The sequence below is a fragment of the Rhodococcus sp. 66b genome (assembly GCF_002076325.1).
GTDB classification, from domain to species: domain Bacteria; phylum Actinomycetota; class Actinomycetes; order Mycobacteriales; family Mycobacteriaceae; genus Rhodococcus_F; species Rhodococcus_F erythropolis.
On sequence record NZ_MUZB01000007.1, the window covers coordinates 230,687 to 286,872 of the forward strand.

Annotated in this window: 57 protein-coding genes (2 of these 57 running past the window's edge); 24 read left to right on the top strand and 33 right to left on the bottom strand. The window is 63.1% G+C overall.

The window, feature by feature from the left end:
• Positions 1-81, top strand: partial view of a glycerol-3-phosphate 1-O-acyltransferase gene (locus B0E55_RS15365; protein WP_080909984.1) — the final stretch only. It extends 2,256 nt beyond the left edge of the window; only the last 81 of its 2,337 coding nucleotides appear in the window; its start codon lies off the left edge, out of view; it ends in the stop codon at positions 79-81.
• Positions 78-1,511 (top strand): HAD-IB family hydrolase, encoded by a 1,434-nt coding sequence (locus B0E55_RS15370; protein WP_019744387.1) that lies wholly within the window; start codon positions 78-80, stop codon positions 1,509-1,511. The genes B0E55_RS15365 and B0E55_RS15370 overlap by 4 nt, the downstream gene beginning before the upstream one ends.
• Here B0E55_RS15370 and B0E55_RS15375 read toward each other — a convergent pair.
• The 3 genes from B0E55_RS15375 to B0E55_RS15385 are packed head-to-tail and all read right to left on the bottom strand — an operon-like array spanning position 1,491 to position 4,466.
• Positions 1,491-2,375, bottom strand: coding sequence for a sugar phosphate isomerase/epimerase family protein (locus tag B0E55_RS15375; RefSeq protein ID WP_020968928.1), 885 nt, complete (start codon positions 2,373-2,375; stop codon positions 1,491-1,493). The two genes, B0E55_RS15370 and B0E55_RS15375, sit on opposite strands and share 21 nt — an antisense overlap.
• Before the next feature lie 7 nt (positions 2,376-2,382).
• A complete protein-coding gene (locus B0E55_RS15380) occupies positions 2,383-3,516 on the bottom strand; it encodes a hypothetical protein (RefSeq protein WP_080909985.1) in 1,134 nt (377 codons plus the stop codon).
• A complete protein-coding gene (locus tag B0E55_RS15385) occupies positions 3,516-4,466 on the bottom strand; it encodes a Ppx/GppA phosphatase family protein (RefSeq protein WP_080909986.1) in 951 nt (316 codons plus the stop codon). Before B0E55_RS15385 ends, B0E55_RS15380 begins: the two co-directional genes overlap by 1 nt.
• Before the next feature lie 66 nt (positions 4,467-4,532).
• Between B0E55_RS15385 and B0E55_RS15390 the strand changes: the two genes are divergently transcribed.
• Positions 4,533-5,318: a hypothetical protein gene (locus B0E55_RS15390; RefSeq protein ID WP_003941928.1), complete on the top strand. Its 786-nt coding sequence runs from the start codon at positions 4,533-4,535 to the stop codon at positions 5,316-5,318.
• A 71-nt stretch (positions 5,319-5,389) separates the two neighbouring features.
• Here the strand turns inward: B0E55_RS15390 and B0E55_RS15395 are convergent, their stop codons facing one another.
• The 8 genes from B0E55_RS15395 to B0E55_RS15430 form a co-directional block, all read right to left on the bottom strand.
• Positions 5,390-6,079: a response regulator transcription factor gene (locus B0E55_RS15395; protein ID WP_003942020.1), complete on the bottom strand. Its 690-nt coding sequence runs from the start codon at positions 6,077-6,079 to the stop codon at positions 5,390-5,392.
• On the bottom strand, positions 6,076-7,311 hold the full coding sequence (locus B0E55_RS15400) for a sensor histidine kinase (protein ID WP_019744391.1): 1,236 nt from the start codon (positions 7,309-7,311) through the stop codon (positions 6,076-6,078). The genes B0E55_RS15395 and B0E55_RS15400 overlap by 4 nt, the downstream gene beginning before the upstream one ends.
• A gap of 162 nt (positions 7,312-7,473) precedes the next feature.
• Entirely contained in the window at positions 7,474-8,229 is a 756-nt protein-coding gene (locus B0E55_RS15405) for a phosphoglyceromutase (RefSeq protein ID WP_003941992.1), read from the bottom strand.
• A 46-nt stretch (positions 8,230-8,275) separates the two neighbouring features.
• Positions 8,276-9,877 (bottom strand): AMP-binding protein, encoded by a 1,602-nt coding sequence (locus tag B0E55_RS15410; RefSeq protein WP_019744393.1) that lies wholly within the window; start codon positions 9,875-9,877, stop codon positions 8,276-8,278.
• A gap of 139 nt (positions 9,878-10,016) precedes the next feature.
• Positions 10,017-10,514, bottom strand: a complete 498-nt coding sequence (locus B0E55_RS15415) for a YbjN domain-containing protein (RefSeq protein WP_003941943.1) — start codon at positions 10,512-10,514, stop codon at positions 10,017-10,019.
• On the bottom strand, positions 10,511-11,839 hold the full coding sequence (gene mshA, locus B0E55_RS15420; protein ID WP_080909987.1) for a D-inositol-3-phosphate glycosyltransferase: 1,329 nt from the start codon (positions 11,837-11,839) through the stop codon (positions 10,511-10,513). The genes B0E55_RS15415 and mshA overlap by 4 nt, the downstream gene beginning before the upstream one ends.
• A gap of 42 nt (positions 11,840-11,881) precedes the next feature.
• Entirely contained in the window at positions 11,882-12,709 is an 828-nt protein-coding gene (locus B0E55_RS15425) for an alpha/beta fold hydrolase (protein WP_080909988.1), read from the bottom strand.
• Complete coding sequence (locus B0E55_RS15430; RefSeq protein WP_019744396.1) at positions 12,655-13,881, bottom strand: MFS transporter; 1,227 nt, start codon at positions 13,879-13,881, stop codon at positions 12,655-12,657. Before B0E55_RS15430 ends, B0E55_RS15425 begins: the two co-directional genes overlap by 55 nt.
• A gap of 111 nt (positions 13,882-13,992) precedes the next feature.
• Between B0E55_RS15430 and B0E55_RS15435 the strand changes: the two genes are divergently transcribed.
• The 3 genes from B0E55_RS15435 to B0E55_RS15445 all read left to right on the top strand — a co-directional run bounded on the left by B0E55_RS15435 (position 13,993) and on the right by B0E55_RS15445 (position 16,225).
• The gene (locus B0E55_RS15435; protein WP_019744397.1) at positions 13,993-14,766 is read left to right on the top strand and encodes a PIG-L family deacetylase; all 774 of its coding nucleotides are present in this window, start codon (positions 13,993-13,995) and stop codon (positions 14,764-14,766) included.
• Positions 14,767-14,831: 65 nt separating this feature from the next.
• On the top strand, positions 14,832-15,224 hold the full coding sequence (locus B0E55_RS15440) for a PaaI family thioesterase (protein ID WP_003942017.1): 393 nt from the start codon (positions 14,832-14,834) through the stop codon (positions 15,222-15,224).
• The gene (locus B0E55_RS15445; RefSeq protein WP_019744398.1) at positions 15,221-16,225 is read left to right on the top strand and encodes a tocopherol cyclase family protein; all 1,005 of its coding nucleotides are present in this window, start codon (positions 15,221-15,223) and stop codon (positions 16,223-16,225) included. Before B0E55_RS15440 ends, B0E55_RS15445 begins: the two co-directional genes overlap by 4 nt.
• On the opposite strand, the gene B0E55_RS15450 is transcribed toward B0E55_RS15445, so the two are convergent.
• Positions 16,191-17,060 (bottom strand): LysR family transcriptional regulator, encoded by an 870-nt coding sequence (locus B0E55_RS15450; RefSeq protein WP_080909989.1) that lies wholly within the window; start codon positions 17,058-17,060, stop codon positions 16,191-16,193. The two genes, B0E55_RS15445 and B0E55_RS15450, sit on opposite strands and share 35 nt — an antisense overlap.
• A 70-nt stretch (positions 17,061-17,130) precedes the next feature.
• Here B0E55_RS15450 and B0E55_RS15455 point away from each other — a divergent pair, with 70 nt between their 5' ends.
• Positions 17,131-17,490, top strand: a complete 360-nt coding sequence (locus B0E55_RS15455) for a YybH family protein (RefSeq protein ID WP_019744400.1) — start codon at positions 17,131-17,133, stop codon at positions 17,488-17,490.
• Positions 17,491-17,505: 15 nt separating this feature from the next.
• Here the strand turns inward: B0E55_RS15455 and B0E55_RS15460 are convergent, their stop codons facing one another.
• Positions 17,506-18,777 (bottom strand): ROK family transcriptional regulator, encoded by a 1,272-nt coding sequence (locus tag B0E55_RS15460; RefSeq protein WP_020906761.1) that lies wholly within the window; start codon positions 18,775-18,777, stop codon positions 17,506-17,508.
• 342 nt (positions 18,778-19,119) lie between these two features.
• Between B0E55_RS15460 and B0E55_RS15465 the strand changes: the two genes are divergently transcribed.
• Genes B0E55_RS15465 through B0E55_RS15475 form a run of 3 tightly spaced genes read left to right on the top strand, consistent with a single transcriptional unit; the run spans position 19,120 to position 23,198 of the window.
• Positions 19,120-20,115 (top strand): TauD/TfdA dioxygenase family protein, encoded by a 996-nt coding sequence (locus tag B0E55_RS15465; RefSeq protein WP_020968920.1) that lies wholly within the window; start codon positions 19,120-19,122, stop codon positions 20,113-20,115.
• The gene (locus B0E55_RS15470) at positions 20,112-22,433 is read left to right on the top strand and encodes an arylsulfatase (protein ID WP_080909990.1); all 2,322 of its coding nucleotides are present in this window, start codon (positions 20,112-20,114) and stop codon (positions 22,431-22,433) included. The genes B0E55_RS15465 and B0E55_RS15470 overlap by 4 nt, the downstream gene beginning before the upstream one ends.
• A 15-nt stretch (positions 22,434-22,448) precedes the next feature.
• Positions 22,449-23,198, top strand: coding sequence for an SDR family NAD(P)-dependent oxidoreductase (locus B0E55_RS15475; protein ID WP_003942076.1), 750 nt, complete (start codon positions 22,449-22,451; stop codon positions 23,196-23,198).
• 19 nt (positions 23,199-23,217) lie between these two features.
• Here B0E55_RS15475 and B0E55_RS15480 read toward each other — a convergent pair whose 3' ends face one another.
• The 4 genes from B0E55_RS15480 to B0E55_RS15495 form a co-directional block, all read right to left on the bottom strand.
• Complete coding sequence (locus B0E55_RS15480; protein WP_080909991.1) at positions 23,218-23,979, bottom strand: ESX secretion-associated protein EspG; 762 nt, start codon at positions 23,977-23,979, stop codon at positions 23,218-23,220.
• Positions 23,976-25,520, bottom strand: coding sequence for a hypothetical protein (locus B0E55_RS32455; RefSeq protein WP_080909992.1), 1,545 nt, complete (start codon positions 25,518-25,520; stop codon positions 23,976-23,978). The genes B0E55_RS15480 and B0E55_RS32455 overlap by 4 nt, the downstream gene beginning before the upstream one ends.
• Before the next feature lie 127 nt (positions 25,521-25,647).
• The gene (locus B0E55_RS15490) at positions 25,648-26,844 is read right to left on the bottom strand and encodes a L,D-transpeptidase (protein WP_080909993.1); all 1,197 of its coding nucleotides are present in this window, start codon (positions 26,842-26,844) and stop codon (positions 25,648-25,650) included.
• 32 nt (positions 26,845-26,876) lie between these two features.
• Positions 26,877-27,920: a UDP-N-acetylmuramate dehydrogenase gene (locus tag B0E55_RS15495; protein WP_020906754.1), complete on the bottom strand. Its 1,044-nt coding sequence runs from the start codon at positions 27,918-27,920 to the stop codon at positions 26,877-26,879.
• A gap of 74 nt (positions 27,921-27,994) precedes the next feature.
• On the opposite strand from B0E55_RS15495, the gene B0E55_RS15500 reads away from it, so the two are divergent.
• From B0E55_RS15500 to B0E55_RS15510, 3 genes are all read left to right on the top strand, one after another.
• On the top strand, positions 27,995-28,492 hold the full coding sequence (locus B0E55_RS15500) for a DUF2505 domain-containing protein (RefSeq protein ID WP_019744408.1): 498 nt from the start codon (positions 27,995-27,997) through the stop codon (positions 28,490-28,492).
• Between the two features lie 76 nt (positions 28,493-28,568).
• Positions 28,569-29,069, top strand: coding sequence for a DUF2505 domain-containing protein (locus B0E55_RS15505; protein ID WP_019744409.1), 501 nt, complete (start codon positions 28,569-28,571; stop codon positions 29,067-29,069).
• A 7-nt stretch (positions 29,070-29,076) separates the two neighbouring features.
• Positions 29,077-29,865: a hypothetical protein gene (locus B0E55_RS15510; RefSeq protein ID WP_046378194.1), complete on the top strand. Its 789-nt coding sequence runs from the start codon at positions 29,077-29,079 to the stop codon at positions 29,863-29,865.
• Positions 29,866-29,935: 70 nt separating this feature from the next.
• Here the strand turns inward: B0E55_RS15510 and B0E55_RS15515 are convergent, their stop codons facing one another.
• The 3 genes from B0E55_RS15515 to B0E55_RS15525 all read right to left on the bottom strand — a co-directional run bounded on the left by B0E55_RS15515 (position 29,936) and on the right by B0E55_RS15525 (position 34,379).
• Positions 29,936-31,978 carry an Ig-like domain-containing protein gene (locus B0E55_RS15515; protein ID WP_080909994.1) on the bottom strand — a complete coding sequence of 681 codons (2,043 nt, stop codon included), beginning with the start codon at positions 31,976-31,978 and terminating at the stop codon, positions 29,936-29,938.
• A gap of 81 nt (positions 31,979-32,059) precedes the next feature.
• Positions 32,060-33,490: an Ig-like domain-containing protein gene (locus tag B0E55_RS15520; RefSeq protein WP_069146286.1), complete on the bottom strand. Its 1,431-nt coding sequence runs from the start codon at positions 33,488-33,490 to the stop codon at positions 32,060-32,062.
• 310 nt (positions 33,491-33,800) lie between these two features.
• Entirely contained in the window at positions 33,801-34,379 is a 579-nt protein-coding gene (locus B0E55_RS15525) for a type IV toxin-antitoxin system AbiEi family antitoxin domain-containing protein (RefSeq protein ID WP_020906750.1), read from the bottom strand.
• Between the two features lie 127 nt (positions 34,380-34,506).
• Between B0E55_RS15525 and B0E55_RS15530 the strand changes: the two genes are divergently transcribed.
• Positions 34,507-35,277, top strand: coding sequence for an LmeA family phospholipid-binding protein (locus tag B0E55_RS15530; protein ID WP_029254824.1), 771 nt, complete (start codon positions 34,507-34,509; stop codon positions 35,275-35,277).
• On the opposite strand, the gene deoC is transcribed toward B0E55_RS15530, so the two are convergent.
• On the bottom strand, positions 35,274-35,939 hold the full coding sequence (gene deoC, locus B0E55_RS15535) for a deoxyribose-phosphate aldolase (RefSeq protein WP_024488037.1): 666 nt from the start codon (positions 35,937-35,939) through the stop codon (positions 35,274-35,276). The two genes, B0E55_RS15530 and deoC, sit on opposite strands and share 4 nt — an antisense overlap.
• 64 nt (positions 35,940-36,003) lie before the next feature.
• Here deoC and purU point away from each other — a divergent pair, with 64 nt between their 5' ends.
• A complete protein-coding gene (gene purU, locus B0E55_RS15540) occupies positions 36,004-36,891 on the top strand; it encodes a formyltetrahydrofolate deformylase (RefSeq protein WP_003941509.1) in 888 nt (295 codons plus the stop codon).
• A 12-nt stretch (positions 36,892-36,903) separates the two neighbouring features.
• Here purU and B0E55_RS15545 read toward each other — a convergent pair whose 3' ends face one another.
• The 5 genes from B0E55_RS15545 to B0E55_RS15565 form a co-directional block, all read right to left on the bottom strand.
• Positions 36,904-37,935 (bottom strand): alpha/beta fold hydrolase, encoded by a 1,032-nt coding sequence (locus tag B0E55_RS15545; RefSeq protein WP_021333908.1) that lies wholly within the window; start codon positions 37,933-37,935, stop codon positions 36,904-36,906.
• Positions 37,936-38,103: 168 nt separating this feature from the next.
• A complete protein-coding gene (locus tag B0E55_RS15550; RefSeq protein ID WP_003941505.1) occupies positions 38,104-38,400 on the bottom strand; it encodes a DUF2516 family protein in 297 nt (98 codons plus the stop codon).
• Between the two features lie 96 nt (positions 38,401-38,496).
• On the bottom strand, positions 38,497-39,324 hold the full coding sequence (locus B0E55_RS15555) for a heparin-binding hemagglutinin (protein WP_080909996.1): 828 nt from the start codon (positions 39,322-39,324) through the stop codon (positions 38,497-38,499).
• Positions 39,317-39,823, bottom strand: coding sequence for a helix-turn-helix domain-containing protein (locus B0E55_RS15560; RefSeq protein WP_019744418.1), 507 nt, complete (start codon positions 39,821-39,823; stop codon positions 39,317-39,319). The genes B0E55_RS15555 and B0E55_RS15560 overlap by 8 nt, the downstream gene beginning before the upstream one ends.
• A 103-nt stretch (positions 39,824-39,926) precedes the next feature.
• Positions 39,927-41,207: a DUF445 domain-containing protein gene (locus tag B0E55_RS15565; protein WP_046378191.1), complete on the bottom strand. Its 1,281-nt coding sequence runs from the start codon at positions 41,205-41,207 to the stop codon at positions 39,927-39,929.
• A gap of 170 nt (positions 41,208-41,377) precedes the next feature.
• Here B0E55_RS15565 and B0E55_RS15570 point away from each other — a divergent pair, with 170 nt between their 5' ends.
• Together B0E55_RS15570 and B0E55_RS15575 are read left to right on the top strand one after the other, a co-directional pair.
• On the top strand, positions 41,378-42,112 hold the full coding sequence (locus tag B0E55_RS15570; protein WP_003941527.1) for a TetR/AcrR family transcriptional regulator: 735 nt from the start codon (positions 41,378-41,380) through the stop codon (positions 42,110-42,112).
• A 57-nt stretch (positions 42,113-42,169) separates the two neighbouring features.
• A complete protein-coding gene (locus B0E55_RS15575) occupies positions 42,170-43,024 on the top strand; it encodes a polyphosphate kinase 2 family protein (protein ID WP_019744420.1) in 855 nt (284 codons plus the stop codon).
• 16 nt (positions 43,025-43,040) lie between these two features.
• Here the strand turns inward: B0E55_RS15575 and B0E55_RS15580 are convergent, their stop codons facing one another.
• Positions 43,041-43,262, bottom strand: coding sequence for a hypothetical protein (locus B0E55_RS15580; protein WP_020968904.1), 222 nt, complete (start codon positions 43,260-43,262; stop codon positions 43,041-43,043).
• Positions 43,263-43,376: 114 nt separating this feature from the next.
• On the opposite strand from B0E55_RS15580, the gene B0E55_RS15585 reads away from it, so the two are divergent.
• The gene (locus B0E55_RS15585; RefSeq protein ID WP_020906743.1) at positions 43,377-43,946 is read left to right on the top strand and encodes a DUF2231 domain-containing protein; all 570 of its coding nucleotides are present in this window, start codon (positions 43,377-43,379) and stop codon (positions 43,944-43,946) included.
• A gap of 22 nt (positions 43,947-43,968) precedes the next feature.
• Here B0E55_RS15585 and B0E55_RS15590 read toward each other — a convergent pair whose 3' ends face one another.
• A complete protein-coding gene (locus tag B0E55_RS15590; protein WP_047889780.1) occupies positions 43,969-44,382 on the bottom strand; it encodes a DUF6292 family protein in 414 nt (137 codons plus the stop codon).
• Between the two features lie 120 nt (positions 44,383-44,502).
• On the opposite strand from B0E55_RS15590, the gene B0E55_RS15595 reads away from it, so the two are divergent.
• A complete protein-coding gene (locus B0E55_RS15595) occupies positions 44,503-45,771 on the top strand; it encodes a glycosyltransferase (RefSeq protein WP_020906742.1) in 1,269 nt (422 codons plus the stop codon).
• A 71-nt stretch (positions 45,772-45,842) separates the two neighbouring features.
• Here the strand turns inward: B0E55_RS15595 and B0E55_RS15600 are convergent, their stop codons facing one another.
• Entirely contained in the window at positions 45,843-46,430 is a 588-nt protein-coding gene (locus tag B0E55_RS15600; RefSeq protein WP_338013646.1) for an STAS domain-containing protein, read from the bottom strand.
• Between the two features lie 247 nt (positions 46,431-46,677).
• Here B0E55_RS15600 and B0E55_RS15610 point away from each other — a divergent pair, with 247 nt between their 5' ends.
• Both B0E55_RS15610 and B0E55_RS15615 read left to right on the top strand, forming a co-directional pair.
• A complete protein-coding gene (locus B0E55_RS15610) occupies positions 46,678-47,109 on the top strand; it encodes an ATP-binding protein (protein WP_020968899.1) in 432 nt (143 codons plus the stop codon).
• Positions 47,106-47,900, top strand: coding sequence for an RNA polymerase sigma factor SigF (locus tag B0E55_RS15615; protein WP_020906739.1), 795 nt, complete (start codon positions 47,106-47,108; stop codon positions 47,898-47,900). The genes B0E55_RS15610 and B0E55_RS15615 overlap by 4 nt, the downstream gene beginning before the upstream one ends.
• Before the next feature lie 37 nt (positions 47,901-47,937).
• On the opposite strand, the gene B0E55_RS15620 is transcribed toward B0E55_RS15615, so the two are convergent.
• The 4 genes from B0E55_RS15620 to aceA form a co-directional block, all read right to left on the bottom strand.
• Positions 47,938-48,978 carry an NAD(P)-dependent alcohol dehydrogenase gene (locus B0E55_RS15620; RefSeq protein ID WP_019744429.1) on the bottom strand — a complete coding sequence of 347 codons (1,041 nt, stop codon included), beginning with the start codon at positions 48,976-48,978 and terminating at the stop codon, positions 47,938-47,940.
• Positions 48,979-49,050: 72 nt separating this feature from the next.
• On the bottom strand, positions 49,051-51,357 hold the full coding sequence (metE, locus tag B0E55_RS15625; RefSeq protein ID WP_080909998.1) for a 5-methyltetrahydropteroyltriglutamate--homocysteine S-methyltransferase: 2,307 nt from the start codon (positions 51,355-51,357) through the stop codon (positions 49,051-49,053).
• A gap of 91 nt (positions 51,358-51,448) precedes the next feature.
• Positions 51,449-52,345 (bottom strand): 3-hydroxybutyryl-CoA dehydrogenase, encoded by an 897-nt coding sequence (locus B0E55_RS15630; protein WP_003941541.1) that lies wholly within the window; start codon positions 52,343-52,345, stop codon positions 51,449-51,451.
• Between the two features lie 184 nt (positions 52,346-52,529).
• A complete protein-coding gene (gene aceA, locus B0E55_RS15635) occupies positions 52,530-53,819 on the bottom strand; it encodes an isocitrate lyase (protein WP_003941533.1) in 1,290 nt (429 codons plus the stop codon).
• 504 nt (positions 53,820-54,323) lie between these two features.
• Between aceA and B0E55_RS15640 the strand changes: the two genes are divergently transcribed.
• The 3 genes from B0E55_RS15640 to fmdA all read left to right on the top strand — a co-directional run.
• Complete coding sequence (locus B0E55_RS15640; protein WP_232252834.1) at positions 54,324-54,965, top strand: hypothetical protein; 642 nt, start codon at positions 54,324-54,326, stop codon at positions 54,963-54,965.
• 79 nt (positions 54,966-55,044) lie between these two features.
• Positions 55,045-55,332, top strand: coding sequence for an FmdB family zinc ribbon protein (locus B0E55_RS15645; protein ID WP_019744434.1), 288 nt, complete (start codon positions 55,045-55,047; stop codon positions 55,330-55,332).
• A 94-nt stretch (positions 55,333-55,426) separates the two neighbouring features.
• On the top strand, positions 55,427-56,186 hold the 5' portion of the coding sequence (gene fmdA, locus B0E55_RS15650) for a formamidase (protein WP_019744435.1). Its footprint extends 500 nt past the window's final position; only the first 760 of its 1,260 coding nucleotides appear in the window; its start codon is at positions 55,427-55,429; its stop codon lies off the right edge, out of view.

Consider the following 56,186-nt stretch of genomic DNA (forward strand, 5'->3'; position numbering starts at 1 on the left):
CCCGTGCCCGACGCCGCAGCAATAGTGACCATTCCAGAAGCAAACCGAGCGCCCGCCGAGAACGAGGAAGTAGGACTGTGACCGGACTCGAGCGTCTGCACTCCGCCATCGAAGCCGCGCCTCCCGGGCCCGGAACGATCGCCGCCTTCGACCTCGACGGCACGTTGATCAGCGGGTACTCGGCCAGCGTTGTGTACCGAGACCGCCTGCGACGCTTGGATATCAGCGTCGGCGAATTGTTGCGCACCACCGGCGCCGCGATCGACACCCAGTTCCGTGGCGCTGATGTCGGAGCGCTGATGGACATCGGCGTTCGCGCCCTGGGCGGCCGTACCGTCGAGGAACTCAACGACTGGGGCCGACGGTTGTTCAAGCAGGAGATCGCCGCGATGATCTACCCGGAAGCCCGTGGGCTACTGGCGGCGCACCGGCGAGCCGGCCACACGATCGTGATGGCCACGTCGGCGACTCCGTTCCAGGCCAAGTACGTCGCCGAAGATCTCGACATCGAAGACGTGCTGTGCACCGAACCCGAAGTCGTCGACGGCATGCTCACCGGCGAACTGTCCTCGCCCGCTCTGTGGGGGCCGGCCAAGGCCAATGCGCTTGCGGGCTATGCCGAGAAGATGGGCGCCGACTTGAAGAACGCGTTTGCGTACTCCAACGGTGTCGAAGACGTCTTCATGCTCGAGGCCGTCGGGCGACCTGTCGCGTTGAATCCCGATCGTGGTCTGGCCAGGATCGCGTTGCGCAATCACTGGCCTTCGGTCAGCCTGCGTAAACCGCAACGCGGCGCAACACCGATCTCGACGATCCGAACGGCAACCGCCATGGGTGCGCTTGCTGCCACCGCCGCCCTCGGCGCGTCGGCGGGCATCGTCACCGGCAACCGTCAACTGGGTGCGAACCTGGTCGGCACCTACGGCCCCGACATCTCGCTCTCACTGCTCGGCATCGACGTCGAGATCGACGGCGAGCACAACGTGTGGGACCACCGCCCGGCGGTGTTCATGTTCAACCATCAGAGTTCCCTGGACATGTTGGTCCTGGGAACTGTGATCAAGCGTGACGTGACCGGCGTCGCGAAGAAGGAAGCGGCAAGCGATCCACGGTTCATGCCCGTCGGTGCACTGCTCGACGTCGCCTACATCGACCGCACCGACACCACAAAAGCGAAGGCTGCGCTGCAACCGGCAGTCGACAAGCTCAAGAATGGTGTCTCGATAGTCATAGCTCCGGAGGGCACCCGTTCTCCGACGCCACGCCTGGGCCCTTTCAAGAAGGGCGGATTTCACTTGGCGATCCAAGCCGGTGTGCCGATCGTGCCCGTGGTGATTCACAATGCGGGTGAACGGATGTGGCGCAATTCGCTTGTCGCCCATCCAGGCCCGGTCTACGTCTCGGTGCTCGATCCCATCTCGACCGAAGGCTGGGAGACCAAAGACCTCGACGCACACGTCGAGAAGGTACGCGCGCAGTTCGAAGCTGCGCTACTTGCCGGCCACCGCTGAGCGTGCCAGGTGCTCGCGTGCAAACGCGAGCGCCTGCGCCAGCATCGACGACCGCTCCCGCCGGGTGCGCGCGTTCTGCGTGTTGATCTCGATGACAGCCTGGCCGCTGAATTCGCTCGCAGCCAATTGCTGACACAACTCCGCGCACGGCTGTGAGCCATGCCCCGGAATCAGGTGCTCGTCCATCGACGCCCCGCGACCGTCGGCCAGGTGCAGGTGCTCGAGCCCCTTGCCCATACGGGAGGCCAACTCCAAGGCATCCATGCCCGCCGTCGCGGTGTGCGACAGGTCGAGTGTGTAGTGAGCGTGATCGGAATCGGTCGGGTCGTACGACGGACTGAACGCGGACAACGCTGCCCCCGGACCACCACGTTTACGCAGCCGCTCCGCGGATTTGTCCTTGCCACCGAAGAAGCTGTCGGCGCGCATGGGGAACATGTTCTCCACCGCCACCACGACGCTGCTCTTCGATTCGAGATCGACAACCTGTTCCGCGAAGCCTTCGGCGTACTTGCGCTGCCACCGGAACGGCGGGTGGACGACCACCGTCGACGCTCCCAAGGTTTCGGCAGTGCGTACCGAACGCTCGAGCTTCTCGACCGGATCGGAACCCCACACGCGCTGCGAAATCAGCAGACACGGCGCATGCACGGCCTGCACCGGAATCGCATACTTGCGAACGAGGGCAGCCACAGCACCGATGTCCTGACTCACGGATTCGGCCCACACCATCAGTTCGACACCGTCGTATCCGAGATCAGCGGCGTAGCGAAATGCTGCTTCCGTGTTCTCCGGATACACCGAGGCCGTCGACAAACCGACGGCTATCGGCCGACGAACCATGCGCTGCGATCCCCCGATCATCGTCCGATCAACCCGAGGTCAACAAGAACGCCAGTGGACCGAGCGTCACGATCATGCCGACGACCACCGCGATCACGAAACTCGTGATGTCGTCCGTCTTGCGCAGAACCCGCACGACGGCCACCAAGCCGACGATCACGATCAGCGCGAGCACCAACGCCACCCACGGCAGCATGTCCCACAGCTTCTCGAAGCCCTTGAACATCGCGCCGCCGACGATCAGTGCAACAACCACCTGACCGGCAAGCACTGCCCATTCACGGATCGAGTTACGCTCGCCTGCCTCTTCCGCTACCGGTTCGGCTTCGACATCGGACTCCGCGGCGGCACTGGACTTTTTTGCACTGTCATCGACAGCCGGCGCCTTGACCAGATCGACAACGGCGGTCGATTCGGCCTCGCCGGCATCCGCGTCTGCGATCTTGTCGATCAGTTCGGTGCTCTCTTCCGGCGCGGCCGGAGCAGGAGCAGTCGGTGCAGGTGCCTTCACGACAGGAGTGGGGACACGCGGCGGCAGGATCGGCGGACGCAACGACGGCGACTGCGTTGCAGCGCGCTCCTGACGCATCAGGTCGCCCGCCAGGGTCTGACCCGACAGCAGTGCTGGTTCCTGCGTTACCTGCGTCGGCGACGAGGAGTTGAGCGGTGCCCGGCTCACCCACTGTCCGGGCGAGGACTTCGAGGTCTGTCCCGGCGAAGGTGTGGAAGTCGGCTTCGGAGCGGTCGCTGGCGGGGTGGTGACCGGCGGTGTGGCAACCGGCTTCGACTCGGCCTTGGGTGCCTGCGGCTCGTCATCGTCATCGTCGTCGTCGAACGAGACGGCGAAGGCTGCGGTGCGGTCGGCGGGAACCTTCGGTGCCGGTTCGGCTGACTTGGCGGTTTCCGCGACAGCCTCGGCCGGCGCAGAAGGTGCAGCGTTTTCTGGCGCAGCTGCTTCAGGCTGGGCTGCTGGTTCGGCCGACTCTGGCTCGGCGGCCGCGCGCGATCCCGACTGGCGAACGATCGGGATCTCACCCGTCAGTTCGGCGACGGAGATGCCACCGGCTACGCCGCGCCGGCGTCGTCCACCTCGGGATTCGACGCTCTGACCGTTCCGCTTGAGCAGTTCCGCTACGGAAATCTGCTGACTGTCCTCGGTCATCAAGCACTCACCACCAATTCACCGCCCATTTCTGTGTCGAGCTTTCGCAGAATCAGACCCTCACGCAGTGCCCAGGGACAAATTTCCAGTTCGTCCACTCCGAGCGCCCGCATGGTTGCCTCTGCGATGAGCGCGCCGGCCACAATCTGCTGTGACCGATCCGAGCTCACTCCTTCCAATTCTGCACGGTCCGCTGCCGTCATCCTGGATATGAAGGCTATGAGTTGCCTGAGTCCGCTGGAAGTCAGGGTCCGTTTTGCCCGGGGGCCTGCGGCAGAAGGGGCCGCGCCGGTGAGCCGAGCCAACGATCGAAAGGTCTTCGAGGTCCCGACCGTGCGGTCCCAGTCGCCGGCGGCGCGCAGTTCCTTGGCTGGTCCGACCAACTCCGCGTCCAGCCAGTCGCGCAATACAGCGACCCGGCGCTTGCCCGGCGGATCGGCCTGTAGCCAGTCGCGCGTCAACCGTCCCGCACCGAGTTGCAGTGAGAAGGCGACGTCCGGATCCTCGTCACCGCCTGCGGTGAGTTCGAGCGAGCCGCCGCCGATGTCCAGGTTCAGGATGCGTCCGGCGCTCCAGCCGTACCAGCGGCGCACGGCAAGAAAGGTCAGGCGGGCTTCGTCGACCCCGGAGAGAACCTCGAGATTGACTCCGGTCTCGGCGCGGACGCGGCCGAGCACAGCTTCGGAATTGTTGGCGTCACGGACGGCGGAAGTGGCAAAAGCCATCATTTCCTCGCACCCGGACGTCTTGGCGATACCGGCGAATTCGGAGACCGTCGACACCAAGCGATCGGCCCCTGACGTGGTGATATCGCCGCGGTCGTCAGTGTTTTCTGCCAGCCTCAACGTGGACTTGGTCGAGCTCATGGGTGTTGGGTGGCCGCCCCGATGGGCGTCCACAACCAATAGATGGACGGTATTGCTTCCGACGTCGAGTACCCCTAGTCGCACATCGCCACGTTACTGGGTCTACCGTCGGCCCTTGTGACAGCAGGTAACCCAGACCGGTCCCACAAGATGACTCCGAGCCCCGAGGTCGATCTCGATTTCCCGCGCGAATGGGTCGAATTTGTCGATCCGGACAACTCCGAGCACCTCATTTCCGCTGATATGACGTGGTTGCTCTCGCATTGGACCTGCGTGTTCGGCACGCCGGCGTGTCAGGGCATCATCGGCGACCGCCCGGACGACGGCTGCTGCTCGCACGGCGCTTTCCTCTCCGATCAGGAGGATCAGGACAAGCTCGATGCGTCAGTGAAAATGCTCACAGCCGAAGACTGGCAGTTCATGGAAAAGGGTCTCGGCAAGAAGGGCTACGTCGAAGAAGACGACCTCGAGGACGAGCCCGCGCTGCGCACCCGCCGCTACAAAGGTGCATGCATCTTCCTCAACCGGCCGGGTTTTGCCGGCGGTGAGGGCTGCGCACTGCATTCCATGGCGCTCAAGAAGGGCATCGAGCCGCTCGAGGTGAAGCCGGACGTGTGCTGGCAGCTACCCATCCGCCGCACCCAGGACTGGGTCGACCGGCCGGACGGCGTTCAGATCCTCAAGACCACGATCACCGAGTACGACCGCCGCGGCTGGGGTGAGGGCGGCGACGACCTCGCCTGGTACTGCTCCGGCTCCCCCGACGCTCATGTCGGGGAGCGGCAGGTCTGGCAGTCCTACGGGCCGGAACTGACAGAGCTTCTCGGAAAGCGTGCGTACGACGAGCTGGCTCGCCTCTGCAGGCGTCGCGCCGGCCTCGGCCTCATAGCAGTCCATCCGGCGACCACGATCGCTCAGAACAAAGCTCAGGGCTGACTCCACGTAGACAAAAAGAATTCAGCCGCTCACACGATCGTGTGGGCGGCTGAATTCGTCTCGAGGTTCGATCACGCTTCGAGCTTGTAGCCCAATCCTCGGACCGTGACCAGGTGTTCGGGCTTGGCCGGATCCGATTCGATCTTCGAACGCAACCGCTTCACGTGTACGTCAAGGGTTTTGGTGTCACCGACGTAGTCGGCGCCCCAGACGCGGTCGATCAACTGTCCACGGGTCAGCACCCGGCCGGAGTTGCGGAGCAGGTACTCGAGGAGGTCGAACTCCTTGAGCGGCAATGTCACCGGGTTACCGGCGACCTGCACGACGTGACGCTCGACGTCCATCCGTACCGGTCCGGCCTCGAGCACCCCGTTGTCGGAGGCGAGATCCGCCTCGTTCTCCACCCCGCGACGCAGCACCGCACGGATGCGGGCGATCAGCTCGCGCGCCGAATACGGTTTGGTCACATAGTCGTCCGCGCCGAGTTCCAGGCCGACGACCTTGTCGATCTCACTGTCACGCGCCGTCACCATGATGACGGGAACGCCGGAGCGCGACCGCAGCGCCTTGCAGACGTCTGTGCCACTCATGCCGGGCAGCATGAGGTCGAGCAGGACGATGTCCGCTCCGGAGCGATCGAATTCCGCCAACGCCGACGGTCCGTCGTTGACGATGGTGGTCTCGAAGCCTTCCTTGCGGAGCAGGAACGCCAGCGGGTCCGCCAAGGACTCCTCGTCCTCCACGATCAGCACACTCGTCATCGTTTGGCCTCCATGCCGTTTTCTCTACTGCCTTGTTCTCGTCTGCCGATCCGCGTGGAACCGGCGGTTCCCGCGTCGTCAGAGTCGATGTCGTCGTCCGACTCCACGTGTGCCGGTATCTGCAACGTGAAGGTAGACCCTGTTCCCGGTTTGCTCCACAGTTCGATGGAGCCGTTGTGATTGGCCGCGACGTGTTTGACGATCGCCAGCCCCAGACCGGTTCCGCCGGTCTGCCGTGACCGCGCCTTGTCCACGCGGAAGAATCTCTCGAACACTCGCTCCTGGTCCGCTTTCGCGATGCCTTCTCCTCGGTCGGTGACTGCGATCGCGACGTTGTCGCCGCGTACCGACCGACTGACGGACACCGGAGAACCCTTGGGCGAGTAAGCAATAGCGTTCTCGATGAGGTTGGACAATGCTGTGACGAGGAGAGTCTGATCCCCGAGTACTTCCAGCCCACTCGGATGGTCGGTGGTGACGGTGATCCCGGCGGCCTCGGCCGACAGATTCGACCTCGACAGTGCCTCGGACACCACGGTGTCGACGTCGACCACGTCGAGATCCGGCAGCTTCTCGGCGCCCTGGAGGCGCGAGAGTGCGATCAACTCGGTGACCATCTTGCCCAGACGAATCGACTCGCCCAGCACCCGTTCGCCGAAGTGCCGCACCGATTCCGGGTCGTCAGCAGATTCGAGCAGTGCCTCCGCGAGCAAACTCATCGCGCCGACCGGCGTCTTGAGTTCGTGGCTGACGTTCGCGACGAAATCGCGTCGCGTCGCCTCCATGCGGACCTGCTCGGAATCGTCATCGGCGAACAGGACCACGAAATTGCGATCGTCCTTGCTGAGCAACCGGGCCGTGCCACGTACCGCGATCTTGTCGCGGCCGCGCTGAGCGGTCTGCGCCGTCAGATCGACCTCGACGGCTTGGCCCGTCCGCAGAACTTCCTGAGCAGCCCGCCAAGCTCGCTCGTCGACCAGACGATTCTTGACGAGGCCGAGTTCCTCGGCGCGAGGGTTGAAGAGCACGACGTCGTGGAAACCGTCGACGACGGCGATACCACTTTCCGAAGCCAACACGATGAGGTCGAGAACCTGAGACATCGTGAGCCCGGTCTGTTCGTCCGAGCGCTGACTCTGGCGCGACGACAGCCTGGGTACCAGCACCCCGCCGACGAGGTAGCCGACCAAGCCGGCGACCACGACCAGCAGCACTGCAATCACGACACTCACGGCGCAATCGTACGTTCGCGCGAAGTGTCGGTTACGGCGGGTTCGGACGTTCCCGCCCGCGTAATCCGCCAGGTGGACGGCGTTGGTTCGTCGTTCATCTGTTGTTGGCCGAGGCCCCCCGAAAACACTGTTCGGGGGGCCTCGACGCACATCATCGGGTTGCTACTTTCCGCCCTGATTCGCCACCGCGGCGGCGCCGGCAGCTGCGGCCTCCGGATCCAGGTAGGTGCCGCCGGGATTGAGCGGCTTCAGGTTCTCGTCGAGGTCGTAGCGCAGCGGGATTCCGGTCGGGATGTTCAGGCCCGCGATGTCCTCGTCCGAGATGCCGTCGAGGTGCTTGACCAATGCACGCAGCGAGTTGCCGTGCGCGGTGACCAGCACGTTCCGGCCGGCGAGCAGCTCCTGGGAGATGGTGTCCTCCCAGTACGGGATCAGACGCTTGACGACGTCGAGCAGGCACTCGGTCAAGGGAACCTCGTCGAGGTTCGCGTACCGGGGATCGGTGTCCTGGCTGTACTCGCTGCCGGCTTCGATGGCGGGCGGCGGGGTGTCGTAGCTACGACGCCAGAGCATGAACTGCTCGTTTCCGTACTCTTCCTTGGTCTGCGCCTTGTTCTTGCCCTGCAGAGCGCCGTAGTGGCGCTCGTTGAGACGCCAGTCGCGCACTACCGGGATCCAGTGGCGATCGGCGGCGTCGAGTGCGAGGTTGGCCGTGCTGATCGCGCGGCGCAGCAGAGACGTGTAGAGAACGTCGGGCAACAGGTTGTGCTCGGCGAGCAGTTCGCCGGCGCGCTTGCCCTCGGCCATGCCCTTGTCTGTCAGGTGTACGTCCACCCAGCCGGTGAACAGATTGAGTGCATTCCATTCGCTCTCGCCGTGGCGGAGCAGGACCAGGGTTCCGATACTCATGGCGTTCATCCTGGCACGAGTACCGGAACCCTTCTTGATCAACCCTGTCCGGAAATCAGCTCGGGGCTACTTCCGCAGTTCGCAGATCCTTACGGAGGATCTTTCCGGCCGCGGATTTCGGCACGGTGCTGATGAACGAAACCTGGCGAACCTTCTTGTGCGGCGAGACTCGCTCGGCGACGAACGAGATCACATCGGCTTCGGTCAACTCGGCGCCGCCCTGGAGCACGACGAATGCCTTCGGGACCTCTTCGCCCTCGGCGTCGAGCACGCCGATCACGGCGGCGTCGGCGATCTGCGGGTGGGTCAGCAGCAAGGCCTCGAGTTCCGCCGGGGGAACCTGGTAGCCCTTGTACTTGATCAGTTCCTTGAGGCGGTCGACGATCTTGACGACGCCGTCGCCGTCGACGGTCGCAATGTCACCGGTGTGCAGGTAACCGTCGTCGTCGAGGGTGTCCTTGGTGGCCTGGTCGTTGCCGAGGTAGCCGAGCATGATGTTCGGGCCCTTGCACCACAGTTCGCCGGGCTCGCTGACGCCGTCCGAGCCGAGAGCCGGGTACGCGACCTCTTCGCCCGTTCCGGGGTCGACGAGCTTGCATTCCATGTTGGCGATGGTCGGACCGCACGTGTCGAGGGCGATGTCGTCACGATCGAAGGGGATCGCGTGCGAGACCGGGCTCATCTCGGACATGCCGTAGCCCTGGCGGACGTGGCAGTTCAACCGGTCGGCGACGGCCTTGCCGAGCGCCGCGTCGAGCGGGGCCGCACCGGAGAAGATGGTGTGCACGCTCGAGAGGTCGTACTGATCGACAAGCGGGTGCTTTGCCAGCGCGACGGCAACGGGCGGTGCGACGAAGATGTACGTCGACTTCTGCTCGGCGACGATCCGCAGGAACTCGACGAGATCGAACTTCGGCATCGTGATGAGGCTCGCGCGGCGGTAGAGCGCAGCGTTGAGCAGGACAGTCATGCCGTAGATGTGGAAGAACGGCAGGACCGCGAGAATCTTGTCGTCGGTCTCGATGCCCATCCGCGGAATGATCTGGCAGACGTTGGCCACGAGGTTCCGATGGGTGAGCATGACCCCCTTGGGTCGGCCGGTGGTGCCAGACGAGTACGGCAGCACCGCGAGCTGGGTAGCCGGATCGAAGGAGACCTCGGGCGCCGCTGCGCCCTCGCCGAGCAGATCTCGCAGCGACAGATGGCCTTCGGCACCGTCGAGCACGAAGACGTTCTCAGCCGGGATACCGACCAGGTCAGCAGCTGCCTTTGCCTGCGGCAGGAGCGGCGAGACGGTGAAGAGGAACTTGGCCTTGGAATCGGTGAGCTGCTTGGCGATGTCCTCGGCGGTGTAGAGCGCGTTGATCGTGGTCGCGACGCCACCGGCACGAAGGATGCCGTGGAAGACGGAACCGAAGGCCGGGACGTTGGGCGAATGCAGCCCGACCACGTCGCCGACGGCGAGTCCGCGCGCTGCGAGAGCGCCTGCAACGCCGTTGATCTGTGCGATCAGCGAAGCGTATGTGGTGACTGCGCCCGAACTGCCCTCGACGAATGCCGTCTTGTCGAGGTCTGCGGGGTCGGTATTTCCGAACAGGAAGTCGTAGACGCTGAGGTTGGGGATTTCAACGTCGGGGAACGGACTCTTGAAGCTCACTGTGCTCCTCGAAAAGTTGCGCGGCGGGGTGGTGTGACCAACTTACTGTGACTCACGGGAACAGTATTATTCCGTGACGACAGTCACAAGTAAAGGCCACTTTACGTGACACATCCGCGATGTGTCTCACCCCGCTCGATCAGCTCTGCGCGGGCTCCTCCTCGATGAGGTGCTTGAACGGTTCGAGATTCGCCAGCGACTCGCCTCGCGACACCCGCCATGCCCACTCACGCTTGATGGACGAGGAGAAGCCGAGTTCGAGGATGACGTTGAAATCGCCGTCGGCGGCTTCGAGAACCTGACCGAGCACTCGGTCGAGTTCATCGCCGGTCACGGCATGCTCCGCGATCTTGCCGACCAGGTAGATGTCCCCGACCTTGTCGAGTGTGTACGCCACCCCGTACAGACGACGGTTGCGCTTGAGCAGGAACTTGTAGACGCCTTCGAAGTTCTCGTCCACCTTGCGGCACACGAAGGCCTCGACCCGCACACCGTGATTGCCGACGGTGAGCAGAGTCGACGTCTTGAGTTTGTGTTCACCGGGAAGTTCGACGATGAAATGCGCGTCGTCTTTTCTGGTGAATTCGAGTTCGCGCTCGGTGAGGGCCTGCTCGATGGTGTCCGAAATGCTGCTCATGTACGCACTCCCCCGGTCCGGCGCAGACGCCACAGACCCCGCGCACGGCGGGGCGAGAAGTCGCTTGGACCGGTTCCGTTGTTGTAGTTGACTGCGGCTTTGCGATAGCTCTCGAGCAAACCGTCCGCGGTGTGTTCCCACGAGAAATTCTCGGCGTGACGCGGTGCCTGCGCGGCGAGTGCGGCCAAGCGCGTCGGCGCTGTCACCAAAGATTCGAGGGCGCCGGCCCAGTCTTCGGTGCGGTGTCCTTGAACCAGCAGGCCTGTCTCCCCGTTGCGTACGGCTACTCCCAGTCCGCCGACGTCGGCGGCGATCACGGGAGTTCCGCAGGCTTGAGCTTCGATGGCGACCAACCCGAAGGACTCCGAATAGCTCGGCACCGCAACCAGATCCGAGGCACGGTACACATCGGCGAGACGCTCCGGTGCCTGCGGCGGCAAGAACGTCACCTGCGCGGTGATGCCGAGTGATCGTGCAAGTTCGATCAGCACGTCCGGCCGCGCGAGACCAGTTCCGGACGGTCCACCGACGACGAGGATGCGCAACGGCAACCCGGGGCTGCGGCTGATCACTTCGGCGGCAGCACGCAGCAGAACGTCCGGCGCTTTGAGCGGTTGGATGCGGCCGACGAAAGTCACGACGATCTCGCCCGGGTCCAACCCCAACGACGCGCGGGCGGAATCGCGATCGCCCGGTCGGTAGCGGGTGAGATCGGCGCCGGGAGCCACGACGTCGATACGCGTGGGATCTGCGCCGTACAACTCGTGCAGCGCCTTGGCTTCGTCGGTGGTGTTGGCGACCAGGCGATCGGACTCGGCGACTACTTGCTGCTCGCCGATCTGACGTGCTGCCGGCTCCGGGGTGTCTCCCTCGGCAAGCGAAAGATTCTTCACCGCCGCGAGGGTGTGGGCAGTGTGTACGAGGGGGACGCCCCAACGGTCGCGAGCCAGCCAGCCGACCTGCCCGGACAACCAGTAGTGCGAGTGGATCAGGCTGTAGTACCCGGGCTCGTGTCGCGCTTCCTCCCGTAGAACGCCCGCGACGAAGGCACACAGTTGAGTCGGCAGATCCGCCTTGTCCAGCCCTTCGAAGGGACCAGCTGCGATGTTCCGAACCCGCACTCCGGGAGCGGCGTCCACCACGGGCGCGTCGGCCGAGGACGTCGCGCGGGTGAATATCTCCACCTCGACGCCACGTTTGGCGAGCTGAATCGCGGATTGCAGAACGTAGACGTTCATCCCACCCGCGTCACCGGTGCCGGGTTGCGCCAATGGCGAGGTGTGGACCGAGAGAACGGCCACCCGGCGAGGGCGCGAAATGTGCATGGGCGTCACGACTCCATACTGCCCCCTCACCGGGCGCGAACTCTAACCGAGGCTCGAGATGAAGGTTCGCACTTCGGACACGAATCGTGTCGGATCCTCCACGAACGGGCCGTGATTGCAGCCTTCCCAGTACGACGCCTGGGACTTGGGAATCAGTTCCTCGGCGTGCTTACCTGCACTCACGTCGACGACGGAGTCCTCGGTTCCGTGCAGAACGAGAACGGGGATATCCAGGTTGCGCAGCAAGTCGTCGTGAGCGACAGCACGGTTGAACAATGCTGCTCGTACCCGCGGACGGGTCGAGAGGCTGTACCCGAACAAGGCCTGCGACGCTGCACCCTTGCCCTCGGGTGGGCCGGTGAGAGCGTTGCCGAAAGCGCCGAGTGCCCTGATCGCCTCGCGGGGATCTTCGGACATCGCGCCGGGAACCGCGCTACGCATCGCCGAGCCGACCTTGCCGCCCTTCTCACCGCGGCCGATGCTGGTGATCGCACCGACCAGAACCGCACCCGCCACCGCACCGGTTCCGTGCGCTGCCAGATAATCGCAGATCACCAGACCGCCGTACGACCAGCCGAGCAGTATCGCGTTCTCGGCGACGCCTTCTGCCGCGAGAACGGCCGCGACGTCGCCGGCCCAGTTCGCAGAGTCGTCGTATCCGGTTTCGGGAGCATCGGAGTAACCGTGGCCGCGCAGATCGACAGCGATCAGGCGGTAGTCCGCAGCCAGGTCCGCGAGGACCTGCTCGCCCCAGCACTGCGACGACTGAGCCCAGCCGTGCAGCAGCACCAGCGGGGTCCCCGCCGAATTTCCGGTTACTCGATAGACGATGGACGTGCCGTCGACGCTGACGGCTTCACGAATAGACATGCCGTCACGATAGAGGCTGCGACTGCAGCGCCGACCGCGAGCATGTACGCCGACGAGACGTCGTAGCGGTCGATCAGTTGCCCGGCCAGCGCAGACCCGAGCGCCACGCCGACGCCGAGGCCGGTGACCGTCAGGGTCATTCCCTCCGTGAGCTTTTCCGGGGGGACGATCTGTTCGACCAGGGCTGTCGCGATGATGAGCGTCGGTGCGACGGTCGCGCCCGCCAGCACGTACGCACCCGCGAGTGCGGCCACGTTTCCGACCAGGAGAAGTGGGACGCTGAGAACGGCGACCGCGGAGGACGCGATCATCAACTGCCCGCGCAGTGATCGCGCCGGGTGCATCGACCCGAAGATCAGTCCCGCGATTCCCGAACCGCCGGCGAAAAGCGCGAGGACCAGCGTCGCCGATCCCGGCGAATTCTGTTCCTGGGTGAACGCGATGGCGCCGACGTCGATGACGCCGAAGATCGTTCCGAGCATCACCATGATCACGATGACGATCCACATCACGTGATTACCGAGAACCGACCGTCCGCGGCCGGGTCGGCGCGGATGCACCTTCGGTTCGGTTCCGCGCTGTATGACCAGCAGCAGGGTTCCGGTGACCAGCAGAATCAGTCCCGCCAGGGGTCCCGCCTCGGGAAAGAGCCCGATGCTCAGGCCGACCGAAATGACGGGGCCCGCCACGAAACAGAGTTCGTCCACCACGGATTCGAAGGCGAAGGCGGTGCGCAGCTGAGGTTTTCCGACATAGATCGCCACCCACCTGGCGCGGATCATCGCGCCGATCGTCGGGGTGGCGCCGCCGGGGACGACCAGAACGAAAAGCAGCCAATCGGGAGCTTCCATCCGCACTGCGAGCAAGAGCGCCCCGATCGCCGTGACGCTCACGGCTGCGGCAATCGGCAGGACCGCACGCTGGCCGAAGCGGTCGACCGCACGTGAGACCGCGGGCGCGATGATCGCCGACGAGAGCGCAAAAACCGCGGCGAGCGCGCCGGCGAGCGCGTAGTCACCACGAAGTTGCGAGATCATCGTCACGATTCCGATGCCGATCATGGCGATCGGCAGCCTTGCGACAAATCCGGCGGCTGAGAAGGCGACCGATCCGGGGGCGGCAAAGATCTCGCGGTAGGCGCTCAGCAGGCCTTTGTTGGTGGATTCGCTCATGTCAGCTTCTCGTGCACTGAACAAGGTTCACAGAGCCGAGGCCGACTCGACAAATCGTTTTCACTGTGCGCTCGGGTTGACCTGTCGGTAACTTGCCTTACGATTGCGCGAATGAGTGTCCTGGTGTGTTTCCACGCCCATCCCGATGACGAAGTTTTCACTACGGGTGGCGTGATGAGAATGGCCGCCGACGCAGGTCACCGCGTCGTAGTCGTCACCGCTACCGACGGTGCTCTCGGTGAATTCCCCGACGGCCTGTTGGACGAATACGAGACGTTGGCTCAGCGCCGCAGCCGTGAACTCGAGGCGTCCACCGACGCGTTGGGCGCCAATCGCGTCGTGTCCCTGCATTACCCGGATTCCGGGATGGTGGGTACGCCCGAGAACGAGAATCCGGAAGCGTTCTGCAACGTCGACGTCGAGAAGGCCGCCGAGCGTCTGGCCGAGGTTCTTCGTGAAGAGAACGCCGATGTCCTGACCATCTACGACCCCAACGGCGGATACGGGCACCCGGATCACATCCAGGTCCACCATGTCGGCGTCCGGGCCGCAGAACTCGCAGGCACGCCGTTCGTCTACGAGGCGTCCACCAACCGCGATCACATGAAGATGCTGATGCAGGCAAACCCCGAGTGGACCGAAGAGGCGCAGCCGCCGGACATCGAATCGTTCGGGCTTCCGGCAGACCAACTCACCACCGCCGTCGATGTCAGTTCGGTGATCTCGTCCAAGCGCGCGGCCATGTACGCACACGCGACCCAGGTCGGCGATTTCGGCCCGTTCCTCGAAATGCCGACGGAGCAGCTCGCCGCGGCATTCGGCACCGAGTGGTTCCGTCGCCGCAACGCGCCGGAAGGTCTGTCCGAAACCGCCCTTCCCCTCTGAAGTCACCGCCCTCGATAAACCGAAGTCCCGACGGAGGTTTCGGCGGCTCGTTACCATCGGTAGGCATGGACCTCGAACAACTTGTCGCGAGCATGCCTTTTGCAGTTCACACCGGAATTCAGTTGGACAGCGCGGCACCCGAACAGGTTGTCGGCCATCTGGATTGGGACAGCCACCGCACCACCGCCGGCAACGGAATGCACGGCGGCGCCTTGATGACGCTGGCAGACAGCGTCGGCGCCGTCTGTGCATTCCTCAATCTTCCGCCCGGTGCAAGCACTTCCACCACCAGTTCGTCGACCGTGTTCACTCGCGGGGTGCGCAAGGGCACGGTCACCGCAACCGCCCGGCCACTGCATGCGGGGCGCAGCACCGTCGCGGTCGTGACCGAGATTCGCGACGACGAAGGCCGCCTCGTCGCTCAGGTCACCGCATCACAGGCAGTATTGGGACCGTGAAGCGTCCCGCGTACCGCGCCTCGGGTGCCACCCTGCCGTACGGCAATCTGCTTGCCTCCCATGACGTTGCGATGGAGGGTTACTTCTGGCGATTCACGATGCCAGGCAGCGGACGGGTGGTGATCGCGCTCGCCGGAATCAACAAGTCCGACGGCGGCAACTGGTCGACGCTCGGTCTCGCGGCACATCCAGGCGGATTCCTCCGTACCGCCGAACATCCGAGCGGATCGGCCGATCCACGTATCCTGGGGGCCTACGCCGACAACGCTTTCCGCGGCAATGCCGATCGACTGCAGGTCGATTTCGGCGACAGCCATCTCGACGTGCGGATCAGCAATCAGCGATTCTGGCCGCATCGCCGCTTCGGGGGATCGAGCTACTTCCAATCAGTTCCCGCACTCAATCAATACTGGCATCCGTGGCTGCTCGGCGGCCGGGTCGAGGGAAGCGCCGTCATCGACGGGCAGAACTGGGATCTCACCGGGGCACAGGTGTACGGCGAGAAGAACTGGGGAAAGGGAGGATTCCCGGAATCCTGGTGGTGGGGACAGGCACAGGGGTTCACCGATCCTCGAGCCTGCGTGGCGTTTGCCGGCGGCCAGGTCAGCGCCGGACCTCTGCGCACCGAAGTCACCGCCGTCGTTGCCGCGCTACCGGACGGAACGGTATTGCGGCTGGGTAATCCGCTGACGTCACAGGTGGAGACGACGGTGTCCGACGATCGCTGGACTCTTCGCGGCTACAGCCGGAAGTGGAGCGTCGACATCGACGGGACCGCGCCCATCGCCGACGCACATATTCTTCCTGTTCCGATACCTGCCGAGCGTCGAAACGTGCCAGGAGCGCTCGAGCATCTCGGTGGAACCATGTCGGTCATCGTCCGCCGGCGCGGCACCATAGTCTGGAAGGACAGGTCACGGTTGGCTGCTCTCGAGCACGGCGGATTGGATCGGGCGCAGGCCGAACTCACTCGGCGGGAACAGCTCTCGCAAGATCGATGAGAGCGGAGGCCGCCGGATTCTTGCCGCCCGACGAACGCCAGACCAATTCCAGCCGAGATCGTGCTTCCGGTTCGAGATCGATCCGATGCAACTCCCCCACTGTCGACTCCGGAAGCACGGCCATTCCCAGCCCCTGCGCTGCCAATGAAACGATGATGCCGAGGTTGCTTGCCTCGAGCGCAACCGTCGGCTTGGTGCCGGCGGCGGCGCACGCGAAGTCCAGACACGTTCTGATGCCGGTTCCCTCCGGCAGACAGATGACCGATTGCGTCGCGAGTTCGGCAAACGGCAGAGACGACACCTCGGCCAGCGGATGATCCGCCGCTACTCCGGCCACCAGTCGTTCGTCGGTGATCACCCTCGATTCGAGCCCTTCCGGCAGCTTGCCCGCCACCCCGATGACGGCAATGTCGAAGGTTCCGTCCAACACTCCGGCAAGCAAACTGCGCGAATCGTCCTCGGCCAGCGAAATGTCCAGTCCGGGGTGTTTGTTGTGCAACCGACTGAGCAGATCTGTGAGGTCGACGGAAGCGCAGGCGGTAACCATCCCGACCGAAACGGAACCCCGAACCAGTCCGTTCAAGGCATCGACAGCGTCGCGGGTGCTCTGAACGGAAGCAAGTGCAGCGTAGGCGTGCGGGAGGACAGCTCGCCCGGCGTCGGTCAGACAAACGGTTCGACCACTACGATCGAGCAATTCCTGCCCCAACTCACGTTCCAGCCGTTTGACCTGCGCACTCACACCCGGTTGGGCTACGTGAAGCCGCTCGGCGGCGCGAGTGAAGTTGGCTTCCTCCACTACCGTGACAAAGTATTCGAGCTGCCGAAGTTCCATAACTGCTGATTCTAGCTGCGAGACAAACTAGATCTTGGACTTATCGCCGGTGCGGTAGAACGATGGAAGCATGACAACAACAGATGACGTTCAGAAGGCCGGAACCCCGGAAGACATCGCGAAGCTTTTTGTGCAGTTCGCCAACGCTGGTGACGCAGACGCCGTCGCCGCACTCTACGAGGAGGATGCGGTGATGGCCTTCCCGCCCGGATCACTCACCGTGGGCCGCCAAGCCATCCGCGAGGTGATCTCTCAGATGCTGGCAGCTGCACCGAGATTCACCGTCGAGGAATCTCTACCGACGGTGATCAGCGGCGACCTCGCCATGACCTCGACCAAACCTTCCGACGGAACCGGCGGGCGCACGCAGGTCGCGCGCCGCCAGTCCGACGGATCATGGTTGCGAGTCTTGGATCGACCGGAACTCTGACTACCCTCTTCGCAGTCAGACGGCCGACGCGCGACGCATGGCCGCAGCGGGATCAGCAAACAGTGAACTCAGTGACACGACCGTGGAAGCGTATTCCTGAACCCGATTACCGAAACCGGTAATTCGAATGTCCTTACGCTCCAACGAGGATGCCGTCGAGAAAGCCTCGGCGACATGGGGCACTCCGGCGGGATAGTCGGTGAATGCCTGACCACCCAGAATCACACGATCCGGGTTGAACAGGTCACGCAGCATTGCCACCGTCCGGCCGAGGACGCGTGCTCGATCAACCAGAAGCTCGTGTGCCGGAATGGAACCCGACGACGCAGCCCGGTAGACGTCCGCGATCGTGACACGCTCACTGCCCTGGATCACGGCGCCCGAAGACAAAGCCTGCGCGACTACAGCGCGGTCACTGATCGTTGCTTCAAGGCAACCCACGGCGCCGCAGGTGCACCGTGCGGACGAACCCGTCGGAAGGTGCGCGATCGAACCGGGTCCGCTGGACGGCGTGTGTACTCGACCTTCGAAAGTGATTGCGATACCGGCAGTTTCACGGGCGTAGAAGTACAGCCCGGTAGTGCCCGGTGTCGGAGCCTCGGCACGGTCGGTGCTGAGCAGTAGTTCCGACGCAGCCATCGCCTCGACGTGGGCTGCGACTGAGACGGGGAGATCCAAGCCGGCTCCGATGATGGATCCGACTTTGGCGCCCTTCCACCCCAGGCGCGGGTGATCGACTACTCCGGTCGCCGAATCGACGCGACCGCCGATGGCCACGCCGACGGCGAGTGGACGACGCTTGTGCCACCGTGAGGCAAACGATTTGGCCGAGCGCGCAATGGTGGCAAGCGCGACAGCAGAATTGGTGGCGGGAGTCGGAATCTCGACGGCGCCGAGCACCTTCCCGCGGATGTCGCTGGCGATGATGCTGGTGACGACGGCACCGATATGAATGCCCACGGTCAAGTACGGCTCGTGGTTGACCTCGAACGGAACCCGCGGACGCCCGATGGCGCCGGAGGCCGTCAAGTCTGCGCGTTCGCGCAGGATCCCGAGGTCCAGCAGGCTCGTGACCTGCCGGTTCACGGTGGCAATACTCAGTCCGGACGCTTTCGCCGCGGTATCGCGAGAGAGCGGTCCGCGGGATCGAGCAATGCGCAACACCGTCGCGGACGGTCCGTCGGCAATGCGCAGTTCGGGCACGACGATCTGGGTACGGGTCCGCGTTCCCGAGAGCGCGGTTCGCGATCGGATGTTCGGAATGGCGGAGATGGTGGGTGTCGACATGGCTGTCCCTTGCAGAAGGAGGAGAAGGCGCATATCTCTGTCGACCGCGAAATCAGCTTTTGCGCTGGTCAAGCGAAGAGAAAGACAGGAAAGGCGCAGAAATTAGCTGCAGAAAGAACGGCGGCGACAACACAGCTCTCGCGCCAAGGGCAGACGCGAACCAAGCGCAGCGGTCACATAGGTGACCCGCAAAGCGGCAGGCTGGTCGGTCGACATGGCTCCAAAAGTAGCAGCTTCACCGAGATTCACAAATCAGGTGCGGTAACGATCACACTGACCACAACCCTGTCGAGGCGGATTCTCGCGTGTTTGGGTGGGTGCACTCCCCACGAAAGGTGCACCATGTCTACAGCTTTCGCCAAGCCGACCCTCACGGACGCGGCATCAACGAACGGGGCGGCTGCCGGCGCCGCTCGCGGCACTGTCACCCCCCTCGGCGCGCATATCGGCGCCCGAATCGACGGAATCACTCTCGGCGAGCACCTCGATCCGGCGACGATCTCACTCATCCGACAGGCGCTTCTCGAACACAAGGTGATCTTCTTCCGCGGACAGAACCACCTCGACAACGATTCGCAGTACGAGTTCGCCCAGCTGTTGGGCACCCCGACCACTGCCCACCCCACGGTGAAGTCGCACGGCGCAAAAGTTCTGCCCATCGATTCGGACCTGGGCAAGGCCAACAGTTGGCACACCGACGTCACCTTCGTCGATCGCATCCCCAAAGCTTCGATCCTGCGCGCGGTGCAGCTGCCCGAATACGGCGGTTCCACGACGTGGGCGTCAGGGGTAGCCGCGTACAACGGACTGCCGGATCCACTCAAGGCGCTCGCGGAGAACCTCTGGGCTCGCCACACGAACGTCTACGATTACGCGGCCACCAGCGCCGAGCGTCTCACCGAAGATCGCACGGCCGCCTACCGCGAGGAGTTCCAGTCCACGTACTTCGAGACGGAGCACCCTGTGGTGCGTGTCCACCCCGAAACCGGAGAACGCACGCTCGTCCTCGGACATTTTGTCAAGAACTTCGTCGGGTTGAGCACCGAACAGTCGAACGGTGTGTTCAAGCTCTTGCAGGATCACGCCATCAAGCTCGAGTACACGACGCGCTGGAACTGGGAAGCGGGTGACGTCGCGATCTGGGACAACCGCGCCACCCAGCATTACGCGATCGCAGACTACGACGACCAGTACCGGCGTCTGGAGCGCATCACACTTGCCGGCGACATCCCGGTCAACATCCATGGGGAACGAAGCCGCAGTATCGCCGGCGACGCTTCCGAGTATTCGGTTATCGAAGGTGCAGTTGCGGCAGAAGGTGCCTCGAACAACTCATGACTCACGCAGATTCCGCCCTTCCGCCGCACGCGCGCGGTTACGAAGGCTTCGAGGGTCGAATCGGCCGCACCGCAGCCGATTCGACCCCGGCGTGGCCCACAGCCACGACCCCGCCTCTCGGATCACCCAACATCGTCGTGGTTCTGGTCGACGACATGGGATACAGCGACATCGGACCGTTCGGCTCCGAGATCGAGACTCCCACCCTCGACCGCCTTGCCTCGCAGGGCATTCGAATGACCAACTATCACACGACGCCCCTCTGCTCGCCGTCGCGCGCCGCGCTTCTCACCGGCCTCAATCCGCACCGCGCCGGGTACGGATTTGTTGCCAACGCCGATCCGGGATACCCCGGACTGCGTCTGGAATTGGCCGACGACGTCCAGACACTCCCCGAAATCCTCCGCGGCGCGGGCTATGCGACCTATGCGGTGGGCAAGTGGCATCTCGTGCGCGACGCAAACCTCGCCCCGGGACGAAGTCGTGACTCCTGGCCGACACAGCGTGGATTCGATCGCTACTACGGCTCACTCGAAGGACTCAACTCCTTCTACTACCCCAATCAACTGATCTCCGACAATTCTGTGGTCGACGTCGACGAGTATCCCGAGGGCTACTACCTCACCGACGATCTGACCGACAAGGCCGTCGGGTACATCAAGGACCTTCGCGCCCACGATCAGGACAAGCCGTTCTTTCTCTACTTCGCACACGTCGCCATGCACGGACCCTTACAGGCCAAGCCCGCCGATCAGGCGAAATACCGCGGTCGCTACGACGAGGGCTGGGATCGAATCCGCGAGTCGCGGTTCGCCTCTCAGCTACTGCAGGGACTCTTTCCGGAGGGGACACGACAGGCACCGCGTAACTCCGAACCCGGATTCGACGTGCCCGAATGGCATTCGCTCACGCCGGAGGTGCAGTCTCGGTTCGCCCGCTACATGGAGGTGTACGCGGCGATGGTCGACTCGATCGATCAGAGCGTCGGACGCATCGTCGACACCCTGGACGAACTGGGCGAACTCGACAACACGATCATCGTCTTCACCTCGGACAACGGCGGCACCGCCGAGGGCGGTTCGGACGGGACTCGAAGCTACTTCGCGCAGTTCGCACATATTCAGGATCCGGACTGGGTGGGCGATGTCCCACACGACGAATCCCTCATCGGCGGACCTGAATTGGGCGTGCACTATCCACGTGGATGGGGGCAGACGTCCAACACCCCCTTCCGGTTCTACAAAGGGCAATCCTTTGCCGGTGGGATCCGTGTTCCCTTCCTCCTGTCCTGGCCCGCGGGATTGAAACCCGAAGCGGGCGACAACGGGATCCGCGACCAGTTCGCGTATGTCACCGACCTGACGCCGACGCTTCTCGAACTGGCCGGAATCGAAACCCCCACCGTGCGAAACGGGCTGCCGGTCAAGGAGTTCGACGGTGTGTCGAGCGCGCCGGTTCTGCGTTCACCCACCGCTCCGAGTACCCACACCGAGCAGTACACCGAGGTGACCGGAATCCGCGGCTACTACAAGGACGGATGGAAACTGCTGGCGCTCGCTCCAGCTGACATCGACAAACCGCACTGGCAATTGTTCGACGTCCGAGCCGACCCGACCGAGCTCGACGACCTCGCATCACGGTTTCCCGACAAGGTTCGCGAACTCGCCGAGGCCTGGGACCACTCGGCGTGGGCGAACACCGTGTTTCCTCTACTGGGCAATACCGTCGGCGCGGTTCGCCGTCCGGAGGAGGAGGCACTCTCACGCCCGGTGCGACTACTTGCGGGAACGCCCCCACTGGAGCGCTACCGCTCATCCAAACTGATCGGGTTCCGTGACTTCGACATCACGATCGAACTCGACGGTTACCGCGAAGGCGACGCCGGCGTCCTTGTCGCCCATGGGGATCCACAAGGTGGATATCTTCTCTACGTCGAGGACGGCAACCTGCATCTCGGATACAACGCCTTCGGTTCCTACTCCGTGGTCGATGCGGGGCCATTGCCGGTCGGCACCAAGCGAATCGACGTGTCCGTGGCTGTGTTACCGCGGTTGCGTTGGGATCTCCACGTCAGCGTCGACGGCATTCACGCGGGCCAACTGCTCGGGCAAGTACAACTGGTCGGGATGGCGCCGTGGACCGGCATCTCGGTCGGGGTCGACGCCAGAGGACCTGTGTCGTGGGAAGTACGACGACGCCACGGACCATTCCGGTACAGCGGCGCGCTGCGCGCCGTCACCTACACCCCTGGCCCGGTCAAGGTACCGCGTCGTCACATTGAATCCATCGAACGGGAAGCAGAGTATGCCGCCGACTAGCCCTACGATTGCATCATGACCATTTCTTCCGATGCCCGCATCGCCGTAGTCACCGGAGCCAGCTCCGGAATCGGTGAGGCCACCGCCCGCACCCTGGCAGCTCAGGGATTCCACGTCGTGATCGGTGCTCGCCGCGTCGATCGTCTCGAGAAGATCGCCGAGGAAATCGGTGGTACCGCTCTCGAACTCGACGTCACCGACGAGGATTCCGTCGACGCGTTCGCGGCCGTGGTCCCCCGTGTCGACGTGTTGGTCAACAACGCGGGTGGTGCAAAGGGTCTGGCAACAGTCCTGGACGCCGATCTGGACGACTGGCGGTGGATGTGGGAGACCAATGTCCTGGGCACGTTGCGTGTGACGAAGGCACTGCTGCCCAAGCTGATCGATTCGGGTGACGGTCTGGTCGTGACCATCACCTCGGTGGCCGCGCTGGAGGCATACGACAACGGCTCGGGCTATACCACCGCCAAACACGCTCAAGCCGTCCTTCATCGGACATTGCGCGGTGAACTGTTGGGTAAGCCCGTTCGACTGACCGAAATCGCGCCCGGAGCAGTCGAGACCGAGTTCTCACTCGTCCGGTTCGAGGGTGATCAGGACAAGGCCGACAAGGTGTACGAGGGAATCACACCGTTGGTGGCGCAGGACATCGCCGAGATCATCGGTTTTGTCGCGTCGCGGCCGTCACATGTGAACCTCGATCAGATCATCGTCAAGCCGCGGGATCAGGCAAGCCCCGGTCGGTTCCATCGCACCACCAGCTAGTTCGAATCGCACCGAGCAGCTAGAGCCTCGGGCGAATCGACTGACGGAGGACGGAGTCGAGATTGCGTGCAATCTCGGCCTCCGTCACTTCCGCGGAAGCGCCGCGGGCACTCACGGTTTCACCCGCGGTGATGATGTACCGACCGTCGCCGGCATAGTCGTACCAGTGGAATGTTATTCCGTCGTCTGTCGGCCTGCTGTCGACGGCTCCTCCCGGGTATGCGGTGACTTCACCGATCGAGGTCCGCTCTCGGCCGAAGAATCTGCTCACTTCCTCGCTTCCGCGCGCACCGGCTGCGCTGCTCAGAAAGCTCTGCCTCCCGGCAGTTTTCGGCCTTTCGATGCTCACGCCACGCTCCGATCCAGCGGGGCAGGTCGGCAGGTGATCGACGAGCATCCGCGGAATTGCCGATGGGCGTGCCACGGTGAAAACCACGTCGGAGCCACAGTCGACAGTCCTGCCGGGCAGTTGAGTCAGGAGCACACCCAGGTCGCCGGCAACAACACCGTGCAATCGCGTCACCGTACTCATTTTCTGCCCGTGAAAACCGGAAACCTCCACACGAGCATCAGGATTCGCGAGAGCACCGAGAACGTGATGCAGCCGATCGTCGAGCACGGCAGACAGGTGCGCTCCCGCTCGACGTCGCGCCCCTGTCAGCTCGTTCATGGTGTCGGCCGCCGGACGAAACCGCAGCGGGTACGGGAGTCGGTCACGTCCGACCGCTTCCCAGAGAATCTGGAATTCGAGGCCGGTGAACTGCCATTGCATGGTGGTCATTCGCCCAGTACCGCCGGGGAGACCATGGGTAGGTCGCCGATCAGGGCGTTGCCGTTCTCGACGGTGACGAGGTAGCCGGGGGTGTCGTGAACGTTGTCTTCGTCTTGCCCTTGCCCTCGTCCCGGTGCCATGCCGCCGACGCCACCCATCGCGCCCCGACCGCTCTGCGCGCCCGTCGCCGAAGTACCGCCAGTTCCGTTGACTCCCCCACGTCCGCCACCGGCGAGGCCACCGCCGCCAGGGCCGCCAGGTCCGAGGGCTCCACCTCCGGTTCCGCCTGGCCCGAAGCCGCCGGTACCGATTCCACCGGCAGAACCTCCACCCGAACCGCTACCCACCAGGCCTGACGGCACGCCGGAACCGAGCTGAGCACCATTCGGAGTTGCACGGGCAAGGCCATCCGGCGCTGCACCGGCGGACAGTGGACCGGCATGTGCCGCGGTGGTCCCGGCCGGGCCGGAATCGTTTGCGGACCGGGCGGCGTCGGCACCGGAATTCCCTTGGGCGTCAACACCACTACGGTTGTCACCATTTCCGGAATTGGGGCCTAAAGGGTTCTGACCGGAACCGTCTCCGGCCGGATTTGCACCGCCGGAGTTTCCACCGTCCACTCCTCCACCAACTCCGCCACCCGACGCCGATGGCGCGCCGAGCCCGTTCCCCGTTCCCGAGGCCATACCTCCGCCGGAACCACCACCACCGAATGCGCCGCCACTTCCAGCCCCGCCACTTCCAGCCCCGCCACTGCCGGTGACCGGATTGAAAGCGGCCGGGAGGATCGGCACCTGGTCGTCCGCACGCTTCATGTACGGCAGATACACGTCCTTCATCACCTGGCGCGCTTGACGTTCGGCTTCTTCCGCTTCGTATTGGGCCTGCTTCCACGTAGCCCCGGGAACCAGGCTGAGAAACCTCTCGACCGTCGAGGCGCCGTCGGGTGCCGGAATCGAGCGTTTGGCCTCGTCGAGTGCGATCTTCGCCTCCTCGATCTTGTTCGAGATCAGATCGACCCGCACCTTCAGCTCACCCGCATCAGCCGAGTAGGCCAGCACTGCTTCCAACGCAGCCGAGCCGCCGCGCCCCTGCCAGCCTTCGGTGATTGCACCGTTCACATCGTTCTGGAACTTCCCGATGCCAGATTCCACCCGGCCGGCAATGGCCTTCCAGGCCTCACCGATTGCACTCAGGGTTGCCGGATTCATCTCGTTGACGTGGTCGAAGATTTCGGAGTGCGACATCGCATCGAAAGGATCGTCGTCCACGATTGCATGTTCGCTGTACTCGAGCGATGACGTCTGGGCGGTGAGGGCATCGCGCTCACCCCAGGCTCGTGCGCGCTCTGCATCGGCGTCGGCGGTCGCAACAGCCATCTCGTCGTCGAACGCGCCGCGGTCGTCGGTTACGGATTGCACCAGAGCAGATGTAGCGACTGCGCTCGCGATGGGAGCGCCGACAACTGGCAACGCCGCCACGCCGGACGGGACGGCCTGCGTCGCTTCGGAGATCCTGCCAAGCACATCTTCCAGAAATGGAATGCCCACCGATGCCCCCTGACGTCGAAATCCCCGTCGGACTCCCCCGAGCCGACAGCGCTTACCTGTATTGACGCAAGCAACGCCCGGATGGTTCCGCTCGTCGACGGATTTCTCGGTTCACAGCAGTAGAGACTTACGCCAGTGCAGACATCGACTTCCAGGTCGGCAAATCGATCGCCCAGTCGTAGATGTCGCCGTCCGCAGGCGACAGGTCGATCGACGTGCCGGTCACCTCGACGGGGTCACCGTAGAGGGCGGTTCCGAAGTATTCCTGCGCGTCGGATGTCGACAGGTTGATGCAACCGTTCGTGACGTTCGACGAGCCCTGCACCCCGGTGGTCTCAGGATTGGCGTGGATGAATTCGCCGTTGTTGGAGATGCGCACCGCCCAACGCTCACGCACGTTCTCGTAGAACGGCGGATTGGACATCATGAAGTCTTCGTACTTCTCCGTCACCATGTGAATGCCGCTGCGCGTGACGTTTCGAGGTTCGTTTCCCTCGCCGTAGCTGACGGGAATGTCCATGATCGTCTGACCGTCTCGCACCACCTGCATGCGGTGGCTCGGCGCGTTCGCCTTCACGATCTGGCTACGACCGATCGTGAAGTCGAGCGTGAGATCCTGGTCGCCGTAAGCGCCACCGCCGTAGTTCAAGCCGTAGAGCTTGGCGTCCAGATGGACAGTTGTGCCCGGCACCCAGTAATCGGCCGGTCGCCAATGGGCCCGTGATCCGCCGTTGTCGTCGGCCAGCCATGCCCACGATCCGGCGGTGGGCGGCACGGTGGTCACGACAAGCGCCTTCTCGACGGCCGCCTTGTCGACGACGGAGTTGTCGAACTGCAACGTGATCGGTGCCGCGATACCAACTTCCTGGCCGTCGGCGATGTTGAGGGTGGCGCCGGTGGTCGACTCCGGGGCGACCGTCGTAAAGCTCCCCTGCACTGGCACGGATTTACCGTCGGTTCCGGTTGCCGAGCCCGACCACGAATACGTGGTGCCGTAGCCGAGTGCCTCACTGACGGTGAACGTCGTCTTGTCAGGCGAGAGTTGTCCGGCGACGGCCTTACCGGCCGCGTTGCTGAGATTGACGTCGGCCAGTGTTCCCTGGGTCACCGCAACCGAGACGGGCGCGACCGGGCTGACGTCTTTGGTACCGGGTGCCGGCGTCGACACCACGGTCGCAACAGGCGCTGGTTCGGCGGCCGCCGCACCGCCTTGTCCGTCCTTGCCACCGATCGTGCAGCCGACGGCGGCCACCATCACAGCGAGCATTACAGCTACCAACGCAACAACACGCGAACGACTTCTCCGACCACCCAGCTCATGCACTTCAACAGGCTACCTGCGGGCTCCGTCAGGAATCAGATGGTGAAGCCCACAGTTACCGGTTCCGGTTCCAGGTGGACGCCGAACGCGGCTTCGACGCCGTCGCGAACCGTCCGCGCGAGCGAGACCACATCCGCGCTCGTTGCCGACCCTCTGTTGGTCAACGCCAAGGTGTGTTTCGTCGACAGCCTGGCCGGTGCATCTTCACCGGGATACCCCTTGGAGAATCCGGCCCGTTCGATCAACCATCCGGCCGAGAGCTTGGTTCCACCACTGCCCGGGAACTGCGGCACGGTGACGTCTCCGAGCTGTTCGGTTATTGCTCCGAGCACAGCGGGCAGCTTGTCGTCCGGCACCACGGGGTTGGTGAAGAAGGAACCCGCGCTCCAAGTGTCGTGGTCGTACGGATCGAGCACCATCGCCTTGCCTGTCCGCAATCCCAGAACCGCCTCGCGGACCTGCGACGCAGGCAACCGCTCGCCTTCCTCGGCCCCGAGTGCGGTGAACAGTTCGCGGTACGCGAGCGGGGCGCTCAATCCGTCGGTCGACGCATCGAATTCGACGGCGAGAACCACTGCTGCATCGGAATGCTTGAGAACACTCGACCGGTAGCCCAACTCGAGTTTCGACGGTTCGACCCACGACACTTCGCCGCTGCGTCGGTCGAGCAATTGAACCTGCCGGAGCCGCGAGCCCACCTCGACGCCGTACGCGCCGACGTTCTGAACCGGCGTCGCACCGGTCGAGCCCGGAATCCCGGACAGGCATTCGAGGCCGCCCAGTTCCGCGGCGACGGATTGGCCGACTACTTCGTCCCACACTGCGCCCGCTTCGGCGATGACGCGGTCCGTGTCGAGGCTCACGGTGGTGTTGGCCACACGAACGACAACTCCGTCGAATCCCGCGTCCGAGATCACGAGATTCGATCCGCCGGCGAGAATCAGCGTCGGGATCTGCTCGCGATCGAGCAGCGTCACGACGTCGATCAACGACTGCGTCGTCGGGCATTCGGCGAGCAGCCGCGCCGGTCCCCCGATTCGGAGCGTCGTCAATCCCGACAAGTCAACGTTCTCGGACACGAAAGCGCCTGATTCCACGACGCGTCTGCCAATGGTTACGTCCCACACATCGATAAACGGTAGCCTCCACAATCGTGAGCCGTCGCATCGAGCATTCGTCGAAGTACACAGTCCCCGCCGAGAAGGTCCATGAGGCGGTGACCTCCGAGCAGTACTGGCGCGACCGAATCGTCGCTGTCGGTGGTCCCGGCGCGGCGATCGAAGAGCTGACCGTTCGCGACGAGACCGTCGCGGTCACGATGTCGCAGATCATTGCTGCCGAGCATCTCCCGAGCATGGTGTCGAAGGTCGTCAACGGCGACATCGTCATCAAGCGCAGTGAGACGATGGCTCCTTTCAAGGACGGCAAGGCCACTGGCACCTTCTCCGCCCACGTCGACGGTGTTCCCGCCCGTATCGAGGGCACGCAGGTCCTGACTGGCGACGAGAACTCCGCCACTCTCGAAATCGAGGGTGAGGTCGAGGTCAAGATCCCGTTCCTCGGCGGAAAGATCGAAAGCGCGATCGTCGACGAGGTTGTCCGGCTCATCCAGGCCGAACAGGACTTCACCCGGGAGTGGATCGCGAAGTAAAATCCTGCGGGCGGCGATAGTTGTGGATACGGCCAATTTGGCTTGTCACAGCGCGTAACAGGTATTCTTTCCGATCATGGCTCGCCGCATCGACTACTCCGCCCGCTATCAGCACTCCCCCGAGCAGGTCTACGCGGCACTGGCGGACCGCTCGTACTGGGAGGCCCGCGTCGAGGAGATGCGCAAGCATTCCGAGAACCATGTGGAACATTTCGAGGTCACCGATTCCGGAATCGATCTCGTACTGCACCACATTCTTCCGCGCACCGATTTGCCGGACATTGCTCAGACGGTGATGAAGAAGGATCTGGTCATCACGCGCAAGGAGTCGTACGGCGCCTTCGGTGACACCGTGACCGGAACGTACGAAGCGTCCATCCCGGCCGGGCCGGGGAATCTGTCCGGGACCATGGAATTGTTCGCGACCGATACCGGGTCCACGCTGCGAACCACGTCCGAGGCGAAGGTCTTCATACCGTTCATCGGCGCGAAGTTGGAACAGCTCATGCTCATCAACCTCGTCGATCTGTTCCGCACCGAAGCTCAGGTCACGGCGACCTGGCTCGCCGCACGCTGAATCCGGCGTGAAGAAGGCTCCACCCCCGAAGATCGAGGGGGTCATCACCCGTGGCACGACGGGGATCAACAGACTGCGACGAAGTGACCGGTGGATCGTCCACAACCGCACTATCGCGCACGCCCTGAACAACGCGGCCGATCCGTTGATCGTCGACCTCGGGTACGGGGCGAGGCCGGACACCACCTTCGAGATGGCAAGCCGCCTCACCGCTGTCCGGCGGGATCGACGCGTCATCGGGCTCGAGATCGACCCCGCCCGCGTGGTCGAGAGTCGTGACGGTGTCAGCTTCGCCCGTGGCGGATTCGAACTGGCCGGTCTCACACCCGTTTTCGTACGCGCCTTCAACGTCCTCCGGCAGTATCCGGAGGACGCCGTGGACTCTGCGTGGGCGCACATTCAGTCCGGCCTCGCCCCCGGCGGACTGCTACTCGACGGAACCTGCGACGAGCTCGGAAGGCGTTGCGCCTGGGTGCTTCTCGACGCCGATCGTCCATTGACCCTGACACTGGCCTGGGACCCCTTCGACATCGAGCGTCCTTCCGACATCGCGGAACGTCTCCCGAAGGCTCTCATTCACCGCAACGTTCCAGGTGAGCCGATCCACGCGCTGCTCAGCGCGGCCGATCGAGCCTGGGCCACCGCTGCGCCACACGCCTCGTTCGGACCTCGACATCGATGGGCTGCCGCATTGGAAATTCTTCGGGCGCAAGGAATTCCCGTGCAACCCGCGCGACGACGTCTTCGCGACTGCATCCTGACGGTGCCATGGCGTGTCGTAGCGCCGAACCCCTGAACTCGCAGACGGGAAACGCCTCGCCGCGGAGGAGGTCTCCGCGGCGAGGCGTCTGTGTGCAGGCGTCGGGCTAGGACCCGAAGATGTTTTCCAGGCTTCCCAGCGAACCTGTCGAACTGCCGCCGTTGCCGGGATCGCCGCCGTCGGGCTCTGCCGTGACCTTGACGGTAACTGCGGCCTGGGTCTCGGAACCGAGGTAGCCGTCAGTTCCGCTGAACACCGCGGTGATTCGGCGATCTCCGAGTTCGGTGAAGGTGTGCGAGAGCGTGGCCTTACCGTTCACTACCGCAACCGGTCCGCCGATCGGGGTGGTTCCGTCCATGAACTGAACGGTTCCTGCGCTGAGCGTAGGTGCCACTGCCGCAACGAGATCAACCTTCGCGCCCTTGACCGCTGACGCCGGAGCGCTCACGGTGATGGACGTTTCCTGATCCTCCGCGGCCGGAGCCGTGACCGAAACCGAGTGAGCGGCCGAGGTAGAGGTGAGGAATCCTGTTGCACCCGAGTAGACGGCCGTGATGTCGTGAGTACCGACGCTCGCGAACTCGTGCATGATCGACGCCTTGCCCTCGACGACCGGCACCGGCGAGCCGAGATTGCCCGAGCCGTCCTTGAACTGCACTGTGCCGCCCACCGGCGTCGGCGTGACGGTTACGGACAGACCAACTGCCGTACCGGTTTTTGCATCCGCCGGAACGGTCAAGACCGTCTGGGTCTGCTGGTCGGTGGGAGCCGGCGCCTTGACGTTCACGGTCTGGGCGTTCGATGTCGAGCCCAGGTAGTTACCCGAACCCGAGAATACTGCGGTGATGCTGTACTCACCCGCCACGTTGAAGATCGGCGTGGTTGTCGCTTTACCCGTGGCGTCCACTGGAACCGAGGGGCCCAGATCCCTGCCACCTTCCTTGAACTGCACGGTGCCACCTGCAGCACCGGTCGAGACCGAGGCAGTGAACGACAATGCCTCACCGGTCGACGCCGTCGACGGGCCGACGAGTGTGGTCGTTGTGTTCTCCTCGACCACCACCGGAGCGACTGTCAACGCATGCGGCGCCGACGTCGAGGCCTGGTAGACACCGGAACCGGAGTACACCGCCACGATCGAATGCGCGCCTTCTGCATAGGAATTCGTCAGCGAGGCCTTGCCGTTGGCATCGACGGTAACGGCGCCGCCGAGGTCGGTTGCACCGTCTTTGAACTGCACCGTGCCACCCGCCGGAGTAGGCGACACCGTAGCCTCGACGGTCACGGACTCACCTGCAACTGCACTTGCGGGACCGGTGATCGCGGTTGCAGTGCTCTTGTCCGCTTCGGACACGACGACGTCGACAGCTGACGACGTGGAGGTCGCCACCTTTGCATTTCCGAGGTACTTGGCCGTCACGCTGTGGGTTCGGATGTCAGCCGGCGTCCAGGCAAGTGTTGCAACACCATTGGCGAGCGCGCCCGCACCGATCTTGGTGGCACCGTCGAAGAACTCCACCGAATCACCGTCGGCACCACCGGTCACCGTCGCGCTCAGCGGAACAGGTTGTCCCAACTTCACGCCACTGGCCGGTGACAGCGTCGTCGCCGAAATGTTCTTCGACACCGTCACCGCCGGGCCCTTGTTCTGGAAATCGGAACTCGTCACTGACGCGTTGTAATGCACCGAAGTATCCAACGGCACCTCACGCGCACAATCCGCGCCCACCGTGTACTTGAACTCGAAAGTCTTCGAGTCGTTGTTGTACAGCGGCCACTCTGTCAGTGACCCCTTCACACGAACAAAATCAGCACCCTTGGACTCGACACTCCGCGTCGAACCATTCACCTTCGCCGAACCCTCGACGTACGTCAGACATGTCGGATGAACATCCTTGATCGCATACAGGTAATCCACGACGATGTTCTTCCGCTTGAACACAGTCTTCACGGTGATCGTCTCGCCCTCGGACGGAGTCACATTGCTGATCGTCCGCGTGTATTCGTAGTTGTTCGCATTCCACGTCAACGAACCCGGTGTCTCCGGCGCAGCTCCCGCAACCCCGAGACCCGTAACCGCCGCGAAACCCGCAGCAACAGCAAACACACTCAAACCTGCAACTGCACGACGTGCAGAACCTACAGACATAGATTTTCCTTCTCGAGAAGTGAGGGATATGGGTGATGCCCCACCACCTGAAGCGGGCGGGGCATCACCGGGTATCGATTGCTAGGAGCCGAAGATGTTGCCGAGGCTGCCGAGCGAACCGGTGCCGTTGCCAGGTTCTTCACCGTCGACCGGTGCGGCGATCTGGACGGAGACCTGATCGGAGGATGCCGTCACCGTGCCGGCGCCCGAGTACTCCGCCGCGACAATTCGCTGACCCTGAGTTGCGGGCTTCCACGAAAGGCTGGCCTTTCCGGATGAATCGACCGTAGCCGTGCCGATGACGGTCTCGCCGTCCTTGAAGGTGACTGTGCCACCGGCATTTGCAGGACTGATCTGAGCGGAGATCGTCTGTGCAACGCCGACCTGCCCCGCTACTACGCTGAGATCTGTTGTGGAGCTTGTTGTTCCGGCGGGCTGTTCGGCGACTGTCACATTCGCGGTGGTACTCGACCCGGTGACGCCGGATCTGCCGGCGAACACAGCCTCGACGTTCTGCGCACCGGCAACCGTCGGAACCCAGGCGTAGGTCGCTTCACCGTTGCCTGCCACCGGCACCGAAGCGAGCACCGTTCCGCCGACCTTGAACGTGACCGTTCCACCGGTGCCCGACGCGGACACAGTCGCTTTGAGAGTGGTCGACTTGCCGACCTGCGCGCCCGAGATCGGCGCCAGCGTCGTACTGGACTGAGCATCGGCCTGCGAAACGTTCACGATCAGCGCTGCCGAAGCGGAACCGACGGCACGCGCCGTGTCGGCGAACTTCGCTGTGATCGAGTGGTCTCCACGGGTGGTCGGTGTCCAGGCAAGTGTTGCAACACCATTGGCGAGCGCGCCCGCACCGATCTTGGAACCTGCGTCGAAGAACTCCACCGAATCACCGTCGGCACCACCGGTCACCGTCGCACTCAACGTCACCGGCTGCCCCACCTGAGCGCCACTGACCGGTGACACGGCCGTCGTCGAGACGTTCTTCTGAACATTGATCGACGGGCCACGACCATTCGTCGTGTCGTCAACGAACACCGTCCCGTCGAAATGCACCGTCGTCGACAAATTGGTACCACGAGCACAATCCGCGCCGACGCGATACTGGAATTCGAACGTCTTGACGTCACCGCCCCACATCGGCCACTCCGTAGCACCCGCACTCAACCGAACAGAATCAGTAGCCACCTCGTTGACACGGAACGCACTACCGTTCACCGTCGCCGAACCATCGACATACGTCATACACGCCGGATGAAAATCGCGCACCGCATACAGATTGTGAACCCCAGCAGTTCGCTTGAACACCGTCTTCGACGTGATCACATCACCCTCGGACGGCGTGCCGTTACTGATCGTCCGAGTCACCTTGTACCCATCGGAATTGAACTCAGCCGTCACCGGAGCCGCACCTGCAACCCCGACACCCGCAACCACCGCGAAACCCGCAGCAACAGCAAACGCACTCAAACCACCGACAACACGACGAACACCACTCACGGACATCCACACCCCTCTCGCACACGGGAGCAGACAGCCGTCCAGGACAAGCGTCCGTCTGCTTTTGATGCCGTGACGTTATCCCATTGACTGTAAAGTAACTACGCTTTTCGCCGAATTAGTTCATCGCCGACATCACCAAGCTGCAGCGATCATGGGTCGAAAGTCCCGAAGTACTAGTCCAGATATCGCTCCACCTGCACTGAAGTCAGAATATTCGCCCCGAAGTAGCGCATTTCAAATCTCTGATATTGGTGTCATATTCGATTTCAAACGTGATGCCAGAAGGTCGCAGAAGCATAGAAATCAATCTCGACTACAGGCTTGCGGCGAGCGCCAACTCCACTCGGACGGCAACGTCGATGCTCGCGTTTTCACACGAGAGATACAACTCGTGCGCGTCCAGTCGACCTATCGCTACCGCATCGGCGACTACTTCGTTGAGCAGAACTTGAGAAATTCCACCGGATGCGAGGTCGTGCACGGTGCGCAGAGGCGTGGTGATGCGGATGGGTCCAATCTGTTCGCACTCGTCGTCCGCGAGCGGCAGTCGGTGCAGGGCGACTTGGCGGGTCGGCGCCGCGAGTGGGTGCGCTGTCGAGAGATGAATGAAGCGAGGTTGCAGGTGCCCGAGGCCATGGAGATCTGCGGCGCTGTAATGCGAGACGGTGGCGCTACCGGCGAACCACGTGCACCACTTCGCAAATTCGTCCAAGGCAGTATGTCTGACGCGTTCGAGGCGAAAGAGTCCGCGGCACTCACATGTCCATGTTCCGGACTCCGTCATCTCCTCCATCGACGCCAGACCGAAACCCAGTTCGGACGCTTGGAGAGCCGTGACAAATCCACACTGTCGCAGCGCCAGCAGCTCGAGTGATTCGTAGTCCGAAGCCATGACCACCTCCGGTGACCGTCGAAAACGCCGTTTCGAACAGACTACGGGCGACTGTGTCGCGCATCACAGGAATGAGGAAGTGCGTATTCACAGAGTTCGTTCAGACTCGTCGGGAAGAATCTGGCGAATGACTGTCGCAGCGAACAACCCTCGTCCGCGCAACCGAGTGCTCGTCATCCTTCTCGTGGTGATCGCCGTGCTCGTGGCGGCACTCGTCGGTGGAGAACTGTACGTACGCAACCAGGTGAAGACCTGCATGGCCGATCAGTTCCAGAGCGAACTGGGATCCCAGGTCGACGTCGGGTTGAGCTGGAAGCCCGTACTCCTGCAGGCAGTCGACAAGAAGGTGCCGTACATCAGCATCGACAGTGACGACTCTTCGTTCGGCCCCGCAACGGGCATGCAGGTTCACGCGAAGGTGAACGACATCAACTTGCAGCCCTCGGCGGGTAACAGCGGCACCATCGGCAGCTCCAGCGCCGACGTCACCTGGTCTACGGCAGGCATTCTCGCCACCTTGCAGGAGCAGACCTTCGGTGGCCTCGTCTCCGGCGTCACCGCCGACTCGAGCGCCGGAACACTCGCGTTCGACGTCGGACCGGTCGGGCTCGCCAAGCTCACGGTCAAGCCCACCGTCACCAACGGCGTGGTCGACGTTCAGACCGTCGGCGCCGAGATTCTCGGATTGGGTCTGCCGACAGACCTGGTCGACGGCATCGTCCAGACACTCACCGACAGCCTGCAGACGTACCCGCTGGACATGAAGCCCACCAAGCTGACCGTCACCGACGACGCAATCCAGATCTCACTGGAGGGCGGCGCTTACGCCATGCCCGTCGCCGACGCGAACAACCAGAACGCCTCGGCGGTGCCGGACAGCTGCGGCCTGCTGACCTAGTCGGTCAGACCGTCCAATACTGCTCGGGTTCCGGACAATCCGAGACGGGTGGCGCCGGCCGCAATCATGTCGAGTGCGGCCTGCGTCGTACGTATTCCGCCACTGGCCTTGACTCCCACGCCTGGTCCGACCGTCCGTGCCATCAGTTCGACGGCCTCGACCGTCGCCCCACCCGCGGGGTGGAAGCCGGTGGAGGTCTTGACGAAGTTCGCCCCGGCACGCACGGCTGCGCGGCAGCATTCGACGATGGCCTCGTCGGACAGAGCAGCGGTTTCGAGAATCACTTTGAGGATCGCACTCTCCCCCATCGCCTCACGGACGGTGAGGATGTCTGCGAGCACAGCGCTGTAGTCGCCCGCGACCGCCGCTCCCACGTCGATGACCATGTCGATCTCGGCTGCGCCCTGATCGACGGCCAGTCGCGCCTCGGCACCCTTGACCAGTGAATGATGCTTCCCCGACGGGAATCCGACGACGGCCGCCGTCACCAGTCCGTCTGCGCGAATCGGCAACATCGACGGCGAGACGCAGACGGCCAGCACACCGAGGCTGCGTGCCTCGTCGATCAGGGCGGTCACATCGGCCGCGGTGGCTTCGGGTTTGAGGAGAGTGTGGTCCACCATCGCGGCAACCTGGGAACGAGTGAGTGCAGCTTCAGACATGATGGAAAGCTTGGCACACCACCACGCGACCGTCGCCGCAGCCGCACCTGAGAGACTAGGCCGCATGACCGCTGCACCTTCGATCGACGATCGTCGCTATGTTCTGTCCCTTGGCTGCCCCGACACCACGGGCATCGTCGCACGCATCTCGACCTTTCTCACCGACGTCGGTGGATGGATCGTGGAGGCCGCATACCACGCCGATGCCGACACCGGATGGTTCTTCACGCGTCAGGCGGTCCGCGCGTCGTCTGTGAGCATGAGCATCGACGAGCTTCGTGAACGGTTCAAAGCTGTTGCGGCCGAGATCGGTCCGGAAACCGAGTGGACTCTTCACGACTCCGGCGCACCCAAGAAGATCGTGCTGCTCGTGAGCAAGGAAGGTCACTGCTTGCATGACCTCCTGGGCCGCGCCGCGGGCGGAGAACTTCCGGCAGAGATCAGCGCCGTCATCGGAAATCACGAGGACCTGCGCAGTGTCACCGAGCGCCACGGGATCGACTTCCACCACGTTCCGTTCGCCAAGGACCCGGCCGAACGGGGACCGTCCTTCGAGAAGGTCCGCGCCCTGGTCGACGCTCACAACCCCGATGCCGTGGTTCTTGCACGCTTCATGCAGGTGCTTCCCGAATCACTGTGCGAGCACTGGGCCGGCCGCGCGATCAACATCCACCACAGCTTCTTGCCGTCGTTCATCGGTGCCCGCCCCTATCACCAGGCGTTCGCCCGCGGCGTGAAGTTGATCGGCGCCACCTGCCACTACGTGACCGCCGAACTCGATGCCGGTCCGATCATCGAGCAGGACGTGATCCGCGTTGACCACGCCGACGATGTCGCCGACATGGTCCGCCAGGGTCGAGACATCGAAAAGCTCGTGCTCTCACGCGGACTGCGCTGGCACCTCGAGGATCGGGTTCTGGTCCACGGGCGCAAGACGGTCGTCTTCAGCTAGAGCTGCGTTGCGCTAGAGATTGCGCAGTCGCACGATTTCCTTGTCGAACTCGTCGATGTTCTCGATCGACGACATGTGACCGACGCCCGGCAACACGATCAACCGTTCGAGGTTGCCGGCGTCGTCGAGGACCTGCGCAAGCTTGCGCGCATGGACCGGCGGAGTGAGCCGATCGAGCGAACCGACGAGCACGGTGGTCGGCACTTCGAGATTGTCGAGTCCCTCGTGAATGTCGAGGGTGCTCAGCGCTGCTCCCCAACCGCCACGAATACGCGGCTTGCACTCACGAACGATGTTCTCGCAGAACTGAATCTCGGCCTTGGTCGCGTTCGGTGACATCGAGACGTACTGGATCGCCTTCGTCATGGCGCCCGAGGAGACAAACGGAACGGGCGAACTGAGGATGGCGCGGCCCACGGGGACAGGCACCCGAGGAAAGCGATTGGGCAGTGGGATGACCGTGGTCTCGGCGATCAACCTTTCACTAGCGGTGCTCGCGAGCATGACCGCCGACGCGTACTTCTTGACCTCGTCGGGGTGACGACCAGCCCAGGCGATGATGCTCATCCCGCCCATGCTGTGACCGACGATGACCGCCTTCTTGTCCTCGCGAACCGTGGCTGCCAGCACGGCAGAAAGGTCGTCGGCGAGGACGTCCGGGCCGAGCGGAAGATTACCGACGGTGCTGCGTCCGTGACCGCGCTGATCGTAGGTGATGACGCGATATTCACCGGCAAGCGCATTGACCTGCGGGTACCAGAATTCGGTTGAGCATGTCCAGCCGTGACTGAGAACGATCGGATCGCCGTCGACGGGACCGTAAGCCCGGACATTGATGATCGCACCGTCGTCGGTGGTCAGTTCGCTGATATCAGCTTTGAGCGTCGGAGTCTTCAGGAGTGCGTTGGGCTCGACGTCGCTCGAAAGAGTCAACCCGCGCGTGGATCGCCGATGACGGATCCCAGCGACTGCCGCGACGAGTGCTCCCACTCCGACGGCGCCTGCCAGTACTCGAAGCTCTGTGGTGCGCGAACGACTGGACATGCATTTACCCCTGACTGCTGCTGACGACAGACGGATGCAATCTATGTGTGACTGCCGTTAACCGACACTATCACTCGAACAACGCGCGTTGTCAGCGTTGGAGCGAAGAGTGGGGCAACACACGGTGACCTGGAACCGCGTCACCGGATGAGCAGAAACCGCGGCCCACTACCAGCGGGAACCGCCATGCTGGATGTCGTCCACGCGCGGTCGAACGTCGACGAGATATACACACACTGCAACAACCGCGATGATGCCCAGGAGACCGACAGGGGATGTCGCCAGCAGGATCAACGCCGCAACGATCAGAATTCCGAGCCAGATCGGCTTGGTCAATTTGTTGACCGCGGTAAAGGCGTCCGGACGCTGCCTGACGGCATGAACGATCGCGTAGACAGCACCCACCAACGCGAGCACTTTGAGTGCGAGAAAGATCAGACCGACTAGCCCATCGACTTGAGTCACAACTACATCCTAAGTTCTCATCCGGTTCCCGACGAACACGAAGGCTCCCACACTCGGCTGAGCGCGGGAGCCTTCGTCAGGTGGAGCTGGGCAAAATCAGGCCTTCTTGGCCGGAGCAGCCTTCTTGGCCGGAGCCGGCGCGGTGGCCTTGGCCGGAGCAGCCTTGGCCGGTGCAGCCTTGGCCGGAGCAGCCTTCTTGGCGGCGGTGGTTGCGCGCTCCTGGACGTCGGACGCAGCAGCGGTCACGCGAGCGGCAGCTTCCTTGGAAGCCTCGTCTGCCTGGTCGCCGAGGTCGAGGACCTTCAGTGCAGCCTCGTCGCCTGCATCGGCGATCTTCTCGCCGGCGTCAGCGATCTTCTCGCCGACCTCTTCTGCGGTGTCGGAGATGCGTCCGGCGGCGCGGCCGGCCAGCTTGGCAGCCTGCTCGCCCACGGCGCGCGTCTGACGAGCAACGGTTCCGAGTGCATCTTCGGTCAGCTCGACGGCGTCGCCGAGTGCCGACTCTGCAGCAGCGATGCCCTCTTCGACTGCGGGCTGCTTGCGGATGCGCTCGACTGCGTCTTCGCCACGCTCTGCGAGGGAGTTGTACAGATCGCCGGCAACCTTGAGGTATGCCTCGGCGACCTTGCGGAGTTCCTCGGGTGCGAACTTCTCTCGCAGCTCGGCGAGCTCTTCGGGCAGCTCGGACGGCAGGCCGGCGAGACGCTCGCGCAGTGCCTCGACGCTCTCGGCAACGTCACCCTGAACGGAAGCAAGCTTGTCGCGGGCACCGTCGACACGGCCGTTGACGTCACCCTGGGTGTTCTCGGCGCGCTCACGAACCTGAGCGACTACATCGGCCACGGCCTGGACAACCAGGTCGCCTGCGCCGACAGCGGCGTAGAGCGAGGTCTTGACGCTGTCGATGGCGTTCTTGTCAGTCATCTTGTTCTCCTAGTGAAGTCTCGGTGTCTGGAATTGCGGCCGATTCAGCGAAATCGGGCGCTGCGGCTGGTCTGGACGACTCGTTCTCGCGACAGAACGAGTCGTAGATTTCGAGCAGTACTTGCTTCTGCCGTTCGTTGATGGCCGTCTCGGCCAACACCGCGTCCCTGATGGGACTGTGCGGGCGTTGTTCGAGATATCCCGCTTGGACGTACAGGACTTCTGATGAGACCCGAAGACCCTTGGCAATTTGCGCCAGTACGTCTGCCGACGGTTTACGCAATCCGCGTTCGATCTGACTCAGATACGGATTGCTGACGCCGGCGAGTTGAGCAAGTTGGCGCATCGAAACTTGGGCGGCTTCCCGCTGTGCACGAATGAACCCCCCGATGTCGTGTGCCGCAGAGCTGACGACGCGAGCTGCCAAGTCGCTTGCTCCGGCTGCGGCACCGGATAATTCACGATCTCCGTCATCGGAGTTCGTCGACTTCGCTGGCATTGCGTCCTCCCTTTCCAGTGGACATTTCCCAGGATAGGAGAGGGTGCTAACTATTGCAAGCACTACTGCTAGCACTCGTGGTGGACGTCACATACCGGACAGCTCAGCCGAAGATGAGCGTCGAAATCGTGTAGATCAGCAGCCCGGCGATCGAGCCGACAACGGTGCCGTTGATACGGATGAACTGAAGATCTCGACCGACCTGCAGCTCGATCTTCTGGCTCGCTTCGTCGGCATCCCACCGCTCGACCGTGTCGCTGATGACTCCGGTGATCTCGTCGGTGTAGTTCTCCGCGATGTACTTGGTGCCCTGCACCAGCCAGCCGTCGACCTTCTCACGCATGGATTCGTCGTCTCGCAGCCTGATTCCGAAGCCGGCCACGTTCTCGGCGACCTTGGTCCGCAGGGTGCTGTTCGGATCGTCGACCGACTCCATGATGAGGCGCTTGGCGACCTGCCACGTCGAGGACGCCAGACCCGTCACTTCCTCGCGGCCCATGATCTCCGCCTTGATCCCTTCGGCCTTCTTGATGGTCTCCGGGTCGTTCTGCAGATCATCGGCGAAATCGATCAGGAAGCGGTTGGCAGCGAGGCGTACCTCGTGTTCGGGGTTGGAACGGACCTTCCAGGTGAACTCGACGAGTTCCTTGTAGATCTTCTCCCCCAGCATCGCGTCGACGAATTTCGGCGACCACGCCGGCGAATCGCGAACGATCACACGGTCGATCGTCTCCTGGCTGCCGAGTGCCCACTGATGCGCGCGCTCGGCAAGCAATTCGATGATCGGCAGTTGCTTGTTGTCCTTGAGCAACTCCCCGAGCACTCGGCCGATCGGCGGTCCCCACATGGGCTCGGCCAGCCGCTTCACGATCGTGTTGTCGATGATCTGGGCAATGTCCTCGTCGCGAAGAACCTCGACCATCCCGCGCAATACCGTCGACGTCTCGGCGGCGACGCGAGCGGCATTGGCAGGTTCAGCCATCCACGTACCGAGGCGGAGCGGAATCTGCGCCTGCTGCACCTTGGCCGACACAACCTCGGGAGCCAGGAAGTTCTGACCGACGAACGAGCTCAAACTGGCTCCGAGCTGGTCTTTCTTACGCTTGATGATGGCAGTGTGCGGGATGGGAAGCCCCATCGGATGACGGAAGAGCGCGGTGACGGCAAACCAGTCGGCAAGCGCGCCGACCATGCCCGCCTCGGACGCAGCCCGGACGTACCCGACCCACTCTCCGGCGCCGCGGGATTCCTGCCACCGGCAGAAGATGTAGACCACCGTCGCGAAGCCGAGGAGGCCAGTGGCGAAGACTTTCATCTTGCGAAGGTCCCGACGCTTGGCGGCGTCGTCGAAGGCGGAGAGGCTCAGTTGCTGCACCCTCGCCATTGTGCCGAAAGGTGTGACGCGGCGTAGCGCGAGCGACACGATGTCCGATTCGCTAGGACTTAATCCCCCGAACTGCGGATGTGAGTGCCCGAGATAAAGGCACGGACATTAAGCTGGACCAGAAAGTAGACCGATCGGACGTGGCTCGCACCACAGATATGAGATGACTCGTGGCCAAGAATGCCGTGCAGGACAACGAGCAGGTAGACGGCCCAGTCGTTGCTGATGCGAAGCCCGAGAAATCCGACGGTCGCAAGCGTCGGTGGCGCGAACACAAGATCGCTCGCCGCGAGGAACTCGTCGACGGCACCATCGCCGCTATCCGGGCACGCGGCCGTGAGATCGGCATGGACGAGATCGCCTCCGAGATCGGTGTGTCCAAGACCGTGCTCTACCGGTACTTCGCCGACAAGAGCGACCTCACCACCGCCACGATGATGCGGTACGTCGAGACCATCCTGTCGCCGCGCATCTACGAAGCGATCAGCGGCGATCTCGACGATTTCGAACTCACCCAGGCCAGCATCACCGCGTACGTCGAGACGGTGGCATCCGACCCCGACATCTACCTCTACGTCATGGCCAACGGCGCCGGCGCCAACCGCGACGTCGTTGCCGATTCCGAGCGCATGATCGCCGAATTGCTCTCCACGGTGTTGGGCAATCGTCTTCGCGAGATGGAGATGGATTCCGGCGGTTCCCTGCCGTGGGCGTTCGGGATCGTCGGCGGAATTCAGCTCGCGACGCACTGGTGGATCTCCAACAAGTCGATGTCCGCAGAATCGCTGATCGACTACCTCACCATGATGACGTGGGGCGGCATCACCGGCATTGCTGCGGTCAACGGATCACCGGCCAAGTTCAAGTCGGTTCCGCATCCCCTCGTCAAGCCTGCCGAGGACTGACTCGCCCGAGACCGAACTTTCGAGCCACAGGGGTCGATCCTGTGGCACTCTTTCGGCATGGCACAAGACTCGCTGTGGGAAACACCGGCCGCCAAGACACTGCGGGCGGAGCCCGGGTTCGAACTCGATCAACTCGATCGCAACAGCACTCCGGGATTCACCGGAAACAAAGCTGACGGCGAACGTCTACTCGAGGAGCGCGGCGCGGTCCTGTCCGACCTGCAGGAGTTGCTCTACGCCAACGGCAGGTCCGGGGACAGCCGTTCCATCCTGCTGGTCCTGCAAGGAATGGACACCGCGGGCAAGGGTGGCATGGTCCGACACGTGATCGGTCACGTGGATCCTTCGGGAGTTCAGCACGCGGCCTTCGGCGTCCCGACCGAAGAGGAAAAGCAACATCACTACCTCTGGCGGATCAAGAAGGAACTCCCCCGCGGCGGCTATCTCGGTGTGTTCGATCGCTCCCACTACGAGGATGTCCTGGTCGTGCGTGTCCACGATCTTGTCCCTGAGGATGTCTGGAGCGCGCGCTACGACGAGATCAACCAGTTCGAGAAGGAACTCGTCGACGCCGGAACCACCATCGTGAAGGTGGCGATGTTCGTCTCGCTCGACGAGCAGAAGAAGCGGCTCGAAGAGCGGCTCGACCGCCCGGACAAGTACTGGAAGTACAACCCGGGTGATGTGACCGAACGCGGTTTGTGGCCTGCATATCAACAGGCGTATCAGGCAATGCTCGACAAGACGTCGACCGAGCACGCGCCGTGGTACGTCGTGCCGTGTGATCGGAAGTGGTACAGCCGAATTGCGGTCACGGAGCTACTGATCGACGCTCTGGAAAAGCTCGATCTCGACTGGCCGCCTGCCAACTTCGACATCGAGGCGGAGAAAGCGCGACTGGCACAGTCCTGATCAGAAGCAGTCCTGATCAGAACAGGTGTGGGGATTCGCGGTGCACTTTGTGGTCGTGATGAACGGTGCTGGTGTACAGGGCAACCGCCAGTCCGATGGACGCGACGCCGGCGAGCCCGGCAATCAACGCCCAACCACCGTGCCCTGAACCGGCGGCCACGAGAAAGCTGCCGAGACAGACAACTGTGGCCAGCACCAGGAAATACGACGCCCACGCTGCAAAGAGATTGAGCTTCATCGTTCGCTCCTCCGGTCGGATCTCTTTCGTTTCGACCGTACGCCGGAGCATGACGGTCGACAAGACACTCCTGTCGTGAGGTTTCCCGACGTCTACGCCGGGTAGCCGAATTGCATGGACATCGGAACTCTTTACCGCGGAATCGAATCGGCGCGCGGACTGGACGGTCCGTCCACTGGCATCAGACGCAGAATCCTCCAGATCACCGAGCGATCCGACAGATCGCGTACTGTCGCCGCACTTCTGCGCGGCGCCCTCGTCGGGCATCCCATCCATCCCGCCCTCGTGACCATTCCCGCGGGCGCGTGGACGGCTTCGCTGATCTTCGACGTGTCAGGCGATCCGCAGACTGCACGACGGTTGATCGGGCTCGGACTGGTCTCGACGCCGCCGGCTTTGCTGACAGGCTGGCTGGACTGGTCCGAACGTGGCGACGTCGCACGCCGTGTGGGGCTGGTACACGCCGCATCGAATGCTGTGGGGATCTGGTCTTTTGCCGCGTCGTACAGGCTACGCGGCAAGGATTCACTCGCGCTGGCGCGAGTTCTGTCGGTGCTGGGGCTCACCGCGGTCGGTGTCGGTGGCGCGCTCGGCGGTCACATCGTTTTCAAACTCATGGACGATCCTGCCGTCGAGGCTGCAGCGACTCCGGTTCTCGATCCCATCCTGGACGTGGTCAACTGAGCTGATCGGACCTCAATACTATTCAGGCGTAAGCACTTCCGGAGTAGCTCCGTAGTTCTCGCGCGGTCTCGTCCGAATCCGCCAGTGGCCTGTTCATGACCCAGTGCGGGCTGCGCGTGCCCAGTGTCGCGGCAAAGTCGGCGACGGCGTCCGGGGTCGGCACTGCGTGTGCGCCCAGATATCCGAGAACGATGAGGTCCTCCCCTGAACGAGTCTCCACGGCCAGGGCCCAACCGCACGTCTCCTCCCACAGCAACGCCACCTCACGCCCAGGGAAACGCGGCACAGTTCGATCCAACGCGATGTAGGCCTCCAGAGGATGCTCGCGCCTGCAACACCATTGCTCTATGCCGGCCCCCACGCCGACCGCCACCCGTTGTACGTACCGCTCGAACCCGAGTCCGACGGTTGCGTCGACCAGCATTTGTTCTGTCATCGAACCTCACTCCTCGCCATCGTGTTTGGAATGTGCCCAGCGCTGACCGCGCCGAAACCCGGTTCAGATCACGGACTCCGGGTATCCCCAGACGAACCGATCAAGTGGAGAGGGGACCCGATGAAGTACTCGCCCGCTATGGCTCCCGGACGAATGCTGAAGATCTCCATGGTGTCGGTGAACGCCGATCCACTCGCACCGGTGGGCTGCTCGGCAGCCGGTGCACAGAACCTGCACGTCGACGAACTGTCCGCGGCCCTGGTTCGCGCCGGACACGATGTCACCGTCTTCACCAGGCGGGCACACGTCGGTGGACCGGACCGCGTTCGCGCCCGCGCCGGGTACTCCGTCGACTATCTCGAAGCCGGACCGACACACGCTCTCCCGGACGCCGAAATACTCCCCCACCTGGGCACCTTTGCCAGCATTCTGCGCGCTCAGTGGAGTACCGACCGACCCGATGTGGTGCACTCGCACTTCTGGATGTCTGGTGTGGCAACGGAACTCGCGACCCGCTCACTCGGCATCCCCGTACTTCAGACATTCCATTCCCTGGGATCTGCGGCGCACCGACACCTCGGAGCAGCCGACGACAGTCCATCGGAGCGGACTCACCTGGAACCATTGATCGCCAGGGGCGCAACCCATGTGATCGCGACAAGTTCGGACGAGATCTTCGATCTGGTTCGGCAGGGGTCACCACGATCACGGACCACGATGGTGCCCTCGGGCGTCGATACCGAAGCGTTCACCCCGGAGGGACCCGCCGCGAAGAAGACCGCGCCGCATCGATTGATCTGCGTCGGAAGGCTGGTGGAGCAGAAGGGCTTCGATGTTGCCGTCGCCGCGCTGGCTTCGCTGCCGGACACGGAGTTGGTGGTGATCGGCGGGCCACCCGTCGCGCAACTGAGCACCGACGAGGTTGCGATCCGCTTGGTCAAGCTCGCCGAGCGGCTCGGCGTCGCAGATCGAGTCCAATTGTTGGGACGGGTTCCGCACCGCCAACTACCGAAACTGATGCGGTCGGCCGACGCCCTCGTATGCACCCCCAGATACGAACCTTTCGGAATCGCGGCGCTGGAAGCGATGGCGTGCGGAGTTCCTGTAGTCGCGACTCCTGTTGGCGGACTGCGGGATACGGTGATCGACGGACTCACGGGGCGTCGGGTGCCGGTGAACAGCCCCGTGGAAACCGCGCGCGCGGTCCGGCATCTTCTCGACGACGAAGACGAGGGCGCGGCGTTTGCACGGCAGAGTCGGGCCCGAGCGTGCGAATCGTATTCATGGGATCACGTCGCCACCGAGGTGGTCCGAACCTACGGCCGCTGCGTCACAGCACCGCCGAGAGCCCGCCAACACAAGGGCACTCACCGAAGTGAAGTGCACTGACGCTGACGGGCTCTACGAAGCTGATTTCTCGAAACTGTAGGTGACTCGAAACTATCGGCGAAAGGGCGGTATCAAGCCGGGAAACGTCGGGTCTCTTCGAGTCCGATTGCATGATCCAGCGACTCGTAGCAGGCAAACATCGACTCCTGACCAGCTGCTTTGAGTAGCCTCTGAACCGGGCGGGCGCAGACGAGCGCGAGTGTGCCGCCCACGTCGCGTGATCGCGTCGACAGGACCGACAGCACGGACAAGCCGCACGTCCCCATGAATTCGAGTTCGGAGAGATCGACAACCAGCGTCCGGTCCGCGGCAACGTGGTACGTCAAGAAGTCACGAAAAGCATTGGCGCTCATCAGGTCGATCTCGCCACGAACGTGGATCACAGCGGTATGTGCACTGATGCGGTGCGCGTGAAACGATGCGGTCGCTGTCCCGGTCGCGGGAGGTCCGTAATCTACCGATCCCTTCGCCGCGTTCGTAAAGCCTGAAATAGATGATCCTGGAACAACAGTCATGGTTCTCCCATCCCGCAACGGTTTACACTCTGCAAAAGAGAAGGGACCTCCGAAGGAGCCGCACGATGAACGGGTCTCCAGAATTACGGATAAATCCCTCATCGGCTGTGTGCTCAACCTCGGTTTGAAACAGTACGCCAGCATGACCGGCGTCACAAGTGCGTTGCGACCATTCGTTTCGGTGTTCCGAACAAAAATGCGGTTTGGTCTGCGGTTCCGCGAGGTAATCCGATGTTGCGATCGCCAACGGTCGTGAGCAGAATCGTGTCGTTTACCCCGGCACCACCATCGACCAAATTTCGTGTTCGGGGGTCACTGTGAAGGTCGAGATGGGTATCGTTCTCGGCACCAGACTTCACCGCGACCCCTGGTACGACGATCCGGAGAACTTATGGCACACCTCAGCGCACTCGAGCCCGATCAGGATCAGACTCAGCCAGTTGTGGAGTTGAGGATTCAAGCGACTCTCGATCAGCTGTCGATTTTGCGTGCACTGGCCGCCACTGTTGCCATTCAGGAAAACTTCGACCTCGACGCCATCGCCGACATCAAATTGGCCATGGACGAAATCTGTACGCATCTGATTGTTCGTGCTGCGCCTGATTCGGTTCTGGTGTGTCGGTTCGTGTTCACTCCCCCGCAACTGCACGTATCCGTATCGACGACAACCACGGAGTACGAGGACAGCACTCAGCGATCGTTCGGGTGGCACATCCTCACCGAACTCACCGATTCGATTTCGCTCGACCAGGAAGAGAACCTCGGCGGCGTCGGCTACATCACGACCATGAAGTTCACCAAGGCCCTCAGCGGGCGCCTGTGACCGCTTCCGCAGACGGCCCGTCACGCCCGCGCCGGCGGTCCACCGACGAATATCGGGACGTCATACCCGTTTTCGAGGAAATGCGGACCCTCGAGCCCCACAGTCCGGAGTACGAACGAGTGCGCACCGCACTGATCACCAGGTGCCTACCGTTGGCCGAACACATCGCCAGACGATTCGACGGGCGCGGCGAGGCACACGACGATCTGGTTCAGGTGGCGCGCCTCGGTCTGGTCAACGCCGTCGACCGTTTCGATTCCACGCGCGGATCCGATTTCGTCTCGTTCGCGGTTCCCACCGTGATGGGCGAAGTTCGACGACACTTCCGCGACACCGGTTGGGCATTGCGGGTTCCACGCCGGATGAAGGAGTTGCACTTCCAACTCGGGCAAGCCATCAGCGAGCTGTCACAACAACTCGGGCACGCGCCGACCGTCGACGAGTTGGCCGAGACGTTGGGGATCGAACGTGAAGAAGTTGCCCAGGCGTTGATCGCCGGCAACGCGTACCAGACCGTCTCGGTCGACGGTGCCGCGTCCAATCACACCGACGATCTTCCGCTCGTGGAAACACTCGGTGACTACGACGCAGCACTCGAGAACGTCGAGAATCACGAGGCCTTACGTCCACTTCTCGACAAGCTGCCCGAACGAGAGCGGACGGTGTTGATGCTCAGATTCTTCGGAAACCTGACGCAGACACAAATCGCCGAGAAGGTCGGTGTGTCCCAGATGCACGTGTCGAGGTTGCTCGCGAAGACATTGAGTAATCTTCGCGAGCAACTCGACTGAGCTCCGCGAGCAACTCGACTGAGCGGGACCGAGCGGGTCAGATTGTTGCGGTGTCGATCACGAATCGGTATCGAACGTCGCTCTTGATCACGCGCTCGTAAGCATCGTTGATGTCGCTCGCCGGAATCAGTTCGATTTCTGCACCGATGCCGTGCTCGGCGCAGAAGTCGAGCATCTCCTGCGTCTGCGGGATACCGCCCACCATGGAGCCGGCGAGGCTACGACGGTTTGCGGCGAGCGAGAATGCTCGAACTTCGATCGGCTTCTCCGGCAGACCCAGTTCGACGAGAGTGCCGTTGATGGCGAGCAAGGACATGTAGGCGTCGATATCGAGATTGACCGAGACCGTGTTGAGGATCAGGTCGAACTCGCCGCGAAGAGCCTTGAACGTCTCACGGTCATTGGTCGCGTAGTAGTGATCGGCACCGAGACGAAGGCCGTCTTCCTTCTTGCCGAGCGTCTGGCTCAAGACGGTGACTTCCGCGCCGAGCGCCTTGGCGATCTTCACACCGACGTGACCGAGGCCGCCGAACCCGATGATGGCGACCTTCTTGCCGGGGCCGGCATTCCAGTGCCGCAGCGGTGAGTACAAGGTGATGCCGGCGCACAGCAGCGGCGCGGCAACGTCGAGTTCGATGCCCTCGGGGATCGAGAGAACAAAATGCTCGGTGACGACGATGTGCGTCGAGTAGCCACCCTGAGTGCGCTCGCCGTCGCGTCCGGTGGCGTTGTATGTACCGGTCACACCCTTGCGGCAGTACTGCTCTTCGCCGGCCAGGCAGGCGTCGCACTCTCCGCAGGAGTCGACGAAGCAGCCGACGCCCACGCGGTCGCCGACTTTGTGCTTGGTGACATCCGAACCCACCGCGGCGACGACGCCGGCGATTTCGTGTCCGGGGACGATCGGGTACTTGGCTCCGCCCCACTCGTTGCGAGCGGTGTGGATGTCGGAGTGGCAAATGCCGGCAAATTTGATGTCGATGAGAATGTCCAGTGGACCGAGCTCGCGGCGTTCGACGGTGGTCTTCTCGAGCGGACCGTCAGCGGACGTCGCGGCGTAAGCAGCAGCAGTAACCATGCACACATGCCTACCCGTGCATGGAGGGACCTGCAAATCGCAGGCCCCTCCATGACGTGTTCGTGACGTGACTTACCCGGCGTCGCGCTCCGCTTGTACGGCGCGACGACGCAGGCGCCTCGCGGCCGCAACCATGTTGCGCAGCGAAGGCTCGAGCTGCCATGGATGGCGGGTCTTGAGGCCACCGTCCGGGTTGGCCCACAAACGATCGAGAGAGATCGATTCGCTTGCCTCGGTGAGCAATTCGTCGAGCTCGTCGATGTCGGGAATCCGAGCCGAACGAGATTCGTACACACCGGGGCCGACGCCGTGCGTGAGCGCGCCTTCCTTGAGTGCTTCGAGAACCCACGTGATGGAGCGGGTCGCGACGATAGCCGTCACATCGGCGTCCAACCGTTCGATGGCGTCGACCACCGACGACCGAGCGGAGTACGTCAGATGTGTGTGGATCTGTGTTTCCGGCTTCGCTCCACCTGTTGCCAGACGGAACGCGTCGACGGCCCACTCCAGGTAGGCCTCCCGGCCGTCCTCACGCAGTGGCAGCAGTTCACGAATTGCCGGCTCGTCCACCTGGATGATGGCGATTCCGGCAGCTTCGAGATCCGCGATTTCGTCTCGAATGACAAGTGCCAGTTGCTCTGCCGTTTCGTAGAGCGGCTGATCCTGACGAACGAACGAACGGGCGATCATGGTGACCGGACCCGTCAGCATGCCCTTGACCGGCTTGTCGGTCAGCGACTGCGCGTACGCAATCCATTCGACCGTCATCGGCTTCGGACGTGCAATGTCGCCGTAGAGAATCGGCGGACGCGTACAACGAGATCCATAGGCCTGAACCCAACCGTTGTGCGTGAAGGCATAGCCCTCGAGCAGTTCGGCGAAGTACTGGACCATGTCGTTGCGCTCGTGCTCGCCGTGCACGAAGACATCGAGACCGATGTCCTCTTGCAGACGGATTGTGCGCTCGATCTCTTCTTGGATGCGCTTGTAGTAGTCGTCCCACTCCAAACGCCCCTGGCCGAGTTCGTAACGAGCCTGGCGAATCGCGTCGGTCTGCGGGAACGAACCCAATGTCTGGGCCGGAACCAAGGGCAGGTTCAACCGTTCCTGCTGAGCTTTACGACGCTCCTCGTACGGTGCACGCACACGATCTTCGGGCTTGATCGCGTTGACCCGAGCACGGACAGCGTGCTTGAGCTTGAAGTGCACCTTCGTCGGACGCTTACGCCACTTGTCCGAAGGACCTTCGGTGAGTGCCTTCGCCAGGGAGACGACCTCGCCGACCTTCTGCTTCGCAAAAGCCAGACGGTCTGCGACGTCTCCTGGAATGTCGTACTCGGAGAGCACGTCGTACGGCACGTGCAACAGCGACGACGACGTGGAGACGACGAGGTCAGGCACAACGTCCTTGAGTTCGTTCAGGTACGTCAAGGTGTTGAACCGGTCGACGCGCCAGACGTTGCGACCGTCGACGACGCCCGCGTAGATGCGCTTGCGCTTGATGTTCGGCACTGCGGCCAGTTCCTCGGCCGTGATCTTGCCGTGCACCAAGTCCAGACCGAAGGCTTCGATCTTGGTGGGCGCCAAGATGTTGAGGGCTTCGCCGAACTTGCCGTACGGACCGGTCACCAACAGGCGCGGGCGGAGCGGAGCCGTCGACAGCTTCTCGTACGCACGTCCCAGAGCGGCTAGCTCCTCGGGGGTGCGGTCCTCGGTCACCGAAGGCTCGTCCAACTGAACACAGGTGGCGCCGGCCTTGGCGAGCTGCTCGAAGAGCTTCTCGTACTCGGGCAGGAGCGCGTCCAACAAGTCGAGCGGGGTGAAGTTGGGATCGGACTTCTCGGTGGCAGGTCCGACCTTCGAGAGCAGAAGCAGCGAGACGGGCCCCATGATGACGGGGCGCAATTCTATGCCGCGCGCCTTAGCGCGTTCGAACTCGTCGAGAAGTGCCTCCGAGTTGAGCGAGAACACCGTGTTCGCGTCGATCTCGGGCTGACGGTAGTAATAGTTCGTGCCGAAGAAGCGCACCAGCTCGAGAGGCGGGAAGTCCGGGCGACCGCGGGCCATCGTGAAGTAGAAATCGAGCGGATCGAGGGCGCCCTCGAGCGGCTTGAACCGCTCCGGCACTGCGCCGAAGAGCAGCGCATTGTCGAGCACGTGATCGTAGAAGGAGAAGGTGTTGCCCGGAACCTGGCTCAGTCCCGTCGCAGCCAGTTCACTCCAGGTCGATTCCTGGAGTTCCTTGGCGACCGCGAGAAGTGCGTCCTTGTCCGAAGTGCCGTGCCAGTAGGACTCGAGGGCGCGCTTGAGCTCACGGCGCGGCCCGATGCGCGGATACCCCAGGACGCTGGAGCCGAATGCTGCAGTGCTGCTGGACATGCGGTCGACCTTTCTAACCGAGGGGCGCGAGCGCCCTGTGCGCGTTTATGGAGTCTCTACACTCCACAAACGCGCACAGGGGCGTTGGGCCTTAGCTTGCCTGCTTGGTGGAGCGACCGTTGTCGGCGTATTCGTAGAAGCCCGCGCCGGACTTCTTGCCGGTCAATCCGGCTTCGACCATACGCAGGAGCAGCGGCGGAGCGGAGTACAGCGGCTCCTTGAACTCTTCGTACATGGAGTCGGCGATGGACTTGACGGTGTCGAGTCCGACCAGGTCCGTCAGAGCCAGCGGACCCATGGGGTGCGCGAGGCCGAGAACCGTTGCCTTGTCGATGTCTTCCTTCGTAGCGAAGCCAGACTCGACCATGCGGATCGCCGAGAGCAGGTACGGCACCAGGAGTGCGTTGACGACGAAGCCGGAGCGGTCGGCACTGCGGACGACCTGCTTGCCAAGGATGTCGCTGGCAAAAGCCTCGGCGCGCTGCGAGACGGAGGCACTGGTCTTGAGCGTCGTCACCAATTCGACGAGCGGCAGGACCGGAACCGGGTTGAAGAAGTGCATACCGATGACTCGCTCGGGACGCTTGGTCGAGATGCCGAGCTTCATGATCGGGATCGACGACGTGTTGGACGCGAGAACCGCATCCGGATCCGTCACGACCGCGTCGAGCTCGGCGAAGATTTCGCTCTTGATCTTCTCGTCTTCGACGACGGCCTCCACGACGAGCTGGCGGTCCGCGAAATCTCCCAGATCGGAGGTGAAACGCAGACGCCATGCGGCCTGCTCACGCTCACGTTCTGTGATCTTTCCGCTGCTCACACCGCGGTCGAGCGAACGCAGGATGCGTGAACGCCCGGCTGCTGCAAGCTCGCGAGTCTGCTCGAAGACCAGAACATCGACATGTGCGCGGGCGCACACCTCGGCGATTCCGGCACCCATGATTCCGGCGCCGATAACGCCGACGCGCTGAATTTTTTCGCTGGTCACGTCAGCTCCTTGTTTGTCTCGTGGAGTTTGTCTGGTGAAGGTGTTGTAAAAGAAGCACTTCGAACTGCGTCGACGCTGGTGGCCGACGCAATCGGAACTGCCTTGAAGACGAGAGAAAGTAGTGCGGTGATACAAGCAGGGGAGAGACCCGAAGCCGAGCCTCTCCCCCACCCGAAGTCAGTTCTTAGTGGAACTGGCCCTCTTCGGTGGAGCCCTTGAGAGCTGCCGTCGAGGTGTTGGGGTCAACGGTGGTGGCGATGGTGTCGAAGTAGCCGGCGCCAACCTCACGCTGGTGCTTGATGGCGGTGAAGCCACGCTCTTCGGCAGCCTTGAACTCGCGCTCCTGCAGGTCGACGAATGCCGTCATGCCTTCGCGGGCGTAGCCGTAGGCCAGGTCGAACATGCCGTAGTTGAGCGAGTGGAAGCCGGCCAGCGTGATGAACTGGAACTTGAAGCCCATCGCGCCGAGCTCCTTCTGGAACTTCGCGATGGTCGCGTCGTCCAGGTGCGCCTTCCAGTTGAAGGAAGGGGAGCAGTTGTAGGCCAGGAGCTGGTCCGGGAATTCGCTGCGAACGGACTCGGCGAACTTCTTTGCAACCTCGAGATCCGGCACGCCGGTCTCCATCCAGATGAGGTCTGCGTACGGTGCGTAAGCCTTGGCGCGAGCGATGCAGGGCTCGATGCCGTTCTTGACGCCGTAGAAGCCTTCAGCCGTGCGGGTTCCGTCGAGGAACGGGCGGTCACGCTCGTCCACGTCGGAGGTGATGAGGGTTGCAGCCTCAGCGTCGGTACGGGCGATGATGACGGACGGAACGTCCGCAACGTCGGAAGCCAGGCGAGCCGAGGTCAGGGTGCGGATGTGCTGCTGCGTGGGGATGAGCACCTTGCCGCCGAGGTGGCCGCACTTCTTCTCCGAAGCGAGCTGATCCTCCCAGTGGACACCGGCAGCGCCGGCGCCGATCATGGCCTTCTGTAGCTCGTAAGCGTTGAGAGCGCCACCGAAGCCGGCTTCGGCGTCGGCAACGATCGGAGCGAGCCAGTTGCTGACGGAGGTGTCACCCTCGGTCTTGGCGATCTCGTCGGCGCGCAGCAGTGCGTTGTTGATGCGACGAACGACGGTCGGAACCGAGTTGGCCGGGTAGAGGCTCTGGTCCGGGTACGTGTGGCCCGAGAGGTTAGCGTCGCCGGCAACCTGCCAACCGGAGAGGTAGATGGCCTTCAGGCCGGCGCGAACCTGCTGCACAGCCATGTTGCCGGTAAGTGCACCGAGGGAGTTGATGTAGTCCTCGTTGTTCACGAGATCCCACAGGATCTCGGATCCGCGACGAGCGAGGGTCTGCTCCTCGACGACGGTGCCCTGGAGCTTGACGACCTGATCGGCCGTGTAGTTACGAGTAACGCCCTTCCAGCGAGGGTTGGTGTCCCAATCCTGCTGGAGCTCAGCTGCGGTCTTCGGGGTGCCGGTGGTCGACATCAAGACTCCATCTCTTTGATCTGCTGGTCCGGCCTGTTGTGAGCAGTACGTGCGTACTACTTCACATACTTGCCAGGCCCTTCTTGTGTACTTACCGAGAATGGCACATCGAAAAAGTGCCGTCTACCTGTTGCTAATGCCAATCTTCGCTACCTTTTCAACACACTTTGCTAAGTCTGTGAAGATTCCTACACGGCTGGTACTGCCCAATCGGACAGGTTCCGTACTGGCGAGTAGCAAAGAAACCGCAGGCTGTGAACGAAATGCACTCAACTCCGCCGCTTGCGAATTCCGGCAGTTCGCGCGGCACTCGGAACAGGCCCATCCGCTACTTCGGAGCCAACTTCACGACTCGCAAGTGACCGCAATCACTTCGTGGCAACAGGCTTCGCTCGGGCAATTCCAGGGATCTACCCGTCAGAAAGCCACAGACAACCCATTCGCCGGCCATATGCTGTCGAACCATGACTTGTCGTTCGACGCCCCCGACCGGGCGATAAAGCGGTGCCGGACAACTATCAGCGGCCACCGAACAACCAGGCATGGTCGCAATCCGGTCCACAGCCGCCGCAGTTGGGCTACCGGGCCGCGCCGCAGTCGTATCCCCCGCCCCAGGGATTCCCGCCTGCACCGCCACGTGGAAATCCGCCGCGGCGTCGGCCCGGCTGGGTGATTCCGGTATCCGTAATCGGAGTCATCACTGTGTTGGCTCTCTTCGGCGGGCTTGCCTGGGTCCTCTGGCCGAAGGACGTCCCGAACTCAGCCGCCGGTGGCGCGGCCCAGACCACCATCACCGCCGCGAACACACCCGGCACCACGACAACCGCTCCCAGCACGACATCCCCGACGCCCACACGCGCCGCGAACTTCCCGGCCGGTGCGTCCGCCTGCCCCGGCGGGCAGCCGGCCGGAAGTTACAAGGAGTCCGCGACAAGTGGGGGCAAAACTTCGTGCGAGTTTGCCGAGGCAGTTCGGATCGCCTACGGAAACTCCGGTGCCGCCGGTGCCGCCGGTGCCGCCGGTGCCTCCAGCACCGTGTCCGCACGTAGTCCGGTGACCGGCAAGGAGTACACGATGGCATGCAAGGTGACCTCCGGCATCGTCACCTGTACCGGCGGAGACAACGCGGTTGTGTACTTGCGCTGACGGGCGCAATTGCGGCATCGGCAACCCGGTGCGTGTCGTTCCAGTGTCGCACCTACGGATCCTCCGATAGCGTGACCGCATGCCTCTGTACGAGTTTCGCTGTACCGGCTGCGGCCCGCTCGAGCGGTCGTTCGCGATGGCCGAAGTGCCCCAGTCGATCAGCTGTCCCCAGTGCAGTCTCGAGTCGAAGCGTGTTGTCTCGTCTCCCCGTTTGAGTCACAGCTCGTCAACCGCGATGGGTCTACTGGACAGCACTGCCCGATCAGCTCACGAGCCTGCCGTGGTCAGTGGGTCACTACCCGGCCGTGGCCGACAATCTGCCCCGACGACGTCCAATCCGTTGCACCGCAAGCTACCTCGCCCCTGAGCGTCCTCACCGCGCGTCTTCGCCGCGATTCACGATCCGACACGAAAGTCCTGCCGCCACGAGTTTTCCGTTTCTTCGAGAATGAGGAGTGCATATGCCTGAACTGCTGTTTCCACTCGATTCCGCCAAGAAATTCACCGACCAGGCGATCGTCGGCCACAATCGGTGGCACCCGGACATCCCGGCGGCGGTGACGGTGAAACCCGGTGATGCGTTTCGTGTCCATTGCCGCGAATGGTTCGACGGCGCAATCCACAACGACGACTCAGCCGACGACATTCTCAATGCACCACTGACCACGGTCCACACGCTGTCCGGCCCCTTTTCCGTCGAAGGCGCGAAGCCCGGCGACCTCTTGATCGTCGACATCTTGGATATCGGGCCTATCCCCCAAGAAGATTCGGGTCCGTTGGCCGGCCAAGGCTGGGGGTACACGGGCATCTTCCCTCGGAACAACGGCGGCGGCTTCCTCACCGAACAGTTCCCCGACGCGTACAAAGCCGTCTGGGATTTCTCCGGCCAAACGGCGACGTCGCGTCACATTCCGCACGTCTCGTTCACGGGCATCGTCCACCCGGGACTCATGGGCACGGCTCCGTCGGCAGCCTTGCTCGCCAAGTGGAATGCCCGCGAGGGCGCCCTCATTGCCACCGATCCCAATCGGGTTCCCCCGCTTGCACTTCCGCCCGAGCCCCGCGATGCAGTACTGGGAACCTTGACCGGTGACGAGTACACACGCGTAGCCGGCGAGGCGGCGCGCACCGCTCCCCCTCGCGAGAACGGTGGAAACCAGGACATCAAGAACCTCACCAAGGGCAGCCGAATCTTCTATCCGGTATTCGTGGACGGTGCGA

Excerpts from the sequence above, each read along its gene's own strand:
- B0E55_RS15440 (WP_003942017.1), top strand. The coding sequence starts at position 14,832 with ATGGACCTCGAACAACTTGTCGCGAGCATGCCTTTTGCAGTTCACACC.
- B0E55_RS15430 (WP_019744396.1), bottom strand. The coding sequence starts at position 13,881 with ATGAGCGAATCCACCAACAAAGGCCTGCTGAGCGCCTACCGCGAGATC.
- B0E55_RS15465 (WP_020968920.1), top strand. The coding sequence starts at position 19,120 with ATGTCTACAGCTTTCGCCAAGCCGACCCTCACGGACGCGGCATCAACG.
- B0E55_RS15450 (WP_080909989.1), bottom strand. The coding sequence starts at position 17,060 with ATGGAACTTCGGCAGCTCGAATACTTTGTCACGGTAGTGGAGGAAGCC.
- B0E55_RS15620 (WP_019744429.1), bottom strand. The coding sequence starts at position 48,978 with ATGGTTACTGCTGCTGCTTACGCCGCGACGTCCGCTGACGGTCCGCTC.
- B0E55_RS15405 (WP_003941992.1), bottom strand. The coding sequence starts at position 8,229 with ATGAACGCCATGAGTATCGGAACCCTGGTCCTGCTCCGCCACGGCGAG.
- B0E55_RS15575 (WP_019744420.1), top strand. The coding sequence starts at position 42,170 with ATGGCACAAGACTCGCTGTGGGAAACACCGGCCGCCAAGACACTGCGG.
- deoC (WP_024488037.1), bottom strand. The coding sequence starts at position 35,939 with ATGTCTGAAGCTGCACTCACTCGTTCCCAGGTTGCCGCGATGGTGGAC.
- B0E55_RS15560 (WP_019744418.1), bottom strand. The coding sequence starts at position 39,823 with ATGCCAGCGAAGTCGACGAACTCCGATGACGGAGATCGTGAATTATCC.
- mshA (WP_080909987.1), bottom strand. The coding sequence starts at position 11,839 with ATGCACATTTCGCGCCCTCGCCGGGTGGCCGTTCTCTCGGTCCACACC.
- B0E55_RS15585 (WP_020906743.1), top strand. The coding sequence starts at position 43,377 with ATGGACATCGGAACTCTTTACCGCGGAATCGAATCGGCGCGCGGACTG.
- B0E55_RS15520 (WP_069146286.1), bottom strand. The coding sequence starts at position 33,490 with ATGTCCGTGAGTGGTGTTCGTCGTGTTGTCGGTGGTTTGAGTGCGTTT.
- B0E55_RS15530 (WP_029254824.1), top strand. The coding sequence starts at position 34,507 with ATGACTGTCGCAGCGAACAACCCTCGTCCGCGCAACCGAGTGCTCGTC.
- aceA (WP_003941533.1), bottom strand. The coding sequence starts at position 53,819 with ATGTCGACCACCGGCACCCCGAAGACCGCAGCTGAGCTCCAGCAGGAT.
- B0E55_RS15505 (WP_019744409.1), top strand. The coding sequence starts at position 28,569 with ATGGCTCGCCGCATCGACTACTCCGCCCGCTATCAGCACTCCCCCGAG.
- B0E55_RS15545 (WP_021333908.1), bottom strand. The coding sequence starts at position 37,935 with ATGTCCAGTCGTTCGCGCACCACAGAGCTTCGAGTACTGGCAGGCGCC.
- B0E55_RS15590 (WP_047889780.1), bottom strand. The coding sequence starts at position 44,382 with ATGACAGAACAAATGCTGGTCGACGCAACCGTCGGACTCGGGTTCGAG.
- B0E55_RS15380 (WP_080909985.1), bottom strand. The coding sequence starts at position 3,516 with ATGACCGAGGACAGTCAGCAGATTTCCGTAGCGGAACTGCTCAAGCGG.
- B0E55_RS15460 (WP_020906761.1), bottom strand. The coding sequence starts at position 18,777 with ATGTCGACACCCACCATCTCCGCCATTCCGAACATCCGATCGCGAACC.
- metE (WP_080909998.1), bottom strand. The coding sequence starts at position 51,357 with ATGTCCAGCAGCACTGCAGCATTCGGCTCCAGCGTCCTGGGGTATCCG.
- B0E55_RS15415 (WP_003941943.1), bottom strand. The coding sequence starts at position 10,514 with ATGAGCAGCATTTCGGACACCATCGAGCAGGCCCTCACCGAGCGCGAA.
- B0E55_RS15565 (WP_046378191.1), bottom strand. The coding sequence starts at position 41,207 with ATGGCGAGGGTGCAGCAACTGAGCCTCTCCGCCTTCGACGACGCCGCC.
- B0E55_RS15580 (WP_020968904.1), bottom strand. The coding sequence starts at position 43,262 with ATGAAGCTCAATCTCTTTGCAGCGTGGGCGTCGTATTTCCTGGTGCTG.
- purU (WP_003941509.1), top strand. The coding sequence starts at position 36,004 with ATGACCGCTGCACCTTCGATCGACGATCGTCGCTATGTTCTGTCCCTT.
- B0E55_RS15395 (WP_003942020.1), bottom strand. The coding sequence starts at position 6,079 with ATGACGAGTGTGCTGATCGTGGAGGACGAGGAGTCCTTGGCGGACCCG.
- B0E55_RS15595 (WP_020906742.1), top strand. The coding sequence starts at position 44,503 with ATGAAGTACTCGCCCGCTATGGCTCCCGGACGAATGCTGAAGATCTCC.
- B0E55_RS15470 (WP_080909990.1), top strand. The coding sequence starts at position 20,112 with ATGACTCACGCAGATTCCGCCCTTCCGCCGCACGCGCGCGGTTACGAA.
- B0E55_RS15455 (WP_019744400.1), top strand. The coding sequence starts at position 17,131 with ATGACAACAACAGATGACGTTCAGAAGGCCGGAACCCCGGAAGACATC.
- B0E55_RS15375 (WP_020968928.1), bottom strand. The coding sequence starts at position 2,375 with ATGATCGGGGGATCGCAGCGCATGGTTCGTCGGCCGATAGCCGTCGGT.
- B0E55_RS15480 (WP_080909991.1), bottom strand. The coding sequence starts at position 23,979 with ATGACCACCATGCAATGGCAGTTCACCGGCCTCGAATTCCAGATTCTC.
- B0E55_RS15425 (WP_080909988.1), bottom strand. The coding sequence starts at position 12,709 with ATGTCTATTCGTGAAGCCGTCAGCGTCGACGGCACGTCCATCGTCTAT.
- B0E55_RS15525 (WP_020906750.1), bottom strand. The coding sequence starts at position 34,379 with ATGGCTTCGGACTACGAATCACTCGAGCTGCTGGCGCTGCGACAGTGT.
- B0E55_RS15435 (WP_019744397.1), top strand. The coding sequence starts at position 13,993 with ATGAGTGTCCTGGTGTGTTTCCACGCCCATCCCGATGACGAAGTTTTC.
- B0E55_RS15600 (WP_338013646.1), bottom strand. The coding sequence starts at position 46,430 with ATGCTGGCGTACTGTTTCAAACCGAGGTTGAGCACACAGCCGATGAGG.
- B0E55_RS15645 (WP_019744434.1), top strand. The coding sequence starts at position 55,045 with ATGCCTCTGTACGAGTTTCGCTGTACCGGCTGCGGCCCGCTCGAGCGG.
- B0E55_RS15610 (WP_020968899.1), top strand. The coding sequence starts at position 46,678 with ATGGCACACCTCAGCGCACTCGAGCCCGATCAGGATCAGACTCAGCCA.
- B0E55_RS15475 (WP_003942076.1), top strand. The coding sequence starts at position 22,449 with ATGACCATTTCTTCCGATGCCCGCATCGCCGTAGTCACCGGAGCCAGC.
- B0E55_RS15515 (WP_080909994.1), bottom strand. The coding sequence starts at position 31,978 with ATGTCTGTAGGTTCTGCACGTCGTGCAGTTGCAGGTTTGAGTGTGTTT.
- B0E55_RS15390 (WP_003941928.1), top strand. The coding sequence starts at position 4,533 with ATGACTCCGAGCCCCGAGGTCGATCTCGATTTCCCGCGCGAATGGGTC.
- B0E55_RS15555 (WP_080909996.1), bottom strand. The coding sequence starts at position 39,324 with ATGACTGACAAGAACGCCATCGACAGCGTCAAGACCTCGCTCTACGCC.